Raw genomic sequence first — 56,164 nt, 5'->3', positions numbered from 1 at the left:
CCGGCGCGGACCGTGCTGCTGGTCGCCCACCGCCCGGCGCTGCTGGCGGTGGCGGACGAGCGGGTACGGCTGGCCGGGCCCGCCCCGGTGGCCGCCGCGCCCGCCCGCCCGCCCCGGCTCACGCACGACGGCCGGCCGGTGCCCGCCACCGACCCGGGCGAGGACGACCCCGCCGCCGAGGCCACCACGCCGCGGCTCGCGCTCTCCGTCCTGCTCGGCTCGCTCGCCCTCGGCTGCGCGGTCGCCCTGATGGCCACCTCCGGGTACCTCATCTCCCGCGCCTCCGAGATGCCGCCCGTCCTCTACCTGATGATGGCCGTCACCTCGGTCCGGGCCTTCGGCATCGGGCGGAGCGTCTTCCGCTACGCCGAGCGGCTGGTCTCGCACGACGCCGTCCTGCGGACCCTCGGCACGCTGCGGGCGGCCGTCCACCGGCGGCTCACCGTGCTCGCCCCGGCCGGGCTGCCCGCGTTCCGCCGGGGGGACCTGCTGTCGCGGCTGGTCGCGGACGTCGACGCGGTCCAGGACCACTACCTGCGCTGGCGGCTGCCGGCGGCGGTGGCGGCCGTGGTCTCGCTGGCCTCCGCCGTCGCGCTCGGGCTGTTCCTGCCCGCCGCCGGCGTCGTGCTCGGGCTGGGGCTGCTGCTGGCCGGGGCCGTGGTGCCCGCGCTGGCCGCCCGCTGGTCGGCCGGCACCGAGCGGCGGCAGGCGCCGGCCCGGGGGCGGCTGGCCACCGCCGTGGTGGACACCTTCACCGGCACCGCCGAGCTGACCGTCGCCGGGGCGCTCCCCGGCCGGCTGGCCGCCGTCCGCTCCGCCGACTCCGCGCTGACCGGGCTGGCCGCCCGGTCGGCCGCCACCACGGCGCTCGGCACCGGCCTGATCGCGCTGCTCACCGGGCTGACGGTGGCCGCCGCCGCGGCCGTCGGCGTCCAGGGCGTGCGGGCCGGCGCGCTGGCGCCGGTCTGCCTGGCGGTCGTCGTGCTCACCCCGCTGGCCGCCTTCGAGGCCGTCACCGGCATGCCGCTCGCCGTCCAGGCCCGCCAGCGCAGCCGGGCCGCCTCGGCGCGGCTGCGCGAGGTGCTGGACGCGCCGGCCGTGGTCGCCGAGCCCGCCGCCCCGGCGGCGCTGCCCGGGCAGCCGCTGCCGATCGCCGTCCGCGGGCTGACCGTCCGGCACCCCGGACAGGCCGAATCCGCGCTCACCGGGGTGGACCTCGATCTCGCCGCCGGGCGCCGGATCGCGGTCGTCGGCCCGTCCGGCTCCGGCAAGACCACGCTGGCCCAGGCGCTGCTGCGCTTCCTGGACCAGACGGCGGGCACGGTCACCCTCGCCGCCGGCCGTCCACCGGCCGTGGACAGCCGGGAGCTCGCCGGGGACGACGTCCGGCGGGTCATCGGGCTCTGCGCGCAGGACGCCCACGTCTTCGACAGCTCGCTGCGGGAGAACCTCCGGCTGGCCCGGCCGGCGGCCACCGAGGACGAGCTGCGCGCGGCGCTCGCCGCCGCCCGCCTGCTGGACTGGACCGACACCCTCCCGGCCGGTCTGGACACCATGGTCGGCGAGCACGGCGCCCGCCTCTCCGGCGGCCAGCGGCAGCGGCTCGCGCTCGCCCGCGCGCTGCTCGCCGACTTCCCCGTGCTGGTCCTCGACGAGCCCGCCGAGCACCTGGACCTGCCGACCGCCGACGCCCTCACCGCCGACCTGCTCGCCGCCACCGCGGGCCGCACCACCGTCCTGATCACCCACCGGCTGGCCGGCCTGGACGACACCACGGTCGACGAGGTCCTGGTGCTGGACGCCGGACGGGTCGCCGAACGCGGCACCTGGTCGGCCCTGGTGGCGGACCGGGGCGGCCGGCTGCGGGCGATGTGGGAACGGGAGCAGGAGGCGGACGGGCTGGTGGACGCGCCGGGGAGCGGGCCTGCCGCCCCCGACCGGGCCGGGGCGCCGGTCGGAAACTGATGCCGGGCGGCCGTGCCGTCCTTCGGCAGAAAACCGTACAAACTACGCTCGTCTTCATGGACCCCACGCCAGACCTCTCCGCCGCCGCACCCGGCCCGACGCCGTCCGATCCGGCGCCGCACCGGGTGCCCGAGATCTCCTCGCTCGGGCTGGACACGCTGGTCACCGAGGTGGCGGAGCGCCTGCAGTCGGCGGCGGCCGTCACCGACCGGATGCAGCGGCTGCTGGAGGCGGTGGTCTCGGTCGGGTCCGGGCTGGACCTGCACGCCACCCTGCACCGGATCGCCACCGGCGCGGCGGAACTGGTGGACGCCAGGTACGCGGCGCTCGGGGTGATCGCGCCGGGCGGACACGGACTGGCCGACTTCATCCACGTCGGGGTGGACGACGAGACCGCCACCGAGATCGGCGAACTGCCCGCCGGGCGGGGCATCCTGGGCGCGCTGATCGACCGCCCCGAGCCGCTGCGCCTCACCGACCTCACCACCGACCCGCGCTCGTCCGGCTTCCCGCCGCACCACCCGTCGATGAGGACCTTCCTCGGGGAGCCGATCCGGATCCGGGAGGAGGTCTTCGGCAACCTCTACCTCACCGAGAAGAAGGGCGGCGGCGCCTTCACCCCCGAGGACGAGCAGGTCGTGCACGCGCTCGCCGCCGCGGCCGGCGTGGCGATCGAGAACTCGCGGCTGTACGAGGAGGGCCGGCGGCGGGAGCGCTGGATCGCCGGCGCGGCCGCCGTCACCACGGCGCTGCTCTCCACCGACGAGGCCGAGGTGGCGCTGACCGTCGCGGCCGAGCAGGTACGGGAGTTGGCGGACGCGGCGCTCGGCATGATCCTGCTGCCCACCAGCGGCGGGCCCGCGGACGGCCAGATGCGGGTGGCCCACGCCTCGGGCGAGGCGGCCGAGTTCGTCCGGGGCGAGCTGCTGCCGCAGGACAGCTTCGCCGCGCGGCTGTTGCAGGGCGAGAGCGTCTACCTGGACGACATGTCCAGCGACCCGACCGTGGTGATCCGCCTGGCGCGCAGCTTCGGCCCGTCGATGGCGGTGCCGATGGTCGCGGCCGGCCGGGTACTGGGCGGGCTCTGCGTGTGGCGCTCGCGCGGCGCGCTGCCGTTCACCGACTCGGAGAAGCAGCTCGCCGAGACCTTCGCCTCACAGGCCGCGCTCGCCCTGCGGCTCGCCGAGGGCCAGCGGGACCAGCAGCGCCTGGCCGTCTTCCAGGACCGCGACCGGATCGCCCGGGACCTCCACGACCTGGTGATCCAGCGGCTGTTCGCTACCGGGATGATGCTGGAGAGCGCCGCCCGGCGGGCCCTCGTCCCCGAGGTGAAGGTCGGCATCGGCAAGGCCGTGGACGAGCTGGACGCCACCATCCAGGAGGTCCGCACCACCATCTACGCACTGCAGCACGACAACCACGGCGACGCCCCCGACACCCTGCGGACCAGGGTGCTGCGGGAGGGCAGTCAGGCCGCGGCGGCGCTCGGGTTCAAGCCGTCGGTGACCTTCACCGGGCCGGTGGAGAGCCTGGTCGGCGAGAATACCGGGCGTCAACTCCTGGCGGCGCTAAGGGAAATGCTCTCCAACACGGCCCGGCACGCGCGGGCCTCGCGGGTCGGGGTGGAGATCGACGCGACCGTGCACCTGGACGACGAGGGCCACCCGATGGGCGGCGGCCCGGAGTCGCTGGACCGGGCCGGGCGGCCGGGTGTGCTGCTCACCGTGACGGACGACGGCGTCGGCATTCCGCCCGGTGGGCGCCGCAGCGGCCTGCGCAACCTGACCCGGCGGGCGGAGGTGCTCGGCGGCGACGCGTGGCACGAGCCGGGCCCGTACGGCAAGGGCACGAGGGTGTGCTGGACCGCCCGGCTCTGAACGTTCGACGCTGCGTGTCCGGCCGGTTTCGAACGCCCTGTGCGCGGAAAGGGATGACGGCGTCCAGTTGGTGTACACCCGGTGAAAGTTTAACGAGAGAGAACTTCCCGGCCAACGGAGCAAGTTGTGCATTTCCCTCCCTTCCGGCGCCCTCGTGTGCACACATAGCTTTACTCCCGTCTCGGAGAGGTACCGGACTGGGGGAGCAGTGGACGCGTCAGGTCGCGGTCACACCGCAGCAGGGGCAGGTCGCGGGGGGTTCCGGACCGAACGGGCGCCGGACGGCCGGTACCGCTGGCAGTTGAAGGCGCCCAACGGCCGGGTGGTGGCGATCACCCCGGCCGCGTACGAGACGGCCGGTGAGGCCGAGCGCGGCTTCGACGGCTTACGGGCCGGTGCGGACGGGCTGGTCGCCCGGATCACCCATGTCCGGGACGGCATCGGCTGGATCTGGGTCGTCCCCGGCTCCCGCACCCTCCCCGAGGTGCGTTCCAGCCGTGCGTACGAGCGGTACGCGACCTGCCAGAACGCCTTCCGGCGGTTCGTGGCGCTGCTGGCCAAGCATCCCGGTCACGAACTCACCGACATCAGAGTCCCGTTGAGACCGTCCGATGCGGGCTGAGCGGCGTGGTCCGAGACTGCTGACCGTCCCCGCGGCCGGCCAGTGCGTCGGCTGGGCGCTGCGCGCCGCCAACGGGCGGCAGCTGGGCGTCGGTGTGCGCACCTACCGCAGCGAGGACGAACTCGCCGACGCGGTCAGAGAACTGATCATCGAACGGGCCGCGCTGCGGTGCACCGTCGGACAGTCCGAGGCCCGGCTCTGGGTGTGGACCGCCTACCTGCCGGTGCGCAGCACCCGGCCGGGCGCGGGCGAGGCCGGCCCGATCGCCCGCAGCGCCCGCGGCTATCTGCGGCGCGACCAGTGCCAGGCCGGGGTGGACGGCTTCCTGGCCGGGCTCCACTGGGTCGGCCAGGAACTGCGGCGGGCCGGCCGTGACACCCGCTGGCCCTGGTGACGCTGCGCGCCCCTGCCGGCCGTTCGTTTCTTCCCCCGTCGGCCCGTTCGCGCCCTCCCGCCCGCCCCGGCTCCGGCGTTCCCGCGCTCCCGGCCCGCCCGGCACTCCCCGCACGTCCGCCCGCCGTGGCTACCGCTGCCCCGTGCGCGCCGTTCCGGTGAAGCCCAGGTTTCCGGCAGCCTCCCGAACCGCCACCTGGAGAAGAACGTCACAGGCCTGCGACCTGCGTGTTTCTGCCCCTCCACGCCCGCGCTGACCAGTCGCTAAACCTGTCTGAACCGACGTATCGACAATCTCCGCCCGTCGTCGACCACCCTTCCGGCGGAACCTCCGAGCCGGACAGGATCAGCTCTGCCGGACGGACCGCCGCGGACGCGGTCACCGGCCCCGGGCCCCCAACCAGGGCCCGGGTACAGCGATGTACGTCTCTCCCACCGGAGGAACAGGAACATGCGCAAGACCGCTGCCAAGCTGCTCGCCGTCGCCGCTCTCGCGACCTCGGTCGCCACGATCGCCAGTGGCACCGCCATTGCCGACCCGACGGTCACCCCGGCCGCCACGGACATCGTGAGCGTGGGCTCCGACACGACCCAGGCCGTGTCGAACCAGTTCTCCACCGACTACAACGCCTACCTGGCGAGCATCGGCGACACCACCTCGCCGCGCTACTACAGCTGGGACGCGACCGGCTCCGCCACCATCAACCTGCGGGCCGGCGTCTCCGGCTTCACCCGTCCGAACGGCTCCGGCGCCGGCATCAACGCGCTGAACGCCGTCAGCAGCCCGGTCGACGTGGCCCGCTCCTCGCGTGGCCCGAAGGCGAACCCCGGCGGCGACCCGACCACCGACGTGTTCGTGGCCTTCGCCAAGGACGCGGTCTCCTGGGCCGCCCCGGCCACCGGCTACGCCCCGGCCAACCTCACCACCGCCCAGCTCAAGGGCATCTACGAGTGCACCACGACCGACTGGCACGCGCTGGTCCCGTCGGTGCCGGCCGGCACCACCATCAAGCCGTACCTGCCGCAGGCCAACTCCGGCACCCGCGCGTTCTTCCTGACCGCGATCGGCAACCCGATCCTGGGCGGCTGCGTCACCACCGGCCCGCAGGAGAACGAGGGCACCGACGCCGCGTTCACCGACCCGGCCTCGCTGGTTCCCTACTCGGTCGCGCACTACATCGGCCAGGTCTACGGCGGCCACAGCAGTGGTTCCGACGCGCCCGGCAGCCTGACCATCCGCAACGCCGACGGCAACGTGCCGCTCACCGCCACCAACACCCTCTCGCCCGCCTTCGCCTCCACCGCGTACGGCCGCGTGGTCTACAACGTGGTTCGCCAGGGCGACTGGACGGCGACCGACGCCCACGGCGCCGCGCTCCGCGCCATCTTCGGCCCGGCCAGCGGCAACGGCTGGATCTGCAAGAACGGCACCAACATCATCAAGAACTACGGCTTCCTGCCGCTGCCGGGCACCGCGTGCGGCAGCACCACCCAGAACGCCAGCTGACCATCCGTCACCAACCGGCGGCCGGGGGTGCTGAACCCCCGGCCGCCGGGCCGGATCCGGCGCCGAGTACGGATTCCCAAGGAGCCCTGGCAACAGTGCGTAGAACCTCTGTCAAGCTGCTCGCCGGTCTGGCCCTCGCCATCACGGTGACGGCCACCGGCACCGCCGCTGCCGACCCCGCGGTCACGCCGCCGGCGACCGACATCGTGGGCGTGGGCACCGAGGACACCGAGGGTGTGCTCAACGGGCTCTCCGCCGGGTACAGCTGGGACGCGACCGGGCCCTCGCCGATCGCGCCGAAGGCCGGGGCAGCGCCGATCGGCCGGCCGAGCTCGGTGGACAGCGGCCTCTCGGTCTCCGTCAACGGCTGGATCTGCAAGAACGCCACCAGCACGATCAGGAGTTACGGCTTCCTGCCACTGCCGGCCATCGCGTGCGGTTCCACCATCTAGCGACCGGCCCGCGAGCGGTGACCACGCGAGTGCGGCGCCGGTGACCCCAAGAACTTCGGCTTCCCTCTGATCCCCGGTGCGTGTTCACGGGATCCGGGCAACCGGCGGCCGGCCTTCCGGGCCGGTGTTCCACCCAGCACAACCTTCACTCTCCAAGGAGCTCAGCATGTCCCGTACCCGCGCCCGCCTGGCCGCCACCGGTGCCGTCGTCGTCCTCGCCGTCACCGGTGCCAGCAGTGTGGCTGCCGCCGCCCCGGCGGCCACGGCCCCGACCGGCAGCGTGGTGGTGCACGAGAACACCACCTTCCTGAAGGACTCCGCTCTCAACGGTGTGGTGGTCATCCCGCTTCCCTCGGCGACTCCGTCCTACGACAACACCTCGGGCTTCTCGACGACCTTCCCGGTGACTGGTGGTCAGGTCAACCTGCCCGCCTACTACGGCAACATCCAGCTCGGTGGCGGCCTGCTCTTCATCAACGTCTTCACCGGCAAGAGCGCGGTCTTCAAGCAGCTCGCGTTCAGCGCCGACAACTGGCAGCTCACCGGTGTGCCGGTGGACGGCACCGCCCCGGTGGCGCTGCTGGACCCGGCCGGCGACACCCAGGTCACCAAGGTGGGCGCCACCCAGACCCTGACGGCCGCCGACCTGCAGGTGGACGCGGAGGGCGCGCGGTACGTGGACTCCAAGCTCAACACCACCTTCTTCAAGGGCGGCCAGTCCCTCGGTTCGCTCTCGCTGACCTTCACGGCCGGCAGCTGATCTCTCCCGCACCTCACGGCAGTTCGGCGGGCCCGCGCGACGGTGTGGGCCCGCCCCCCGTTGTGGAGTTCCCAACTCCGCTACAGAGTCACCACGTTGGGCCCTCGTACATCAGGCCGACCGAATCCGGCCATCTATGGCTGGCCGAATGGATGCGTACCGGAATCGCCGGCCGCTCGCAGCCTGATCCATCCTCCGCGCCGCGTAACGGTGGTGCGGGATCGCACGGAGGTGCCCAGCATGAGAATCCGCCTGCCCGACCGGAGACATCCCGGGTGGTGGCGCCGGAGGCTACCGGCGCTCGCGCTCGTCTGGGGAGTGGTGGCGGCGCTCGGGGTGGTGCCGATCGGGATCGGGGCACTGCCGCAGGCGCAGGCCGCGTCCTCCCTGACGGTGAAGGGCCCCAAGGTGTGGCTGCCCGCGACCGAGACGTACGGCCCCGAGGGCAGCGTCACCGTCTCGCAGGCGAGCAACCTCGGCAACCAGGTGCTCCAGGTGTCCTGGAGCGGCTTCACGCCGACGGTCGACATCGTCGGGGGAAGGCCCGTGACGGTGGTGCCCCGGGCGAACAGCTCGATCGCCTACGCGGTGCGCGTCTACCAGTGCCGGGGCAAGGACCCCAAGATCACCGACTGTTACGGTACCGCGGTCTACAACGCGGACCCGGCCAAGGGATTCCTGCAGCCGGCGCCGCCCCCGGGCACCACCACGCCGGACTTCCCCACCAACATGGTCGTCGCCCCGACCGGGCCGGACGGCTCCGGGGCGGCCAGCATCGAGGTCTGGACCGGCCAGCAGAGCCCCTCGCTCGGCTGCGACGCGACCCACCCCTGCTCCCTGGTGGTCGAGCCGAACTACGGTGGGGACCCGCTCGACGGCTGGGCCGCCCGCAACGGACAGGCGGACTGCAACGACCACTCGAGCGACGTCGACTACTACTTCAACACCACGACCGACGGCTTCCTGCAGAACACGTACGGCTGGGACGGCGGCGTCAACGACCATCTCATGATCGGCGAGATGTGCGCGTGGGAGCACCGCGCCGTCGTGCCGCTGTCGTTCGCGCCCACTCCGAGTGACTGCAAGGCCGCGGCGTCGGCGTTCAAGGCGGCGGGCCTGGAGATGGCCAACCGCGCCATGCAGCAGTGGCGTACCGGTCTCTGCCTGGACCAGAACCCGATGTCCATCCAGTACACCCCGGCGGGCGGCGAGCCCCAGGCCCGCGGGGACTTCCTCGGCGGCTCCGGGCCGGACGTCGCGCTGACGGCCAGGCCGGACCGGAGTCCGCCGGCCCGGCCCTACGTCTACGCGCCGCTCGCGACCACCGGAACCTCGGTGGTGTTCGTCGTCGACGACCAGACGACCGGGCGGCAGATCCGGGACCTGCGGCTGAACGCGAGACTGCTGGCCAAGCTGCTCACCCAGTCGTACTCCTCACCGGGCACCAAGGTCGCCTCGGTGTCCGGGAACCCGGCCTGCGTCTTCCAGGATCCGGAGTTCCTGAAGCTCAATCCGGAGACCGCCGAGAACGGGATCCACTGGCCGGCGAGCTGTGGGCGCTTTCTGCCGAGCGTCGTCGGCAGCACCACGGACCTCACCTACCAGCTGACCTCGTGGATCGGCGCGGACCCGGACGCCGCGCGGTTCCTGAACGGTGAAGCCGACCCGTGGGGCATGCACATCAACACCTTCTACCTGCGGCCCAAGTACGCCGGCTACCCGATCGACGCGCTCCAGCGCCAGGACGACTCCGGTGTGGACGACCCGAAGGCGCCCGAGGGCCTGCAGCACTGGAAGCAGTACGAGTGGAACCCGGTCGGTGCCGACGGGCTGCTCGGGGTGGTTCGCAAGATTCTGCAGAACCAGCCGAACTGTGTGAACCCCGATCTCAACGGCACTGGTGGGCACGACGCCTGCCCGGCGATGGAACGCGGTGTCCGTACCCTGTTCGCCATCATGGACGCGGGCCAGGCCAAGGCCTTCTCGCTGCCCGAGGCGGCACTGCTGAACCCGGCCGGAGCCTTCGTGTCGCCGTCCACCTCCAGTTTCCAGGCCGCGGTGGCGGACATGCCCGTCGACGCGGTCACGGGTACCCAGGAGCTGCCGTACGGCCAGGCCGGGACCGAGTTCTTCCGGGACGCACAGGCCTACCCGCTCACCACCGTCCAGTACGCGATGGTGCCCACGGCCGGCGTCGGGCAGGACAAGGCGGCCGCGATCTCGCGGTTCGTCAAGACGGTGAGCGGCGCGGGCCAGGTCTACGGGACCGAGCCCGGCAAGCTCGCACCGGGCTTCCTCGGCCTGACCAACGCCCAGCGGCAGCAGGCGCAGGAAGCCGCCGACCACGTCGAGGCCCAGGACGGCAAGCTGCCCGGCAACCAGGTGGCCCCGCCCGCGCCGCCCAACGGCGGTGACGGCGGTACGACCGGTGGCACCGACGGCGGTGCCACCGGCGGTACCGGTGGCGGAACCACCTCGGCGACCGACACCTCGGGCACCGGCGGTGGCACCGGTGCCGGTACGACCTCCGGCGGAGGCGGCACCGGTGGCAGCGGAACCGCCGGCGGCCTCGGCCCGGACGGCACCACGGGCGCCCCGGCGGCCGGCACCCCGGCGGCCCCCGGCGGCAAGCCCGGCGCCACGCCGAGCCCGTCCGGCGGCCCGCTGGCAGCCGCTCCGGTGGCGGCCGGGACCCCGGCGGCCGACCGGGCCGGTACCGCCCGCCTGCTCCTGCCGATCGCGCTGATCGCGGGCCTGGTGCTGCTGGTCGGCGGCCCGGCGGCGCTCTTCTTCGGTGGCACCCCCGCCGGAGCGAAGGCCGCGGCCGGACTGCGCTCCGGCTGGGCGCGGCTGCGCCGCAGGCCCTGACGCTCCCGCGGCAATCGACTCGGCGGGGCCGCCGTCCTGGCCCCGCCGAGTCCCCTTCCCGGGGGCCTCGCCTCCGGGATCTCCCTGTACCCGAGCACTTCCGTACCGAGCGCGCCGGAGAGCAGACCATGACAGCCGCCGCCGAGCCCGCGGCACCCTACGCCGGGGCTCCACGCCAACCAGACCGACAGCCCGACCCCGATGTACCCCGCACCATCACCGCCCCCGCCACGCCCGGCGACCGGGTGTTCCGCGGCCTGCTGCGCGCGGCCGGCCTCTCGGTCTTCGCCATCATGGGGCTGATCGCGTTCTTCCTGCTGCTGCGCGGTTCGGACGCGCTGACCGAGGTCGGCTGGTCCTTCCTCACCGAGCAGAAGTGGCAGACCCAGGCGCACAACTTCGGCATCGCCGCCGTGCTGCCCAACGGTCTGCTGATCGCCCTGATCGCCCTCGTCATCGCGGTGCCGGTGGCGCTCACGGCGGCGGTCTTCATCTCCGAGTACGCGCCGCAGCGGCTACGGGCCACGCTGGTCTCGCTGGTCGACCTGATGGCGGCGATCCCCAGCATCGTCTACGGCCTCTGGGGGCTTTTCTTCCTCCAGCCCCGGATCATCGGCTTCGTCCGCTGGATGGCCAACCACCTCGGTGACGCCATTCCCTTCCTCAAGGTGCGCACCGGCGACATCGGGACCTCGTACACCTCCTCGACCTTCATCGCGGGCGTGGTCGTCTCCCTGATGATCATCCCGATCGTCACCTCGCTCAGCCGTGAGGTCTTCTCGCAGGCCCCGCAGGGCGAGCGGGAGGGCGCCTACGCGCTGGGCTCCACCCGCTGGGGGATGGTGCGCACGGTGGTGCTGCCGTTCGGCAAGGGCGGTGTGATCGGCGCGGTGATGCTCGGCTTCGGGCGCGCGATGGGCGAGACCATCGCCGTCGCGCTGATCATCTCGCCCAACTTCAAGACGATCACGCACATCCTGGAGAACGGTGCCAACTCGATCTCCGCGCTGATCGCCCTGCGCTTCGGGGAGTCGGACACCCTCTCGCTCTCCGCCCTGATGGCGGCGGGCCTGGTGCTCTTCGCGCTCACCCTGCTGGTCAACCTGGCGGCCGGCTTCGTGATCAACCGGTCCCGCTCCGGCTCGGCCACGGCGGACTGACGATGACTCAACTGTCTGACGCCCGCCTCCCGCTGACGCCCGCCCGCGAAGGGACGACCCGATGACCACGCTCGACCTGCCACCCGTCACGGCGCCCGCGCCGGCCGGTGCTCCCCCGGCGCCCGAGCCGCCCCGCCCGGAGAAGCGGGTGAAGCTCGGCGGGATCACCCGCGAGGACGTGTTCACGCTGGCCGGCTCCCTCGCCGGCTCGCTGGCGCTCGACTGGATGCTGTACGAGCGGATCCTGCCGTTCAGCGGCGCGCTCGGTTTCCTGGTCTGCTGGTATCTGCTCTTTCTGGTCGGCTACTTCGCCCTCGGCCGGTTGCAGTGGGGGCCGCTGATGGTGCGCGAGCGCCTGGTCTCGGTGGTCGCCTGGAGCTCCGGCCTGCTGGTGGTGGCGCTGATCGCCGACCAGATCGGCTACGTGCTGCTGCGCGGCCTGGAGGCGGCGAAGCACCTCAACTTCTTCACCGAGTCGATGGACCACACCGCCGCGCTCTCCCCGATCACCTCGGGCGGCGCGCTCAACGCGGTGGTCGGCTCGCTCGAACAGCTCGGCCTGGCCACACTGTTCGCCGTCCCGCTGGGGATCGCGGCGGCCGTCTTCATGTCCGAGGTCGGCGGCCGGATGGCCCGCCCGGTGCGGACCCTGGTCGAGGCGATGACCGCGCTGCCGTCGATCGTCGCCGGGCTCTTCATCCTCGGCATCGTGATCCTCACCTTCGGCTTCGAGAAGAGCGGGTTCGCCGCGTCGCTCGCGCTCACCGTGATGATGATGCCGATCGTCACCCGCGCCGCCGAGGTGGTCATCCGACTGGTGCCGGGCACGCTGCGCGAGGCGTCCTACGCGCTCGGGGGCAGCCAGTGGCGCACCGTGTGGAACGTGGTGCTGCCCACCGCCCGGCCCGGCCTGGTCACGGCCGTGGTGCTCGGTATGGCGCGCGGCGTCGGTGAGACCTCGCCGGTGCTGCTGACCTCCGGCTTCACCTCGCAGTTCAACGGCAACCCGTTCAGCGAGCACCAGGTGTCGCTGCCGCTCTACATCTGGAACTACGTCAAGCAGCCCTACCCGGAGATGGTCGCCCGGGCGTTCGCCGCCGCGCTGACCCTGATGGCCGTGGTGCTGATCCTCTTCGTCACCGCGCGGGTGCTCGGCGGCCGGCGCCCCGGGCAGTTGACGCGACGTCAGAAGCGCCGGATCGAGCGCGGCGCCCGCCGCGCCGAGACCGCGGCCCGCGCCGTCCCCGCCGTCACCGTCACGACCGCCGCCACCGCCCGTACCGCCACGACCGTACCCGCCGGGGAGCACTGATGTCCCACCCAACCACCCTCCGCACCAGAGGAGTCCCCATGTCGTGGGAGGCCGCAAGCCGACCCGTGGCCCGCACGCTGGCCGTGCTGCTGTCCCTGCTGCTCGCCTCGGCCTCCCTGCTGCTGGGGCAGAGCACCCCGGCGTACGCGGCGGTCGCGCTCAACGCGGACGGCTCCAGCTGGGCCGGCCCGGCCATCGACCAGTGGCGCCAGGACGTCGCGCCGCAGGGCATCCAGATCAACTTCAACCCGATCGGCTCGGCGGCCGGCCGCACCCAGTGGAGCAACGGCCAGGACGACTTCACCGCCTCGGACGTGCCGTTCCGCAGCAAGCGGGACGACGGTCTCGGCGAGGCCGGGCACGCCAGCGGCGCGGGCGGCACCGAGAACCCGCGCTACGGCTACTCCTACGTGCCGGTCACGGCCGGTGGGACGACGTTCATGTACAACCTCGTGGTGGCCGGGAAGCAGGTCCGCGACCTGCGACTCTCCCCGCAGACCATCGTGGACATCTTCACCAACAAGATCACCAACTGGAACGACCCGAAGATCACCGCGGACTACGGCAAGGCCCTGCCCAGCACGCCGATCACCCCCGTGGTCCGCTCCGACGGCTCCGGCGCCACCGCCCAGTTCACCCGCTGGATGAGCCACACGCACCAGGCCCAGTGGGACGAGTACTGCCGCAGCATCAACGGCGTCCCCTGCGGTGACTACACCGAGTTCTTCCCGCCGTCCGGCCGCATGGTCGCCCAGAACGGCTCCGACGTCGTCGCCGGCTACATCAAGGCCCCGTCCGGCCTCGGCACCATCGGCTACGACGAGTACGCCTTCGCCAAGCGCAGCAACTGGCCGGTCGTGAAGGTGCTCAACTCGGCCGGTTACTACTCCCTGCCGACCGCCTCCAACGTCGCCGTCGCGCTCACCGCCGCCAAGATCCGCGGCGTGGACGACAACACCGCGCCGGACGACCCGAACTACCTGCAGCAGAACCTCGACGCCGTCTACACCATGAACGACCCGCGCGCGTACCCGATCTCCAGCTATAGCTATCTGATCGTCCCGCGCGAGAACAGCCTGGAGAAGCTGCCGAAGTTCACCAACGAGAAGGGCAGCGCGCTCAGCCGCTTCCTCTCCTACGTGCTCTGCGAGGGCCAGGGCGAGGCGGACGGCCTCGGCTACTCGCCGATCCCGCGCGGCCTGGTCCGCGGTGGGCTGCTGCAGACCCAGCACATCCCCGGCAACGCCAGCCCGGTCGACCCCAACACCCTCTCCAACTGCGCCAACCCGACCTTCAACTCGGCCGGTGAGCTGACCGTCCTCAAGAACGCCCCGCAGCCCAGCCCGTGCGACAAGGCGGGCGCGCCGCTGAACTGCACCGTGGAGAACGGCAAGCCGGTCGGCAACGGGTCCGGCTCGGGCGGTTCGGCCACGGGCGGCAGCGGTTCCGGTTCGGCCGCGGGCGGTACCGGCGGTACCGGCGGTACCGGTAACGGCAAGACCCCCGGCACCACGGGCGCCGGCTCCGGCGCGGGCGGTACCGGCTCCGGAGCCGGTGGCACCGGTGACGCGGCCGGCCAGCCCGGCGCCGGCGGTGACGCGGCCGCCACCGGGGGCGAGGGCGACCCGACGGCCGAGGACGTCGTCGACCCGCAGACCGGCCAGGTGGTCGCCCGCGGCCGGGGCGGCGTCGCCACCGAGGTCCAGGCGAACGTGGTCGCCGTGGACGGGCGGCCCGAGGACTGGCTGCTGACCACCCTCACCGCGCTCGAACTGCTCGCCGTCGTCGCCGTGCCGCCGCTGCTCGGCCGCCGGCTGCTGCGCCGCCGCAACGCCACCGGCGGCCGGTCATGACGGCCCCGGCACTGGAGAAGCCCGCCGCCCCCGCCCGACCGGCGGCGGCCCCGGCGCCCGCGGCGGCTCCCGCCCCGGCGCCGAAGCCGGACGTGCCGGAGGCCGCCGCCGTGACGCCCGGGCGGCGGCGGTTCCTCCAGGCGGCCTGGGCGGTCAGCCTGCTCGCCGTGCTGGTGACGGGCTTCGTCGGGTACCTCTTCACGCTCTCGCACGTCCAGGAGCGGCACTTCCAGTCCACCGCCTACAAGACCTTCCGGGACCAGCTGGCCCGGGCGGTCGCCCCCACCGGCGCCGCCGCCGACGGGGACCCGGTGGCGCTGCTCGACATCCCGGCGATCGGCCTGCACCAGGCCGTGGTGGTCGAGGGCACCACCGGCCGGGACCTGATGCGCGGTCCCGGCCACCGCCGGGACACCGCGCTGCCCGGGCAGACCGGCGTGGCCGTGGTGTTCGGCCGCGGGGCGAGCTTCGGGGCGCCGTTCGCCGAGCTGTCCAAGCTGCGGGTCGGCGACAAGATCGAGGCGACCACCGGCCAGGGCAGGTTCACCTACACCGTCAACGTGTACGGCGACGGCGACCACCCGATCAGCGACCCGGTCCGCAACCGGCTGGTGCTGGTCACCGGGGACTCCAACTGGATCCCCGGCTCCACGGTGCTGATCGGCGCCCGGCTGGAGGGCGACCCCGAGGTCAACCCCGGCGGCCGGCCCGCCACCGTCCCGTACGACAAGGCGCTGGCCGCGGACAAGGGCGCGCTGGCCACGCTGCAGCTGTGGATGCTCGGCCTGCTCGGCGCGGTGGTGGCCGCCACCGTACTGGCCCGGCGCTGGCACCGCTCGGCCGCCTATCTGAGCCTCGCGCCGGTCGTCGGCGCGCTGCTCTGGGCCGTGTACGAGAACGCCGCCGCCCTGCTGCCCAACCTCTACTGACGCGCGCCCGGAGGACCGTACCGATGACGGACGTACCGATGACGGAAGTACCGATGACCGACGCACCGATGACCGACGCGCCGAACCCGACCGGCGGACCGCACCAGGGCGCCGTGCCCCACCCGGTGGACCGGGCCGGGTACGCCCGGGCCGGCGACGCCGAGACCACCCTCACCCTGCCGCCCGTCCCGGCGGCCGACCTGTCGGCGGGCCCGGGCCAGGAGGGGCTGGCCGGGCTGGAGACCAGGGACGTCTCCGCCTGGTTCGGCTCGCACAAGGTGCTGGAGCGGGTCTCGCTCGCCATGCCGGCCGGGGAGGTCACCGCGCTGATCGGTCCGTCCGGTTGCGGCAAGTCCACCTACCTGCGGATCCTCAACCGGATGCACGAGATGGTGCGCGGCGCCGCGCTCGCCGGCGAGGTGCTGCTGGACGGCGACGACGTGTACCGGCCCGGGCGGCGGCCCGCCGAGGTGCGGCGCCGGATCGGGATGGTGTTCCAGCGGCCGAACCCGTTCCCGGCGATGTCCATCCAGGACAACGTCGCCAGCGGGCTGAAGCTGGCCGGGATCAAGGTCTCCAAGGACGAGCGCGAGCACCTGGTGGAGTCCAGCCTGCGCCGGGCCGGGCTCTGGGACGAGGTCTCCACCCGGCTGCACACCCCCGGCGGCGCGCTCTCCGGCGGTCAGCAGCAACGTCTGTGCATCGCAAGGTCGTTGGCGGTCTCGCCGGACATCCTGCTGATGGACGAGCCGTGTTCGGCGCTCGACCCGACGTCCACCCGGCGGGTCGAGGAGACCATCGCCGAGCTGCGGGGGCGGCTCACCATCGTGATCGTCACCCACAACATGCAGCAGGCGCAGCGGGTTTCGCAGTCCTGCGCGTTCTTCCTGGCCACCCACGACACTCCGGGCCGGATCGTCGAGGCCGGGCCGACCGGGCAGCTGTTCGGCAGCCCGCGCGACCAGCGGACCTCGGACTACGTCAACGGCCGCTTCGGCTAAGGGACTTGATGGCTGGAACGGCTGCTGGGCCCTGGGGCTACGCCTCGGGGCCCAGCAGCCGTTCCAGCACCGCCGCGACGCCGTCCTGCTCGTTGCTCACCGTGTGCAGCGGCACCGCCGCCAGCACCTGCGGGTGCGCGTTGGCGACGGCGTACGCGGTGCCGGCCCAGGCCAGCATCTCCAGGTCGTTCGGCATGTCGCCGAAGGCCACCACCTCGCTCCGGTCGATCCCGCGCCCGGCGCACCAGTGGGCCAGCGTGCTGGCCTTGGTGACGCCGGGCGCGCTGATCTCCAGCAGCGGGATCGGGGCGGAGCGGGTGATCTCCGCCAGGTGCCCGGCCGCCTCCCGGGCCTCGCCGAGCAGCTTGTCCGGGTCGAGGTCCGGGTGCTTGGCGAGCAGCTTGAACAGGCCGCGCACCGGGCCGCCGGTGCCCAGCAGCTCCTCCGCCGGGCCGACCGGATGGTTCTCGTCCTGGCCCCACATCCGCACCTCGTAGCCGGGCTCACGGGCGAACCCGGCCGGGTACTCGAAGGCGAACGCGGTGCCGGGCAGCTTGGCCCGCAGCGCCGCCACGACGGCGAGCGCGTCCTCGGCGGAGAGCGGGAAGGACTCCAGCAGCTCGCCGCGCCGGACGTCCACCACCGCGCCGCCGTTCGAACAGATCGCCACCCCGTGGCCGCCGATGTGCGGGCTGACCTGCTGCATCCAGCGCGGCGGGCGGCCGGTGACGAACACCACCTGGATCCCGGCCGCCTCGGCCGCCGCGAGGGCGGCGGCGGTGCGCTCGGTGACGGTGCCGCCGGAGCACAGCAGGGTGCCGTCCAGGTCGGTGGCGATCAGACGGGTGGCGGCAACGGGGCGGGGCGGCATCGGCTGGCTGGTCACCGCTCCATCTTCGCCTACCGCCGTCGGGAGGTCACCGCCGAGGCGGCGGCCTCCCGACGCCCCGAGGCCTGCCTCAGACGACGACCTTGAGGGTCACCGCCGCGGTGTGCAGGGTGCCACCGGTGCGGAACTGCAGGAACAGCCGCCAGTCGCCGGCCGCGGGCAGTTCGGCGTGGAACGCCAGGGTCGGGCCGCCGGTGCCGCCCGGCTCGGCCCCGGCCTCGGGGTGGAGGTGGGCGAAGGCCTGGTCGCCGGTGTGGAAGGCGGTCAGGTGGGCGAAGGTGTCGAGGTACGGCTGGAGGTCGGTGACCGGCTTGCCGTCCCGGCTGACGGTGACCTTCAGCTCGCCGGCCCGCCCGGCCACGGGGGTGCCCTCGACGGCGACGGTGTAGCCGTCCACGGTCGCGGTGCCGGTGGTGGTGCCGGTGGTGGCGGGCGGCTCGGCGGCCGCCGCCGAGCCGTCGCCGGGGACGGTCACGGGGCGGCTGAGCACCAGACCGGTGCCCTTTCCGGCGCCGCTGTCCGGGATGAACGAGGCGTAGACCCGCCAGTCGCCGGGGGCGAGTGCGGTCAGCGGGGCCGTCCAGGTGCCGTCGGCGGCCATCTCGGGGTGCAGGTGCTGGAAGCCGGTCAGGTCGGAGCGGATCGCGTAGGTGTGCATCCGCATGGTCTGGTCGGTCTGGTAGGCGGTGACGGGGCTGCCGTCCGGGCCGGTGACGGTGAACCGGTACTCGGTGGGTGTGCCGGCGGGGAGTGTCCCGGTGGCGGGGTCGAGGCGGTAGCCGTTCTGCTCGGCGGCGAGACCGGGGGCGTTCGCGGAGCCGGGTGTGGCGGTGGTCCCGGCCGCGGTGGCCGAGTCGGCGCCGGGCGGCTGGTGGCCCTGATGGCCGCCGCTGGGGGAGGCGGCCGGCGTGGCGGTGCTCGCGCCGTGGTCCATCCCGCTCATCCCGTTCGCCCCGCCCGTTCCGGCGGAGCCGCAGGCGGTCAGGGCGGCCGCGAGGACGGCGGCGCCGGCGGTGAGAGCGAGGGTGCGGGTGCGGTGACGGGGGGTGGGAGTCATGTCGGTCGGTGTCTTCCGGTGGGTACGGGCAGGACGCGGCGCGCCCGGCCTCCCCGCGTTCGGCGGTGGAGCCCGGCGCGGGCCCGGTCAGGTCCGTGCGACGCACACCCGGAGGAGCAGCCGCCGCCCGGCGGCGGGTGGTGCCCGTGGGCCGCCGGTCCGCCGCCCGCGCGGGTCGGCGGCGACCCGGACGGCGAGCAGCGGGGCGAACGCCCCGGCGGCGAGCGGCGCGGCGGCGGGCAGCCCGGCGCCGTCCCGGTCCCGGGTGGACACGCAGGAGACGGCCTGCGGATCACTGCCGCGCGCCCGGTGGCCGTCCAGGGCGGGGGCGTCGTGGTGCGGGCCGGCCGCCGCCATCGCGACCGCCGCTGCCCCGGGTTCGTGGCAGCCGCCCGCCGAGGTGGGGGAGCCGTGCATCAGGAACAGCCCGGCCAGGAGCGCGCCGAGCACCAGCAGCCGGGCCATCGCCCCGCCGCTCGGCCGTCCGCTCGGCCGTCCGCTCGGCCGTCCGCTCCCGTGCCCGTCCGCCGTCACGGGCCGGAGAATACCCCCTGCCCGTATCTGTTTCCGGTAAGTGCCGTGCCGTGCGGCGCGTTTCGGCCCCGGATACGACGTTTCCAGCCGATTCGCACCCGATCGGGGTGTCCCGCTTCCCCCGCACGGGCAGAACTGCCATGGCCACCCCGTCGGCAGGAAGAGCCATGCCAACTCGCCAGCTTCGAGACGAGCGCCCACCGACCACCCCGGACGACACCCGCGACGCGCGCGAACCGGTCCTGATCGGCGACGTCATCTTCGCCGCCCTCGCCGACATCGCCCGCCGCACCCCCGAGGCCCCGCCCCGCTTCCCGGCCCAGCGCACCCGCCCGCACCCGTAGCCGGGCTTTCCTGTGCGCCGCGCACCCGCCGGCCCCGGGACCGGTCGGGGCGGCGGTCCGGTCCGCGGTCCGGCAGTTCGGGACCGGAGGCCTCAGTAGGAGACTTCGACGACCGCCCGGTGGGTGCGCCGGTCGCCCACACCGGTGAGCAGGTAGTGGGCGAGGTCGGCGCGGGAGAGCGAGGTGGCGGCGGTCAGATGGGCGTTCTCCGCCGTCCGGTAGCGGCGGGTGAGCGGTCCGTCGGTGAGCATCGGCGGCCGGACGACCGTCCACGCGGTGTCGTCGGTCCTGACCACGGCCTCCATCCGGGCCATGTCGGCGTAGCCGTGGCGGTAGAGCCGCTGGATCACCAGCCTGGTGACCAGCCGCTGGGCGAGCGGGATGCCGGGGTCGGTCTCCAGACCGGCGGAGGACAGACAGAGCAGGCGGCTCACCCCGGCTTCGTGCATGGCGGCGAGGATGTTCAGGGTGCCCTGCGAGTAGACCGTCGTGGGGCGCCGGCGGTCGGTGCTGCCGAGGCAGGACAGGACGGCATCGTGTCCGGCGAGGGCCGAACGCCAGCCCGCCGCGTCGAGGACGTCACCGCGCAGGACGGTCAGTGGCCCGTCGGCCTTCCGGGAGGCGGGGGCGGGGACGCGGCCGGGGTCACGGACGACCGCGGTGACGGCGTGGCCCGCGGCCAGGGCCTGCGCCAGGAGTTGTACGCCGGTGCCTCCGGTGGCACCGAAGACCAGCAGTTTCCTGGCCCGACCGGCGGCCGTGGCCGTGACCTGGTCCGTGGCCTGGTTTGCGGCCTGGTCCGTGGCCTGGTCCGTGGTCGTCTCATCCCTCGCGGTCATGTCGTCCCTCCGTCCGCACACGCTGCCGGGGCAGCAGGAACCCGGCGGCGATCAGCCAGGCCAGGCCGGTGAAGCGGGCAATCGGCAGCAGCACGGCCGCGCCGTCGACCAGCAGGGTGAGGGCGGCCAGTTCGGCGACGGCGGCCACGACCAGACCGGCCAGTGCCAGCCGGCGCGGCAGCAGGCGGGCGAGGAGACCGGGTACGGCGATCCCGGCGACGAGCAGACCGAGCGGCACCACGTGCCCGGGCCCGCCGGTGGCGAAGGCCAGGTACTGCAGCGCCCGGACGAGCGCGGGCTGGTCGAGCACCTCGGGCCGGGAGAGCGCCCAGGTGACCAGTCCGCAGCAGGCCAGGAAGGCCGATGCGAGCACGCCGCCGGTCAGGGCGATGGTCGCGCCCGGGGCGCGGACGCCGAGTCGGTGCAGTCGCGCGGAGACGGTCGCGGCATAGACGGCGAGCGGGATCGCGGCCGCGAACTGCAGGGCGCCGGAGGCCTGGACGGCGCCGTGGTGGTCGCGGAAGTAGGCCACGATCTCGTCGGTGCGGCCGAACGGCGAGGGGAACGGATGACCGTCGGCCAGCAGGGTGCTGATGATCAGGCCGGCCAGGAACAGCGCGGTGAACACCACGGCGAGCACACCCGGTGGGGGCCCGCCCTGGGCCTGTCGTCGTGCTGGAGGAGAGACGGCGGCGATGGTCATGCGATCACCCGCCCGCCGGACAGGTCGAGCGTGGCTCCGGTGACCCAGGACGCGGCGTCGGAGGCGAGGTAGAGCACCGCCTGTGCGACGTCCTCGGGCCGCCCGAGCCGGCCGAGCGGGAACATGCCGGCCAGGCCGGTCAACTGCTCGTCGGACATGGACTGTCGCATCCGTTCGTTGAGTACCGCCGACGGCGCCAGGCAGTTGACCCGTACGCCGTGGCGGCCGACTTCGTTGGCCAGATGCCGGGCGAACATCAGCACGCCGGCCTTCGCGGCGGCGTAGGCGGCGTTCGATCCGCCGGGGTGGCGGCCGGCGGTGGAGGACATCATGACCACCGTGCCCGACCTCCGTTCGATCATGGCCGGCAGGAAGGCGGACACCGTCAGATACACCGATGTCAGGTCGGACGCGATGGCGGCGTTCCACACGTCGGGTGTCAGCCGCGCGGTCGGTACGGGCCGGCCCTGGCCGCCCGCGAAGGGGGCGAGGATGTCGACCGGGCCCAACTCGCGCTCGATGACGGCGCGGAGCCGCCCGGCCGTGTCCGGCTCGGTCACGTCCCCCGGCGCAGGAACGGCGTGCCCGCCGTCCTCGGTGATGGACCGGACGACGGCCTCGATCGCCGTCTCGTCCCGCCCGTTGACCGCGACCTTCACCCCGTTGGCCGCCAGGGCCCGGCACGTCGTCGCGCCGATGCCGCGCGATCCGCCGGTGACGAGAGCGACCTTGCCGTCGAGATCCGGGTGGCGGGGCCAGCTGTCGCCGGTACGTGGTGATTCCATGGGAATATCCGTTCTCTCGACTGAACAGTTCACAGTGGAGAATCATTTAGCTTTCCGTACCATAGCCCCGTGAGCAGTGCGTGGCAACCAGACCAGGACTCCGGCCCGCCGGCCCCGCGCCCCGGGGGCGGAGCGGCGTTCCTCCTCGCCCAGATCGGGGCGCACGCCGCCGCGCGGTTCGCCGAACGGGTCGCCGAACTCGGCCTGACCCCACCGGACATCGGGCTGCTGCGGATGATCGCGGGCAAGCCGGGCCGCAGCCAGCGATCGCTGGCGACCGACCTCGGGGTGGTGCCCAGCCGTGTCGTCGCCCTGATCGACAACCTGGACCGCAAGGGACTGGTGGAACGGCGGCGCAGCACCGAGGACCGCCGCAACCACGAGCTGTACCTGTCCGACGAAGGCCGCCGCGTGCTCGGCGGCGTGGGGAAGGTCGCAGCCGAGCACGAGGACGCCCTCCTCGCCGCCCTCGACGAGGGCGACCGGGCGCGGCTGGCCCGGCTGCTCGACACCATCGCCCGCCAGCAGGGCCTCACCTCCGGCGTCCACCCCGGCTACCGCCACCTGCCCCCGGGCCGTCGCGGCCGAGCCTGACAGGGGGCGTCGCTCCGGCACGGCCGCGCCCGGAACGGTGTCACTCCGTGTGAGCGCACTCTTGGCGGACGTCACCGCGCGGCCGCCCGCGGGCCTGCCTAGCGTGACGTCATGAGCAACGCCGGATCAGGGTCGCCCGGGACGAACTCCGGTCGGGCCGTGCCGCGGTAGCGCTTTCACCGCTCGGTGCTCCTGGTGCGCCGATGCGGCCGGGAGGCACGTGCGGCGGCGTCGGCGGAGTCCGTTCCGTCCGCAGACGTCCCCTACTCGATGTCCAGGAGGCTTCACGTGAGAGTTCGAGTCCGCACCCGCCTGACGACGATGGCCGCGGTGGTGGTCGCCATGGCGGCCGGCACGGCCACGGCCACCCCGGCGGGCGCCCGCGAGCCGTTCGTCGGTCCGCTGAACACCGTGTCGCCCATCGCTTCGACAGTCCCGGTCAACGGCGATCTGAACCCCTACGGCACGGCGGTCGTCCAGCACAGCGCCGGTGACCTGCACCGGGGCAATGTGCTGGTCAGCAACTTCAACAACAGCCTCAACCAGCAGGGCACCGGCACCACGCTGGTCCAGGTGAGCCCCGACGGCACCGCGCGGCAATTCGCCGAGATCGATCCCGCCCACCTGCCCGGCCCCTGCCCGGGTGGTGTCGGGCTCACCACCGCGCTGTCCGTCCTCCCCGGCGGATGGGTGGTGGTCGGCAGCCTGCCCACGGCCGACGGCACCTCGGCCACCGCCCGGGCGGGTTGCCTGCTGGTTCTGGACAGCCACGGCACGGTGCGCGAGACCTTCGCCGGTGAAGGCATCAACGGCCCGTGGGACATGACCTCGGTGAGCCACGGGGACAGGACCGAACTGTTCGTGACCAACGTGCTCAACGGCACGGTGGCCGGCGGCGGCAACGACGTGAATCAGGGCACCGTGCTGCGGATCACCCTGGACACCGGGCGCGCCGGGGAGCCGCCCTGCCGGTTGGCGACCACCAGGATCGGCTCCGGATTCACCGAACGCACCGATCCGGCGGCCCTGGTGATCGGCCCGACCGGCGTCGGACTCGGCCAGGACGGCACCCTCTACGTGGCCGACACCGCCGGCAACCGGATCACCGCGATCCCGGACGCACTGACCCGCGACTCCGACGCGGGTACCGGCCGGGAAGTGACCGCGGGCGGCAGGCTGAACGGCCCGCTCGGCCTGGCGATCGCACCCGGGGGCGACATCCTCACGGTGAACGCCGGCGACGGCAACCTCGTGGAGACCACCCCGCGCGGCGCCCAGGTGGCATTCCGCCAACTCGACGCAAGCGGCAACCCTCCGGGGGCCGGTGCGCTCTTCGGCCTCGCCGTGGACCTGGACAAGGACGCCGTCTACTTCGTCGACGACGCGACCAACCAGCTGGACGTACTGCACTGATCCCACCCTGACCCCCGGCAACGCCGGACGGAGGCGGCGCGTGGCAGTCGTGCGCGAGCGTGGCCCCGGCCCGGCGAGACCGGGCGAGTGCGCACGGCTGCCTCAAGGCGGCTGTCCACACGGCGCCCGTCGGATCCGGCGGGCGACCGCCCCGGCGCCGTGGCCGGAGACGTTGCCCGAGAGCTTCTTCACGCATTGACCTGGGTCGATCCGCTCCCGAGCAGCGCCCGGAGCGGCGTCAGAAGGGGCTCATCTCATCCAGGACCCGCTCCGCAAGCTCGATGATCGCCTTGACTTTCGGGGCGTCGTCAGCCGCATCCTGGGCTTCGATCTCGGGCGAGTCCAGATCCGCGTACTCCGCCTGGTTCCGACGTCGGCGCATACGGTCAAAGGGCCTGAGAGCTGCCCCGAGGGGCGGCCCTGCTGCCATTTCATCCCCTACTTGCCCTGAAAGGCAGTACGCAGGAGTGGCAGCAGCGCTGGCGGAGGAGCTTGCATAGATTGAAGAGCAGCTTGCGACTTATGCAAGTACCTACTCTGAGTATCGCAATTCGCTCCTATGGGTGATCGGGTTGACGCGGCACGCGCCGCGCCCTGGTGAGCTTCCGTTGTCGGCCGCCCGCGGCGAGTTCGCCGAGGCGCTCGCCGACCACGGAAACGCCGGGGCGGGGCTCCTGGGCGTAGTACCAGGGCTTCCGCCGACGCAACAGCTCCTGGCCGTCCTCGCCCCAGGTGAATCCGGGCTTCCGCAGCAGCTTCCGGAACACCGCGTCGACCGTCTCCGGGTGGGCGGCGGCCAGTCGGTGGATCGGCAGGGGCGCGATCGACTCCTCGCGCAGGTAGGTGCGCAGCACGTCCTGGTGCTGCCTACGGCCCGCGAGGGCCGGGTCGGCGAAGAGGTCCCGCAGCATCCCGTAGTCGGCGTAGAAGTTGAGTCCGTCGACCTCGTCGTAGATGACGCCGACCGTGTCCGAGTCCGCGAGGGATTGCGGCAGTTCGAAGGCCGGCAGATCGATTCCTGGCAACCGCCTGCCCCGGGCGCGGTCGGGCCGCTCGGCGACGGCGGCCTCCTGCCGGTGCCGGTAGTAGGCGTTGAGCCGCTCCTCGGCCTCGGCAGGGGGAAGAACCAGTTCGTCGCTGCCGCAGAACTCGATGAACGCCGCCCGGTCCTCCCGCATCGACGCCCATCCCTGCTCGATCTTCTCGGGGTTGCGGAAGACCAGTTCAGGGTGGTTCGTCGCCAGTTGGAGTGCGGCCCGGGCGATCTCGGTGGCGCTGGACTTCGGGTAGGACGACATCGCCCCCGAGATCAGCCACGCGGCGTCGGCCGAGTGGACGGGCACCAGGCAGGCAAGGAGGAACCCTCCTTTGGACACTTCGCGGAAGGCCGCCTGCCCGACGTTCGAGTACGTGCGGTACTCCAGGTCGTCGACCAGGTTCAGCAGGACGACGGCTTCCCCGTCCTTGCGCCGGATCTCGAAGACGCCCTCGACCGGGTCACGCCAGCCGAGCAGCATCTCCCGGTCGGCCTCGCTCAAGTCCCGCCGCCCGGCGACGAATCGGTCCACCACGGTCGAACCGTCCGGCAGGCGGTACCGCAGGATGAAGTGGTCGATGATCCGGATGGCCTCACCCTCGTCCAGCAGCCGCTCAGGGCCCGCGGCCTCCAGCAGAAGGGGAGTCAACCACCGGTCGAAGCGCGCGCTCTGCGCGAAGGCGACCAGCTCCCCCTTCAACTCGGCACTGCGCTCGATGAGATCGGTGAGCGAGCGCTCGCCGTGATCCGCGCCCCGAACGGCAATCGCCATGTCCTGTCTCTCCCCGCGAGCCAGTTCTGAAGTGATGTGTGAGCTGCTCGGCATCAGCCGGCCCAGTGTCGGTAGGCATCGATCCACTCGGCGCCGTCCGGGGCAGGTGTCGGCATCGGCAGCTCCAGGATCCCGATCTTCTGTCGAACGGGGCCGCGAGAGCACAGGGCGACGATCCGGCCGTCCGGCGTGAGGTCGACGCCGCGCACGGTCACGTCGACGCCGAGAACTGTCGCGCTGAACGGCACCGCGAGGTTCTCCTCGATCATGGTGAACAGCCCGGTCAGTTGTTCGTCCTCACCGTAGGCGTCAACGGTGGCTTCATCGATCATGGCCTCAAGCTCGGCTTTGCCCAGTCCCATGGCGCCACGTTAACGGTCGTCCAGGCGTCGTCGCCGCGGGTTGCTCGAAGCCTCACCTGCCGGAGCGAACGCGTAGGGTCGATCGCATGCGCTTGAGCACGGTGATCCTCCCCAACCACCGGTGGAGCGAGGGGCAGAAGATCTGGCGGCGGGCCGAGGAACTCGGGTTCCACGCCGCGTACACCTATGACCGCCTGTCGTGGCGGTCGTTCCGGGACGAGCCCTGGTTCGGGGCGGTGCCGACGCTGACGGCGGCGGCCACGGCGACCGAGCGGCTGCGGCTCGGGACGCTGGTGACCTCGGTCAAGCCTCGTTCACCCATCGCAGCCTGACCTGCGAGAACGCGACGTCGGGGTCGAGGAGAGGTGATGAAGGCGGCAGATCGGCTCGACCTGTCCTGTATCGGCAGCGCGATCAGTGGACGTCGCGGCAGTGTTCGGCGGCCCGGTGGCCGCCCCCGGACACGGGGGCCAGCGGCCTTCGCGGAGAGCAGACGACGGTGTACTGCGGGGGCAGGCTATCGCCATCGCCTCGGACAGTGGCGGCGGATCAGGAGTACTGCGCTCGATCGGGTTGATCGGTGCGGGGGCTGTGCCGCAGCCCCGGGCGAGGACCGGGTTGGCGGACCGCAGCAGGTACTCGCGCAGGTGCGGGAGGAGTGTCTCGCCGGCGGCCCGTGGGGCAGCCGGGTGGGGTACCGGTCGCTGCGCGAGCTTGCCGGCTCCGCTGCCTTACGCAGCGTGATCACTCTCTGACCGTGAGGCGATATATGCATTATGCGCATGATATTCTGCGCGTAATGAAGCCTTCCGCACCCTCTCTGCTCCCCCTGTTCCGGTCTCAGCTGCAGGGGGACCTGTTGGCGCTCACTCTGCTGAGCCCGGAGCGCAGTTGGACGCTCATCGAACTGGCCAAGGCGCTGGACGTCTCACACACGGCGGTGCTCAGAGAGGTGGACAGGCTGATCGGCGCTGAGATCCTCACAGGGAAGCGGCTCGGCCGTACCCGGATCATCAGTGCTCGAACGGACACCCTGCTGTATCGACCGCTGTGCGACCTGCTGCTCGTGACATACGGGCCAGTGCCTCGACTCACGATGATCCTCTCGACTCTCGACAGAGTCGAGGAGGCATACATCTACGGCTCGTGGGCGGCCCGTTACGAGGGGGAGCCCGGTCCGATCCCAGGAGATGTCGATGTCCTGGTCGTCGGGCAGCCCGACCCGGACGAGCTCTTCGACATCGCCGAGCAGGCCTCGCGAGAGCTGCACCGGGAGGTCAACGTCCACCGCGTCTCCCCGCTGGCCTGGGCCTCGGAGAGCGCCGAACCGTTCCTTACCTCGGTCCGCGAGCGACCGTTGGTCCGCCTGACGCTGCACAAGGAGAATGGCGCGTGAACCGCTGGGAACAGGGCCGTGCGACCGTTGACGACCTGATCCAGCGACGTGAGGTCGAGAGGGTGCCGGCGTCTGCGGAGCACGCCCGGGCGGAGTTGGCTCAGTCACGGCAGCACCTGGCCTCTGCGAAGCTGCTCCTCGACGTCGACCCGGTCGGCGCGTACAGCCTCGCGTACGACGCCGCGCGCAAGGCGCTTGCCGCGGTCTTGATGAACCAGGGTCTCCGTGCCACGAGCAGGGGTGGCCATGTCGCCGTGTACGAAACGGTGAAGGCGCAGCTCGACCCGCCGTTGGGCGGAGTCCTGCGACCGTTCAGCCGCATGCGGATCCGCCGCAACGAGAGCGAGTACCGGTCTGCCGAAGCCCCGGCCATCACCCCCGAAGAGGTGAGCGGCGATCTGCCGAAGGCGCAGGCGATCATCGATCTTGCCGAGAAGGCGATGCCCCACATGAGCCGCTACTGACCCCTGGGTGCGGCCTGCCTTGATGACCAGGGCCCACGACGACCGCTCCCGTAGGGTCGACGGCATGCGACTGAGTACCGTGATCCTCCCCATCCACCGGTGGGCCGAAGGACAGAAGACCTGGCGGCGGGCCGAGGAACTCGGGTTCCATGCCGCGTACACCTATGACCACCTGTCGTGGCGGTCGTTCCGGGACGAGCCCTGGTTCGGGGCGGTGCCGACGCTGACGGCGGCGGCCACGGCGACCGAGCGGCTGCGGCTCGGGACGCTGGTGACCTCGCCGAACTTCCGGCATCCGGTGACGCTGGCGAAGGAGGTCGTGTCGTTGGACGATGTGTCGGGCGGACGGCTGACGCTGGGGGTCGGGGCCGGGGGGACGGGGTTCGACGCGACGGCGATGGGGCAGGAGGCGTGGTCGCCGAGGGAGCGGGCGGACCGGTTCGGGGAGTTCCTGCCGTTGCTGGACAAGCTGTTGCGGCAGGATGCGACGACCGAGGCGGGGGCGTACTACTCGGCGGTCGAGGCGCGGAACATCCCCGGGTGCGCGCAGACGCCGCGGGTGCCGTTCTATGTGGCGGCGACCGGGCCGCGCGGGCTGAAGCTGGCGGCGGAGTACGGGCAGGGCTGGGTGACGTACGGGGACCCGAAGGGGCCGGCGGACGTGCCGGTGGAGCAGGCGCCCGCAGTGATCGCCCAGCAGATCGGGAAGCTGACGGTGGCGTGCGAGGCGGCCGGGCGGGACGTGGGCGAGCTGGAGAAGGTGCTGCTCCAGGGCTCGACGGCGGAGAAACCGCTGGAGTCCCTGGGTGCCTTCGTCGACTGGGCGGGCACGTACCAGGAGTTGGGCATCACGGAGTTGGTGATCCACTGGCCGGTGCCGGACTCGATCTTCGCGAGTGACCTGGCCGTCTTCGAGCGGATCGCCACCGAGGGCCTGGCGCAGTTGGGCTGACGGGACGCGGTCGGTGTGTTCGGCGCGCTCGGCAGGGCCGTCGGGCCGGTCGGACGCGGCGGCTCCCGAACCGCGGCCCCGATCCGGTGCGGCGGCCCGTTGCGGTTAGATCACGACGTGTCCGTTTGATTGATCATTGGGCGGGAGTGTGGTGATTCATTTTGTTGGCAGAGGTGTGGACCGGCTCTCATAATTGCAGGTGAGACGCGTGACGGTCGGCCTGGAGAGCCACGGGGGGTGGCTCGCGAGGGGCCCGTGCGCGATATTCCACTTTCCCCGGGGGGAGTTCCTTGTCCGCGCCCGAAAACGTGCCGCCCGCCGCAGATCCGGTGAACGGTGCCGTGCCCGCGCCCGTGCCCGATCTCGCCAAGACCGCTGTCGAGCCCGCCACTGAGCCTGCGGCCGTCGAGCCCGCGCCTGCCGTCGAGCCCGCGCCTGCCGTCGAGCCCGCTACCGCCGAGCCCGTGCCTACCGCCGAGCCCGTGCCTGCCGCCGAACCCGTCGCCGCGCCCGCGCGCAGGCTGCCGCGCGCCGTCGGCGTGGCCCTCGCCACGGCCGGCCTGCTCGCCGTCACGGCGACCAGCGCGGCCGTCACCGTGGCCGTCGGGAAGCCGGAGTCCCGGCCGGCCGTCGTGGCCGGACCGACCGGCACGGCGGCCGCGGGCGTGTCACCGACCGCCTCGCCGAGCCCGAGTGCGTCCGCCACCGCGTCCGCCGTGCCGACCGAGGTACCGGCCGTCCCGCCCGCGCCCAAGCCGACGAGCACCGTCAAGGGCAGCGTCAACGGCGGCAAGCACGAGGGCGATCTGCGCTACTTCCTGCTCCCGATCCCGGACGGTGGTGAGTCGTACGGGCCGGTCGACGGTGCGACCCTGACCGACGACGAGGTCTCGGAGATGTTCGGCAACCAGGACGGCATCATGCGGATCCTGGGCTCGTACGGGTACAAGGACGCCGCCAGCCGGATGTACCGCACGGCCGACGGGAAGGCCGAAGTCACCGTCACCCTGCTGCACTTCGGTTCCACCCGGGAGGCGGGCGACTTCGCCAAGGGCTACACGATGAAGCAGGACTCGATCGACATCGACGGCGATCCCAACGCCCACGGCTATGTGCACAAGCCCAAGCAGCAGGCGTACACCGGCTCGATGACCGGCATCTCCAGCCAGGGCGACGTCCAGTACACGATCGACGTCGAAGTGAAGGGCACTCCGGACAAGGCACTGCTGAGCGAGCTGATGAAGCGCCAGCGCGAGTGGCTGTCCTCCGGCGGCTGAACCCCGCCGCCCGTCGTCGACGTCACCTTTCCTTCCTTTCTGGAGCCACTTCGTGACCACCGAATCCGTGGAGCCGTCGCCCGCCGACGCGCCTCCGGCGGCCGTTCCGCCTGTACCGCCCCCGGCCGCGCCCGGGGTGCCCGCCGTGCCGCCCGCCCCGCCTGTAGTGCCGGCCGTCCCGCCGCTGCCCGAGGTCGTCGCCCCTGAGGCCGTCGCCCCTGACGCGGCCCAGGACGCGGCCCCGGACGCCGCCCTGCCCGCCGACGCGGTCCCGCCGGTGCGCGCCCCGCGCCGTCCCCGGCCGGTGCTGCTGCTGGTGTCCGCCCTGCTGCTCGGCACGGTGGTCGGCGGTGCCGTCGGGTACGCGATCCAGGCGAACCGCCCGCCGACCCCGCTGCCGCCGATCCAGGTCGCGCTGCCCTCCTACCCGGCCGAGGCGGCGGACCCGGCGGCCGTCGCCGCGGAGGCGCCGAAGGCGCTGGCCATCGACGGCGACCTGCGGAAGCTGCTGATGACGGCTCCGGACGGCAGCACGGCCTGGGCCGACTACCCGGACCGGCCCAGCTGGATCACCGTCGGCGAACTGGCCGGCCACAGCGGCAGTTCGGCCTCGCTCTTCAAGGCGCTGAACTCCAAGGACTTCCGGCGGGCCGTCGAGGTCGACTGGAAGAAGGACGACCTGAAGGTCCGGGTCACCCTGATCCAGTACGCGGCGGACCGCGCCGCCGAGGCGAAGTCCCGTGCGGCCGGTTACCACCTCACGCCGTTCGCGGAGGGCGCCAACGGCGGCTACCAGGTCGACACCCAGGCCGAGTACTGGGCCGAGACCACCGAGCAGTTCTACTACGGGTCCGCGCTCGCGCAGCGCGGAACCGTGGTGATGGACGTCGAGGTCTTCGGCACGAAGCCGGTGAACCCCGATGTCGTGAAGGACATCGCCAAGCAGCAGTGGGAGCGGCTGGTATGAGCGACAGCACCGTGACCGGGGCCGCGGCCCCCGTGCCGACCGTCGAGCCGACCGCCGCCGTCGAGCCGGCACCGCCCGTCGTGGACGCGCCCGCCGCCGAGGCCGTCACTCCCGAGGCCGTCACTCCCGAGGCCGCCGCCCCCGAGACGGCCGTCCCCTCCCCGGCCCGCCGACGGCTGCTCCGCGCCACCGGCGCGACGGTGGCGGCCGCCCTGGTCGGTGTGGGCATCGGCATCGGCATCATCAAGACCCAGTACGACGACCCGGCTCCCGTCGTCGTCGCCGGGCCGACCACCGCCCCCGCCCCGACCGCCACGCCCACCCCCTTCGGCGCCAAGTCCAACGGCAACCACTTCGGTTCGCTGCGCGACCTGCTGCTGCCCGTCCCGGCCGGCTACGAACTCGGCCCGGACGAGGGCGGCTACGGCAACGACGTCGAGCTGGGCGCGGACGTGCTCTCCGCCGAGCTGGACGACGACCTCCAGCAGATCCCCAAGGAGAAGCGCGACAAGCTGCGCGCGTACTGGGAGAGCCTGCACGTCAAGGCCACCGGCGTGCGCACCTACAAGAACACGGCGGACGACCTCGTCATCGGGATGAAGCTGCGCCAGTTCAACCAGCAGGAGGTGCAGAAGCTGAACGAGTACACCGCCGTCTTCACGGGCGACACCGGTCTCTTCCGCATCGGCCCGCAGATCCCCGGCCACCCCGAGGCGCACTGCTACCTGATGCCCGCTCCGCCGTCCGCGCCGATCGACAACCTGGAGTGCTCGGCCGCCGAGGGCGACCTCCTGGTGGTCATGAGCGCCGAGGGCGTGGCACCGCTGCCCAAGGACAGGATCGTCGCCCTCTTCGTCCAGCAGCTCGACCGCCTCGCCAGCCCGGGAGCGTCCGCATGACCGACAGCGCCACCCCCCACGACAACGCGGCCACTCCCGCCGACGCGCCCCCGGTCGCGCCGGTCGCACCGCCCGCCCCGGTCGCGCCCCCGGCTGCCGAGGTGAACGTCTGGAGCGCCCCGGAGGCGCCACTCCTGCCGCCTCCGCCGGCGGAGACGCCCGAGGAGCGCGCGGCCCGTCGTACCCGCCGGCGCAAGGCGGCGCTGCGCTGGAGCGCGGCCGTCCTGGTGCTGGCCCTCGCCGGTACCGGCGCCGCGGCGGCCGTCACCGCGCCGGACCGCACCGACCTCCCGGGGCTGGCGACCGAGAGCGACGGCCGGTACACCTTCCCGGCGCTGGCCCTGCCGCCGCTGCCGTCCGGCAAGGCCGCGCCCAGTGCCAAGGAGAGCAAGGGCCGGCACGCCGCCGACCTGCGCCATCTGCTCCTGCCCGTCCCCAAGGAGGCCGGTGGCTCCCTGGCGCCGGTGGTCTTCCCGACTCCGACCGCGAGCGCGACTCCGACCGCGAGCGCGGATGCGACCGCGAGCCCGTCGGCGAGTCCTTCCGGGACGGCGGCCCCGAGCGCGAGCCCGTCGGCCGGGGGCACCGCCACCACGGCGGCACCGTCCGCCGGTCCGGCCGTCGCCGACTGGGTCGCCTGCGACGCCGCCGCCGCGGACCAGCTGGACCCGGCCAGGACGCGGGCCCTGCTGCTGCAGGACGCCTGCCGGGCGGCCACCGTCCGGGAGTGGACCGCCTCCGACGGCACCCGCACCCAGATCCGGCTGCTCCGCTTCGGCTCCTCGCCCGAGGCCTGGGACGTCTTCGCCGACCTGCGTTCCAACGGCGAGTGGAAGGACCTGCCGGGTCTCAAGACCGGCTCCGCCCAGGGCTGGGACGACGTCTCCGGGGTGGACCGCACCATCCGGGAGAGTCCGGTGATCACCACCAAGTCCCGGACCAACGGCTACCTGGCCTACCTGAACGCCGGGGACGTGGTCGGCATCGTCGTGATGACCAACCCCACGGACGGCGTTCCCGAGGCCGCCTTCCGCCAGGTCGTCACCCTCCAGTCCGACCTGCTGGGCTGACGGACCGGCCGCCACCGTGCGACCGGGCCGGTCACTCCACCGTGACCGGCCCGGTCGGCAGCCCGACGGGGGCGGTGCAGCCGAGTGCCCGTTCGGCGGCCCGGCGCGCGAAGTCCACGGCCAGCCCGGCCGTGCGCTGTCGGCCCGGTCCGGCGGCCGTAACGCCGCCGGCCCCGGCCAGCCGTACGGTCGCCAGGTAGTACCAGGTCCGACCGGCGCCCGCGCCGCCCGATCCTGCCACCCCGCCCGACCCCGCCTCGCCGTCCGCGCCGCCCGACCCCGCCGTGCCGTCCGCCGGACCGGTGGCGCAGGTGAAACGGACCACCGCCCCGTCGGCACCCGCCCGGCCGGCGCCGAACGGGCGGAAGTCCGCGCGCGCCGACGCCGCCTCGTCCCTGTCGCGCTCCGCCTCGGTGGCGGCGCCGCGCGCCGTGACGGTGAGCGTCCGCCCGCCCGGGCCGGTCACCACACAGGCCAGTACGGTGGCGGACTTCGCGTCGCCCGGCCGGTACTGGGTCTCGACCCGGACGCGGTGGGTGGCGCCGAGCAGTCCGGTGAAGCCGGGGCCGTCGAGCGCGCCCCGGCACTCGCCGTGCGAGAGGTCGACGGCCGGCGGCCGGTCCTCGACGGCGTCGAGATGGCGGTGCCAGCCGAACAGGCCACCGCCCAGGACCAGCAGCAGCGCGGCCGGGACCGCCAGGACGGAACGACCGGGCCCGTTCATCCGCAGACGTCCTTCCGCTGCTGCGCCAGCGCGTCCCTGGCGACGGACTCGAGCTCGGCCCGACCGACGCGGGCCGCCGCACCGGCGGTGACCTCCAGCCGTACATGGCCGACCGGCTGGTCCTTGCCGGGGCAGTAGTCGGCGACCGCGGCCCCCCGGGCCCAGGAGGCGGAGAGGCTGCCCGCGCCGAAGCCGTGCGCGTCCGGCTGCCCCGCGGCGGTGGGGGAGAGCGCCGCCGAACCCTCGTGCCGGGCCGCTGTGACGGTCAGCGCGGTCCGCCCGTCGACCCGGATCACGCAGGACCTCGGGCCGGGGCCGCCGTAACCGTTCGCCTCCCGCTCCTCCACGTCCTGGGCGCCCGGGGGCAGCAGCCGCCCGAGCGGGGTGCCGTCGCCGGTGGACAGGCCGCAGAGCCGGGCGGCCCGTCCGGGCTCCTCCGCCGGCTGGTGGGCGCGCCAGTCCAGGTAGCCGACCGCCCCGGCGGCCGCGACCGCCAGCCCGAGCGCCACCGGCAGCGCCCGGCCGACCGGCAGCCGCCCGCGCCGCGGCCGCCCACCGGTGCTCACGCGGTCGGGCTCGCCGAACTCCCGTCGCCCGAAGGCGAACTCGTACCACCCGAGGACGAACCCTCGCCGCCCGCAGCCGAGTTCCCGCCGCCCGCCGGAGTGAGCACGGGCTCCCCGGTGGGCCAGTCGACGGGCGCGGTGCAGCCGAGCGGGCCGCGGGCGGCCCGCTGCGCGGTGTCGGCGGCGAGCCGGGCCCAGTGCTCCGGGGTCCACTTGGGGGAGCCGGCCGGATTGGCCTGCCCCGCCGAGGCGTTCGGGCCGACCTGCACGGTGAAGTACAGCCCCTTCTCGCTACCGGAGCGCCGGTAGGTGCCGTCGCAGCGGAAGGTGAGCTCGGCCCGCCAGCGGGTGACCTCGCTGCGGTCGCCGAAGCCCAGGGTGAAGACCGGCTCGCCGGGGAGCGGGGCGTTGGTCCTGGAGCCGCCGCCCGGGGTCTCGCTCCCGGCCAGCCGGACGAGCAGGCCCGGCCCCCGCTTGGCGTCGACCGCGCAGTCCAGCAGCTGGAGCCCGGCCTGGCGCTGCGCGTCGAGCTGCTTGTCCAGCTTGTACGCCGCCGAGGCGCCGTCGCTCAGTACGGCCTCGGCGTAGCTCTCGCGGACGACGCCCTCGCAGGCCGTCTTCGCCCCGGCGCTGCTGCCGCCCTCGCCGCCCTCGCCGGTACCGCCGTCGCTGCCGCACCCGGCCAGGGCCAGGGCCAGGGCGGCGGCCACGACCACCGCGGCGGCGGCCGGTCGGCGCTGTTCGCTCATCATCCGGAGACCTTCCCGTTGGAACTCTGGCTGCCCGAGGAGCCGTCGGTGTAGCCGTCGAGCACCCGGTCTCCGGCACTGTCGGCCAGTCGCCGGATGTCGTCGGCGCTGAGGGCCGTCCCGAACGCGGCGTCGGTGACGGCCTGTTTGGCGCCGAGCGCCGCGCTGCCGCGGCCGTCGGCGACGTAGTCGCGGCCCTGTTGCCGGGCCTCCCCGGTGGTGTCGCGCTCGTTGGCCTTGACCACGCTGTCGGTGATCTCCTCGACCAGGAAGTTCGCCACCTCGCCGGCGACCGGCACCTTCTCGGTGACCGCGCCGATCGTGCTGCTGAAGACCGTCTTGGCGTAGCCGGCGTTCTTCTCCAGCGCCTCGTTGTACTCCTTGTCGGAGGCGGCGTGTTCGCTGTGGACCTCGTTGATCCGGGCCTCGTTGAGGATGCCGCTGACCACGCCGCCGGCCCGCGAGGTGGAGTCGATGTCGGCCTCCAGCCGGGCGAAGTCGGTCTGCCCGCTGTCGATGTGGCCGCGGATGACGGCGGTGGAGTAGGCCTGGTTGGCGTTGACGACGGCGCCGTAGGCGTCCGGGTCGCGGCCGAGCGCGTCCAGCAGGCCGCGGACCGGCGCCTCCCTGAGGTTGGCGGGGGCACCGTTGACCGGCAGGTCGTCCTTGTGCGGGGAGAGCGCGCGCTGGGTGTCGCCGATGTAGTCGGCGGTCATGTGCCCGAGGCTGTCCCGCAGCGGGGCGAACTTGGCGTCCTCGCCCTTGAGATCGTCGAGGACACCGCCGTTGCCGTGGGTGCCGAAGGTCTGCACGACCCGGTTCATCACGTCGGCCTGGTCGGCGGTGTGCTTGGCCGGCGGGCCCGACGGATCGTCGTACGGGCGGCCGGTGGTGGCCGCCTCCAGGGCGTGGCCGAGGGCGTCGGGGCCGCTGTGCATGCCCTGCCGGCGCAGCTCGTTCTTCTGCGAGACGGTGTCCGGCGTGTACTCCTTGTCGTGCGTGAAGTACGTCAGGTAGTCCGCCGGGGTGGTCCTGCCGTTCGGGTTGACGGTGCCGTCGGTGTTGTACGCGGTCGGCCGGTCGTGGAAGAACCTGGTGGCCGCCTCGGGGCTGTGGCCCAGCGCCTCCAGGATCGCTGTGGTCGGCTCGAAGCCCGAACCGCCTTCCGGGCCCAGCAGGTTGTAGCCGCGCCGGTCGCTGCGCGGGCCGAAGACCGGGGCCGGCCAGTACTTCTCGTCGGTGTCCAGCTGGGTGATGTGCTCGGCGATCGGGTTGAGGAAGCGCGGGTCGTAGTCGCCGGTGCGCAGGATGCCGGAGAGCACCTGGTAGCCGTACGGCGCGTAGTCCATGCCGCTTTGGCGGTAGGGCTTGTCCCACATCGTCTCGGAGCCGGCCTTGCGCAGGTCGGCGGCCCACTGGTCGGACAGGTGCGGCTCGTTGGTGGTGCGGGTGGCGGTGGCCAGGTTGAGGCCGAGGTTCTTCTGCAGCTCCTGGTACTGCTTCCACCGGGCGTCGCTCGCGCCGTTGAACTGCTGTTCGTCGCCGACCATGCTGTTCCAGGCCTGTAGCGTCCCCTTGGGGCCGAGGTCCTGGTAGAACCTGGTCGAGAACTTCGGGTCGTTGGCGTTGGCGGCCAACAGGGAGTTGAGCTCGGTGAGTTCGGCATCCGAGATCTTTCCGCCCTTGGCGGCCAGCTGGGCGGCGCGGTCGCCGTCCCCCTCCGGGCCGCCGCCGATGGCCCTGGCGTTGAAGGACTTCACGTTGTCGGTGGCGGTGTCGGAGCCGAGCGCCCAGGCGGCGCGTTCGTCGGCGGCGGTGGCCTCCTGGACGGCCGCGTCGATCGCCTTCCGGGCGGCTTCGGCCTTGCCGCGGTACTCCGCCTGGTAGGCCTGGTTGGCGTCCGGGTCGTGCCGGGTCGCGTGGTCGGCCGGGGGCCAGCTGACGGTGCCGGTGTCGCTGACGGTCAGTCCGGCGGCCCTGGCGTCGGCCACCGCCTTGTCGAGTCTGGACCTGGCGGCCTGGAAGTCCTGGCCGGCGTCCTTGAGGATCGAGGCGATCGCGCCCGCCTCGGTCACGGCGGCGGTCAGCTGTTCGTTGACGCGCTGGAGTTTCGGCCTGGCCTGATCGGCCGAAGGGCCGGTCCAGTTCGCGGAGTCGACCTTGGCGATCACCGCGTTGTCCCAGTCCTGGTCCATCGACCGCAGCTTCTTGACGACGTCCTCCCAGGCGGAGGCGGCGGTGCCGAGGACGTCCAGCTTGGCGGTGCTCAACTCGTGGAAGTCGACCATCTCGTCCGGCCCCCTCAGGCGCTCAGGTCGTGCTTGACGGCCGATTCGTTGCGGCGGTAGTTGCCGGCGGTCTGGTGCAGCGCCTGGGTGAGCTCGCCGATGGTGCCGCCGAGTGCGGCGATCTGCTGGTCCCAGGTGGCGGCGGCGGCCTGGGCGGCCTTGCCGGTACGCCAGTTGGCGAGCGAGGTGGCGACGGTGGCGGTCTCGTCGTCGGCGGACCGGCCGTCGCCGTTCAGCCGCCCGTGGATCTGGTCGGAGGAGCCGGCGGCGGCCTCCAGCGCGTCCGGGTCGACGGTGACGGTGCTCCCGCCGCCGCCCGGGGCGCCGGCCGAGTTGATCCTGGTGTGCGCGGTCTCCTGCCGCTGGGCCTGTACCGTGAGATTGCCGTCGGCGTCGTAGGCCCAGGGGTTCATCATCCGGTCGAACTCGGTCGCACGATCCGACACTGTGCTCACATCTCCCTCTCACGCCGGGAGTTGATCCCGACGGCCCCCTGTTAGGAATCTGACAAGAGTACAAGCCGGGTTGGCCGATTCCGACCCCTAGGGGATCAGCGCGGGAGTGTCATACCGAAGCATCATGCCGGGTTCGTCATTCCAGCTCATGGCGGGCACGGCGTGCGCACACTACGTTGAGCCCTGTGTCCACTGTCATCAAGACGGACGGCCTCACCAAGAGGTTCCCCCGGGTCACCGCCCTCGACCAGCTCACCGTAGAGGTGCAGCCCGGGGTGGTCGGTCTGGTGGGGGCCAATGGTGCGGGCAAGTCCACACTCATCAAGATCCTGCTCGGGCTCGCCCCGGCGACGTCCGGGAGCGGCCAGGTCCTCGGTCTGGACATCGCCACCCAGGGCTCGGAGATCCGCGAGCAGGTCGGCTACATGCCGGAGCACGACTGCCTGCCGCCGGACGTCTCGGCCACGGAGTTCGTGGTCCACATGGCGCGGATGGCCGGGCTGCCGGCCGCCGCCGCGCGCGAGCGGACGGCGGACACGCTGCGGCACGTCGGGCTGTACGAGGAGCGGTACCGCCCGATGGGCGGGTACTCGACCGGCATGAAGCAGCGGGTCAAGCTGGCCCAGGCGCTGGTGCACGACCCGAAGCTGGTGCTGCTGGACGAACCGACCAACGGGCTCGACCCGGTCGGCCGGGACGACATGCTGGCGCTGATCCGCCGGATCCACTCCGACTTCGGCATCTCGGTGCTGGTCACCACCCACCTGCTGGGCGAGCTGGAGCGGACCTGCGACCACCTGGTGGTCATCGACGGCGGCAAGCTGCTGCGCTCCTCCTCCACCGCCTCGTTCACCGAGGCGACGGCGGTCCTCGCGGTCGAGGTGACGGACCATCCGGACGACCTCGCCCTGGACGCGGGCGCGGCCGTGTACGAGCGGCTGGCCGCCGCCGGGCTGTCGGTACAGCCGGACGGCACCCGTGTCCTGCTGGTCCGGCTCGCGGGCGACGACACCTACGACACCATCCGCGACGCCGTCGCGGACCTCGGCCTCGGGCTGGTCCGGCTGGAACAGCGCCGCCACCGGGTCTCCGAGCTCTTCACCGAGCAGGCCGGTACCGGGCAGGCCGGCACCGACGACGCCGGCACCGTGCCGGCCGGCACCGCACCCAGGGGAGGTACCGCAGATGTCGCTGCCTCCTGAGACCAGGCCGGCCGACACCGGCGTCATCCACGACATCGGCTACCGCGGCTACACCGGCCCCCGGCTCGGCCGGGCCTACGCCACCCGCTCGCTGTTCACCCAGAGCCTGCGCGCCGCGTACGGCCTCGGGCGCTCCGGCAAGTCCAAGGTGCTGCCGATGCTGGTGCTCGGCGTGGTCACCACCCCCGCCGTGGTCATGGTCGCGCTCACCCTCGCCATGAGCCGCACCGATCTTCCGGTCGACTACCCGCAGTACCTCGGCTCGTTGGGGCTGGTCGTCTCGATCTTCCTGGCCTCGCAGGCCCCCGTCCTGCTCTCCCGGGACCTCCGCCATCACACCGTCCCGCTGTACTTCTCCCGCCCGATCACCCGCGGCGACTACGTCCGGGCCAAGTTCGCCGCGATGGTCTGCGCCCAGCTGCTGCTGATGACGGCTCCGCTGCTGGTCCTCTACATCGGCGCGCTGCTCGGTGGGCTGGACTTCGGACACCACACCGCGCACTTCCTCTACGGCCTGGTCACGGCCGTGCTCTACGCACTGGTCCCCACCTCGGTCGCGCTGGTGATCGCCGCCACCACCCCGCGCCGGGGCTTCGGGGTGGCCGCCATCATGGGCTACCTGGCGATCAGCACCACCGTGGTGGCCATCATCGTCGGGATCTCCAGCGTCGGCTCCGTCGGGATCCCGGACTCCGCGCAGTGGATCGCGCTGCTCTCGCCGAACGGGCTCGTGGAGAGCCTCACCAACCAGCTGTTCGACATCGGCGGCGACTTCGACCGGATGCACGCGCCCGGTGCGCTCGGTGTGGTCGCCTTCGCCGCCACCGCCGGCGCGATGGTGGCCGGCTCGTACGGGCTGCTGCTGCGCCGCTACCGGGACATCTGAGAGGGCACCATGGCCACCATCACCATCGACAAGGTCTCCCGCTGGTTCGGCAACGTGGTCGCCGTCAACGACATCAGCATGACGATCGGCCCCGGCATCACCGGTCTGCTCGGGCCCAACGGCGCGGGCAAGTCCACCCTCATCCACATGATGAGCGGCTTCCTCGCCCCCTCCACCGGGGCGGTCACCCTGGACGGCGCCCCGATCTGGCGCAACCAGGAGGTCTACCGGCAGATCGGGCTCGTCCCCGAGCGCGAGTCGATGTACGACTACTTGACCGGCTGGGAGTTCGTTCTCGCGAACGCCGAACTCCACGGCCTCGCCGACCCGGCCGCCGCCGCCAAGCGGGCGCTGGGCCTGGTCGAGATGGAGTATGCCCAGGACCGGAAGACCGGGACGTACTCCAAGGGCATGAAGCAGCGCGTCAAGATGGCCTCCGCGCTGGTCCACGACCCGTCCGTGCTGCTGCTCGACGAGCCCTTCAACGGGATGGACCCGCGCCAGCGGCTCCAGCTGATGGAGCTGCTGCGGCGCTTCGGCGCGGACGGCCGGACGGTGCTGTTCTCCTCGCACATCCTGGAGGAGGTCGAGCAGCTGGCCCGGCACATCGAGGTCGTGGTCGCCGGGCGGCATGCCGCCTCCGGGGACTTCCGGAAGATCCGCCGGCTGATGACCGACCGCCCGCACCGCTACCTGGTCCACTCCAGCGACGATCGCCGGCTGGCGGCCGCGCTGATCGCCGACCCGTCCACGGCCGGCATCGAGCTGGACTGGCAGCCGGGGGCGGGCGCGCGGCGCCCCGGTGGAAGGGCGGCGGGCGACGGGAGCGGACTGCGGATCCAGGCGGTCAACTTCCAGGGCTTCACCACCCTGCTGCCGAAGGTCGCGCAGCAGGCGGGCATCCGGCTGTACACCGTCGCACCGGCGGACGAGTCGCTGGAGAGCGTCTTCTCCTACCTCGTCTCCGCCTGACCGCCCGACCGCCCGTACACCTGATCGCCTGATCGCCTGAACCGGACCCAGGAAGGCCGACCAACCATGAACCCGACCGTCGCCAGGCTGACGCTGCGTGGCCTGCTGGGCCGCCGCCGCGGCATCCTGCTGCTGGTGGTCCCCGCCCTGCTGCTGCTCGTCTCGGCGATCGCCAGCGGCTCCAGCGGGGACGAGCACACTCTGACCGTCAGGATCCTCGGCCAGCTGGGCCTCGGCACCCTGGTGCCGATCCTCGGCCTGGTGGTGGGCACCGGCGCCATCGCCACCGAGATCGACGACGGCTCGATCGTCTACCTGCTCGCCAAGCCGCTGCCCCGCTGGAAGATCATCACCACCAAGCTGGTGGTGGCGATCGGCACCACCTGGGTCTTCGCGGGCATCCCCACCCTGCTGGCCGGCCTGCTGATGTACGGCACCAAGGAGAACCTGGCGCTCGGCTACACCGTGGCCACCCTGGTGGCCGGTGCCGTGTACAGCGCGCTCTTCCTGCTGCTCGGCGTGGTCACCCGGCACGCGGTGGTGGCGGGTCTGGCGTACGCGCTGATCTGGGAGTCGCTGATCGGCAACTTCGTGACGGGCGCCCGGACGCTGAGCGTCCAGCAGTGGGGCCTGTCGGTGGCGAAGGCGGTGGCCGCGGACGGCGCGATCACCGCGGACGTCGCGCTCGGCGTGGCCGTCCCGCTGCTGCTGGTGTTCACCGTGGTGGCGACGGCGCTGGCCTCGGTGAAGCTCGCCGGGCTGACCCTGGCCGCCGAGGAGTGACCGGCCAGGGGGCCGCGGCCGGCGGCCTCCCTGGCGGGTGCCCCTGAGTACCTGGGCTGAGTACCTGGGCTGAGTACCTGGGCGCCTCAGAGCGTCCGGTTGCGGCCGGCGCCCCAGCCGGCCACGGCCGCGACGGCGGCCAGCGCCAGCATCAGCGCCAGCGGGGTGTTCCAGTCCCCGGTCAACTGGTGCAGCGCCCCGGCGCCGACCGGGCCGGCCGCCGCCACCAGATAGCCGACCGCCTGCGACATCCCGCCCAGCTGGGCGGCGCCGGCCGCGCTGTCGGTCCGCAGCACGATGAAGGCGAGCCCGAGGCCCAGCGAACCGCCCTGGGCGACGCCCAGGATGGTGGCCGACACCCAGGCGCAGGGCACCGGAGAGATCAGCAGGACGGCGATCCCGAGCCCGTTGAGCGCGGCCATCACCACGGCCAGCGCCCGCTGGCTGGTCATCCGGCCGGCCATCAGCGGCACCAGGAAGGCGCCGGCGACCTGCACCAGGTTGGAGAAGGCGAAGACCAGGCCGGCCTCGCCGCGGTCCATCCCGTGGTCGGCCAGGATGGTCGGCATCCACGCCACCAGGGTGTAGACCAGCAGCGACGAGATGCCCATGAAGAGGCTGATCTGCCAGGCCAGCGGCGAGCGCCAGATCCCCTGGATCGGCCGCCCGGCCGGAGCCCCCACCGCCACCTCCGCCTTCTCCTGCCGCGAGCGCAGCACCTGCGGCAGCCAGGCCACCGCCGCGACCAGCGCGAGCAGCGACCAGGCGCCCAGTGAGGCCTGCCAGCCGCCGCCGAGCGCGTGCTCCAGCGGGACGGACATGCCGGCCGCGAGGGTCGCGCCGACCAGCATGGTGGTCGAGTAGACACCCGTCATGGCCGCGGCCCGGCCCGGGAACTCGCGCTTCACCAGACCCGGCATCGAGACGTTCAGGACGGCGATCGCCACGCCGATCACCACGCAGCCCGCGTACAGCGCGGCCACCGACGGCAGCACCCTCAGCAGCACGCCCGCGCCGAGCACCAGCACCGCGCCCAGAACCACCCGCTCGGTGCCGAACCGCCGGGTCAGCCGGGGGGTGAGCGGCGCGCCGACGCCCTGGAACAGCACCGGGACGGTGGTGATCAGACCGCTCGCGGTGGCGGAGAGGCCGAAGGTGTGCTGGATCTCGCCGACCATCGGCGAGACCGCCGCCAGGCAGGCGCGCATGTTGAGCGCGACCAGGAGGATGCCGGTCAGCAGCAGCGCGGGGTGGGCCAGCCGGGAGCGGACGGGAAGCGGATAGGTGACCACCGGCTGCTGGGCACGGGTGACTGCCATGGGTGCTGCTCTTTCGTGAAACGTGAGATCAGGGGCGCGGATCGGGGAAGGAGGGCTCGCGCCGTCTCACTTCCGGGCCGCGATGGCCGCGAGGAGCTGCTCGACGGCCGCGGTCGGCTCGGCGAGCAGCGCGCGACAGGCCGCCTCGGCGCGGTCCGGGTCGCCGCTCTCGATCGCGTCCACCAGCGCCTCGTGGGTGGCCACGACCACCTCGGGCATCTCGTGGTCGCCGAAGGCCGTCCGCATCGACTCGCGCACCGAGGCGCCGAAGTAGCGGTACACCTCGGTCAGCGCCGGGTTGTGCGCGGCCTCGACGACGGCGGTGTGGAACTCCAGGTCGTGCTCGACGGTCGCCTCGCGACCGGTCCGCTCGGGCTGCGTCGCGATCACCTCGGCCTCGTGGGCCAGCGCGGTCCGCATCCGGACGATGTCCTCGGGGGTGTGCCGCAGCGCCGCCAGCCGGGCGCCCTCGGCCTCCAGCGCCGCGCGGACCTCCAGCACGTCCCGGATGCCGGAGCGCTGCACGCCCCGCAGGACGGAGGCCGGGTCGCTGGTGCTGCGGACGAACGTTCCCTCGCCCTGCCGGGAGACCAGCATGCCGGCGTGCACCAGCACCCGGATCGCCTCCCGCACGGTGTTCCGCCCGACCTGCAGCCGCTCGGCCAGCTCGTGCTCGGTCGGGATCCGTGCCCCTACCGGCCAGACGCCGGCGGCCAGCTGCTCGCGCAGCTGGTCGATGGCGGTGTCCACCAGGGAGCGCCGCCCGGCCGCCTGCAGGCTGTCGTTGCCGCTGGTCACGGGGGCTCCTCTCGGGCGGGGACGGCTGGTCATCGGTCATCCTACAACCGCTTGCCCGGTCATCCTACAACTGGAGATGAACGCCCCCGGAACCCTCCGGGACGGGTCGGCTGGGACGACGGGTCGGTCGGGTCGGCTGGGACGACGGGCCGGTCGGGTCGGCCGGGGCGACGGCGGGGCGGGAGGCGGGAAGGCCCGCCTCCCCGGCGGTCAGCCGTAGGAGACGTTGTCGCAGATGTCGTCGTCGGCGGAGCGGGCGTCGTTGACGACCTCGGTGGGCAGCGGGGCCGGGGTGCCGGGCGTGCCGGCGGCGGTGCCGCCGCTGGCGGCGGCGTAGTCCTTGCCGACGATCAGGCTGATCCCGGTGGCCGAGGTCGGCGTCAGGGTGGCGCCCGGGAACATCGCCTGGATCTTCTCCGCGTTGGCCTTCTGGCCGGAGCCGTACTCGATCGTGGTGGTGGCGCGGTTGGTGTTCTTGGCGTCGGTGACGCCGGTGACGGTGACCTTGGCGGCCTTGAGCGTGTCGGCGGCCTTGCCGGCCAGCCCGGTGGCGGTGGTGCCGTTGTAGACCGCGACCTTGATCGGCGCGCCGTTCGCGGCGACCGGCGGGGGCGCGGCCGGGGTGGTCTCGGGTGCGGCGGCCGGGGTCTCCGGCGCGTCCTCCTGCTTGCCGGTGGCGTCCTGGCCGTCGATGGTCCGGTCGGCCTGGAGGGTCTTCCAGAGGTTGTCGACCGCCGGGTGGACCAGGTCGATCCGTGGACCGTTGTAACGCCAGGGCGTGGTGAGGAACTTGACGTCGTGCAGGTCGATGTCCTTCATCGACAGCGCGAAGTCCATCAGCTTCTTGGCCGAGTCCAGACCGGGGTCGACGGTCATCGACTTGGTCGCCGCGTCGGCCAGCGGCAGCAGGGTGGTCGGGCTCAGCCCCTGACTCTTGACCTTGGCCATCAGCGAGCCGAGGAAGGCCTGTTGACGCTTCATCCGGCCGACGTCGGATTCGTCGCCGACGCCGTGCCGGAGCCGGACGTAGTCCAGCGCCTTCTGACCGGAGACCTTCTGCTTGCCCTTGGGCAGGATGACCTTGCCCTTCCTGCCCAGTTTGGGGTTGATGTGCCCCTCGTAGATGTCGTTGGGCAGGCAGACGTCCACCCCGCCGACGGCCTCGGTCATCGCCGCGAAGCCCTCGAAGTTCACCTCTATGGTGTGGTCGACCCGGATGCCGGTCAGCTTCTCCACGGTGTTCTGGGTGCAGGCCGGGTTGCCGGTCTCCGCGTTGCCCACGGAGAAGGCCGAGTTGAACATCTGCCCGGGCGCTTCCTTGCTCCACTTGCCGTTCGGCAGCTTGCACGAGGGGATGGTGACCAGGGCGTCGCGCGGGATGGAGATGCCCACCGCGTGCTTGTGGTCGGCGTAGACGTGCAGCAGGATCGTGGTGTCCGAGCGGGCGCCGCCCTCGTTGCCGCCGCCGAGGTCGCTGTTCTTGCCGGCCCGCGAGTCCGAGCCGATCAGCAGGATGTTGACCGGCTTGTTGCCGTTGGCGTCGGCCTGGGCCTCCGGCGGGCGGTCGGTCGAGATGGCGTCCGCGTCGAAGGACTTGATGTTGCCGTTCAGCTTGTAGTAGATGGCGCCGCCGGTGCCGGCCAGCACCACCAGGACGCCCGCCACCGACCAGGCGGCGATCTTCTTCACCTTGCGCTTGGGCTTGCGGCTGTTGCGCGCGGCCGCGCGGCCGCCGCCCTCGGCGGCGCCGCCCGCCTTGGTGCCGTCCGTCTTGCCGCGTCCGCCCTTGCCCTGGGCGGCCCGTCGGGCCTCGGCGCGGCCGCCGGGCCTCGGCGCGGGGACACGGCCGGAGCCGTCGGACGCCCGTTCGGTGTGCACGTCGCCGCGTGAGGCGCCGGTGCCCGGGGTGTCTCCACCGCGCGAGCTGCCACCGCCGCGTCGCCGCCCGTCCGCGCCCGACGTGCTCTCGTCCCACTGGCCTGACATGCGCGTACCTCTCAGCGGCGGAAGCAGCAATGCTGTGCGTGTCCGGCGGGCACGGCCCGGGCCGGCCGGGAGCACCGCACAGGGGCACCGCACCGGGAGACGCGGGGCTTCAGCGGAGCATACAAACACTTCCGGACGGGTCGGCAGCCGGGTGGTGGTGCAGGCCTGTGGGACAACCGCCGGACAACCGCCGGACAACCGCCGGACAACCGCCCGATGTCTGTTCGACGTCGGCCCGGTGGGTCGGTCAGGCGAGCGGGTAGAGCCGCTCCAGGACGGCGGCCACGCCGTCCTCGTCGTTGCTGACGGTGACCTCGTCGGCGACCGCGAGCAGTTCCTCGTGCGCGTTGGCCATCGCGACACCGTGCCGGGCCCAGCCGAACATCGGCACGTCATTGGGCATGTCGCCGAAGGCGATGGTGTCGGCGGCCCGGACGCCGAGGCGGCGGGCGGCGACGGCCAGCCCGGTGGCCTTGGAGAGGCCCAGCGGCAGCAGTTCGACGATGCCGGCGCCCGCCATGGTGACGCCGACCAGCCCCCCGGCCGCCTGCCGGGCCGCCTCGGCGAGGTCGTCGTCGGTCAGTCCGCGGTGCTGGATGTACAGCTTGCTCACCGGGGCGGCGAGCAGTTCGTCCCTGTCGACCCGGACCACCGGCAGGTCGGAGCCGATCACCAGCTCGTAGCCGGGACCGGCCAGCACCTCGCCGTCCAGGCCGTCCTGGTTGGCCGCGACGGCCATCGGACCGGTCTCCGCCTCGATCTTGGCGATGGCCAGCGCGGCCAGCCGGCGGTCCAGGGTGAGCGAGGTGAGCAGCTTGTGCGCGCCCGCGTCGTAGACCTGCGCGCCCTGGCCGCAGACGGCTATGCCGGTGTAGCCGATCTCGTCGAAGACCGGGCGGGCCCAGGCGGCCGAGCGGCCGGTGACGATGATGTGCAGCGCCCCGGCGCCGGTGGCGGCGGCCAGCGCCGCGCGGGTGCGCTCGGAGACGCTCTCCCCGCTGGTCAGCAGGGTGCCGTCGAGGTCGGTGGCGACCAGCCGGAAGGGCAGGCCGCCACCGTCGTCGACGGGGGAGACGGGGCTGGGGCTGATGCTGCTCATGGGCCGTGCGTCTCCCGGGAGTTGCTGGTGCTGCGGGTGCTGCGGGGTGCTACTTGACGGGCGGGAGGACGGAACGGCCGCCGAGGTACGGCCGCAGCGCCTCCGGGACCACCACAGAGCCGTCGGCCTGCTGGTGGTTCTCCAGGATCGCCACGATGGTGCGCGGGACGGCGACCAGGGTGCCGTTCAGCGTGGCCAGCGGGCGGACCTTGCCCTCCTCGCGCATGCGGATGGAGAGCCGGCGGGACTGGTACTCGGTGGTGTTGGAGGTCGAGGTGACCTCGCGGTACTTGCCCTGGGTCGGGATCCACGCCTCGATGTCGTACTTGCGCGCGGCCGAGGCGCCGAGGTCGCCGGAGGCGACGTCGATCACCCGGTACGGCAGCTCCAGCGCGTTGAGGAAGTCCTTCTCCCACTGGAGCAGGCGGCGGTGCTCGGCCTCGGCGTCCTCGGGCGTGGTGAAGACGAACATCTCCACCTTCTCGAACTGGTGGACGCGGATGATGCCGCGGGTGTCCTTGCCGTAGGTGCCGGCCTCGCGGCGGAAGCAGGACGAGTAGCCGGCGTACCGCAGCGGCAGCTTCTCGGCGTCGATGATCTCGTCCATGTGGTACGCCGCGAGCGGGACCTCGCTGGTGCCGACGAGGTAGCGCTCCTCCTCTTCGAGGAAGTAGACGTTCTCGGCGGCCTGGCCGAGGAAGCCGGTGCCGTCCATGGCGGCCGGGCGGACCAGGGCCGGGGTGATCATCGGGGTGAAGCCGGCCGCGGTGGCCTGGGCGATCGCCATGTTGATCAGGGCGAGCTCCAGCAGCGCGCCAACACCGGTCAGGTAGTAGGACCGCGCTCCGGCGACCTTGGCACCGCGCTCGGTGTCGATCGCGCCGAGGATCTGGCCCAGCTCGACGTGGTCGCGGGGCTCGAAGCCCTCGGCGGCGAAGTCGCGCGGGGTGCCGATCTCCTCCAGGGTGACGAAGTCCTCCTCGCCGCCGACCGGGGCGGCCGGGTCGATGAGGTTCGCCAGCGAGCGGAGCAGGCGGTCGGCCTCCTCCTTGGCCGCGCCCTGCTCGGCGTCGGCGGCCTTGACCTCCTCGGCGAGCGCCTTGGTGCGCTGCAGCAGGGCGGTCTTCTCCTCGCCCTGGGCCTTGGCGACCTGCTTGCCGAGCGTCTTCTGTTCGTTGCGCAGCTCGTCGAAGCGACTGCCCGAGGACCGGCGCCGTTCGTCGGCGGAGAGGAGGGCGTCGACCAGGTCGACGTCCTCGCCACGGACGCGCTGCGAGGCGCGCACTCGGTCAGGGTCCTCACGAAGCAGGCGAAGGTCAATCACGGGCCCAAGCCTACCGGGCGGGGGCCCTTCCACCGGTACGGGTTTCCGGCTGGGGATAACTCCACGGATCCTGTGGATAACTTCTGTGGAGAGCCGCCTCGGGCAGGGTTATCCACAGGCTTGGGGCCGGGGTTGTGGATTGTTGGGCGGCGGTGAGGGGCGGCGGGCAGAACCGGGGAATTGAGGTTTCAAACCTCGGCCGCCCTTCCCGAGTGAGGGAATTGAAGCACTCGGGCGGGTGATTTGATGGCACACGGGTGACTCTGGTCCGATTAGTCATCTCTGCGCCACTAACCGGTGGTCCGACCGATGTGGGCGATGGCTATACCGGTTTGTCGATTCATCCCCAGGCCTGTGGATAACTTTCGGCTGTGGACAGTCCACAGCCCTGTGGACAGCCGCTTCCGGTGGCGGCGCGCCTGTGGACGACGGGTGCGGTGACCCCGACCGCCGTCCGGACGCTGGGAAAAACGGTCGGAAACAGTCGAATACGGTCGGGAAAACGAAAGCCGTCGATCAGATGTCGCCGCGCCCGTCGAGGCAGCGGGAGAGCCAGTCGGCGGCCTCGGTGAAATCGGTGTCCGAGGTCCCCGGCCGCTGGTGCCTGGAGGTCTGCCGGTCGGCACGCGGATAGGAACCGAGGAAGCGCACCTGCGGGCAGATCCGCTTGAGGCCCATCAGCGCCTCGCTCACCCGGCGGTCGGCGAGGTGCCCCTCGCAGTCGATCAGGAAGCAGTAGTTGCCGAGCCCCTCGCCGGTCGGCCGGGACTCGATCCGCATCAGGTTGACCCCGCGCACCGCGAACTCCTGGAGCAGCTCCAGCAGCGCGCCCGGATGGTCGTCCGGCAGCCAGACCACCATGGAGGTCTTGTCCGCGCCGGTCGGCGAGGAGACCCGCCCCGGCCGGCCGACCAGGATGAAGCGGGTGGTCGCGTTCTGCGCGTCGGCGATCTCCTTGACCAGCGGGTCCAGGCCGTAGATCGGTGCCGCGAACTCGCCCGCGAACGCCCCGTCGAAGCGGCCCTCGGCGACCAGCCGGGCACCGTCGGCGTTGGAGGCGGAGGACTCCCAGCGGGCGTCCGGCAGGTTGGCCGCCAGCCAGCGGCGCACCTGCGGCTGTGCCACCGGGTGGCTGGTCACGGTCGCGATGTCGGCGAGCTCGGTGCCCGGCCGCACCAGCAGCGCGAAGGAGATCGGCAGCAGCACCTCGCGGTAGATCATCAGCGGGGAGCCGGCGGCCAGTTCGTCGTTGGTCGCGGTGACGGCCCCCTCGACCGAGTTCTCGATCGGCACGAACGCGCCGGACGCCTCGCCGCCCCGCACCGCGTCCAGCACCAGCGGTACCGAGGACAGCGGCACCAGCTCCCGGGTCGCCGCCTCGGGCAGGGTCCGCAGGGCCGCCTCGGTGAAGGTGCCCGCCGGGCCGAGATAGGTGTAGCGGGTCGCCGACATACCGCCTCCGTCGAAAGGGGTTACAGAGCAGTCACCTTAACCACTTCGTCCCCGGCCCATGAACGCGTTTCAGCCCCTGGGCAGGGGACGGAGCGGACGGCGGCGGGGGCGGGAGCGGCTACCCCTCCAGCAGCGGCTGGCCCACGTAGCCGCCCTCCCGGGCGCCCGGCGGGACGGCGTACAGGCCGCTGGCCTCGTGCCGCAGGAAGCGGGAGAGGCCGTCGCCCCGGGCGAGCTTGCGCTGCACCGGGGTGAAGCCCTTGCGCGGGTCGGCCTGGAAGGCCAGGAAGAGCAGCCCGGCGTCCGGGGACCCGTCGGCCAGCAGGCCGTCGTGGTACGAGAAGCCGCGCCGGAGCATCGCCGCCCCGCCGTTGGCGGCCGGTGCGGCGACCCGGATGTGCGCGTCGGCGGGGACGGCCAGCGAGCCGTCCGGGCCCTGCGCGGCCAGGTCCACCGGGCTGGACTCGCCGCCCGGGGCGGGCGCGTTCAGCGGGGCGCCGTCCGACTTGCGACGGCCGATCACCCGTTCCTGACGGTCCAGCGGGAGCGCCTCCCAGTTGTCCAGCAGCATCCTGATCCGCCGGAACACCAGGTACGAGCCGCCAGCCAGCCAGTCGGGCCGGTCCGGCCCGGCGGTGCAGAACACCGTGGTGTCGAAGCCGTCCTGGCCCGGCTTGGGGTTGTTGGTGCCGTCGATCTGGCCCATCAGGTTGCGGCCGGTCATCGGCCGGGCGGTGGCGCCGGGCGTCCGGGCGAAGCCGGACATCTGCCAGCGCAGCGCCGCCGTCCCGGCCGCCTGGCGTTGCAGCACCCGCAGCGCGTGGACGGCGACCAGCGCGTCGTCGGCGCCGATCTGCACGAAGAGGTCGCCGTCGCCGCGGGCCGGGTCGAGGGCGTCCGCCGGGAAGGCCGGCAGCGGTTCGAGCGCCGGCGGGCGGTGGTCGGCCAGCCCGGCCTTGTCGAACAGGGTGGCCCCGAAGCCGAAGGTGACGGTGAGCGAGCAGGGCCCGGCGTCCAGCGCGACCTGGTTCTCCTGCTCGTCGGCCGGCTCGCCGACGGCCAGCCGGGCGGCCGTCCGGGACCAGCGCCGCAGCAGTGCGCGCAGCCCGTCCCGGCCGGCGCCGTCGGCCAGGTCGAACGCGGCCAGCTGGACCCGGGCCTGCTGCGGTTCGAGGATGCCGGCCTGGTGCTCGCCGTGGAACGGCACCCGGGCCGCGCCGAGCGCCCCGCCGCCCGCCGCGGGCGCGGCGGGGGAGGTCCGGTCCAGGGCGGTGGCCCCGGCCGCGCCGGCGCCCGCCCCGATCACCAGGCCGGCCCCGGCGGTGCCCAGCAGGGCCCGCCGGGTGAAGCCGGTACCGGTCGGCCTGGCGGCGGAGCTGTCGGCGGAGGCACCGGCGGACGCGGTGTCGGCCGTGGTCTCGGTGTTCATCGCGTTCACCCGATCTTCAGCTGCTTGATCTCGGTGGCCTGGTCGATGTCGGAGGAGCGGACCGCCACCGAGACCACCCAGTTCCCGGCCAGCGGCAGCTGTGCGGTGCCGCTCCAGCGCCCGGTGCCCTCGGGGGTCAGCGCGACCGGCAGCGGGCCGAGGTCGCGGTCCGGCAGGGTGAAGGCGAGCTGCACCTCGGGGACCTCGGCCGGCTGCCCGTCCGTGCCGTCCAGTGCGAGGTGCACCTCGTTGGAGCCGGTCCCGGCCGGGTTGAGGGTGACGGTCGCGGTGCCCTTGGCGTTCGGGGTCCGGCCCTTGGTGTCGTACGGGAGCTTGAGCTCCAGGGTCTTGCCGGGCACGGTCTGCGGGGCCTCCGCCGAGCCGCCGGCCGGGGCGGTGCCGGCGGTCGCCGCCGCCGCGACCTCGCCCGCCACCCGGCCGGGCGGCGAGTTGGTGAGCATCGTGGTGACCACCAGCACGGCCACCGCGACCAGCGCCTCGATCAGCACCGAGCGGCGCAGCCCGGCCCGGGTGGGGGTGAGCCCGCGGTCGCGCCCGGCGTTCTCCCGGGCGGCCTGCTGGCGGGCCAGCTGGGCCTGCCGGACGGGGTCGTCCGAGTGCGCCGTGACGGCGACCGGTTCGCGGGCCTCGACGGGCGCGGCGGTCGGCGCCTCGTCCGGGGCGGTCCGCAGCCGGGCCAGCCAGGAGCGGGTGAACCAGGCGACCACCAGCATGGCGGCCACGCAGCCGGTCTTCACCAGCAGCAGCCGCCCGTACTCGGTGCCGGTCAGCGTGCCCCAGCTGCCGAGGCCGCGCCAGGACTGGTAGACGCCGGTGGCGGTGAGCACCGTGACCGAGCCGATGGCGACCTTGGAGAAGCGGCCGACGGCGTCCGCGCCGAGCCCGTGCCGCAGGCCGACCAGCAGCGCGGCCAGGCCGCCCAGCCAGAACGCCATGGCGATCAGGTGCAGCATGCCGAGCGGCAGCGCCAGCCAGACCTGGATGCCCACCGAGGCGTGGTCGGCGCCGGCCCAGGTCGCCGCGAGGGCGACCGCCAGCACCAGCCCGGCCACGCCGAGGCCGAGCCGGGCGTCCCGCTCCGGGCGTTCGGCGGCGCGCTGTTCCAGCCGCCGCAGCTCGGCCTCCTCCGGGTCCTGCGTCCCGGTGACCGCGGGCACCGCGCGCGGCGGCTGGCCGAGCTGGCCGACCAGCAGCGACAGGAACACCCCGCTCGCCGCGAGCAGCAGCAGCCGGGCGGCCAGCGCGGTGCCGATCCGCTCGTCCAGCGTGGCGCGCACCAGCGACAGGTCGAAGGCCTGTCCGAGGCCCGAGCCCCGCTCGTACGGGCCGCGCAGCATCAGCACCGCGACGGTGGAGAGCAGCAGCGCCACCCAGCCGGTCATCAGCAGACGCTGCACCGAGCGCCGGGCCGCCCCGGCCGGCCAGCAGATCAGGACGAACGCGGCCGCGCCGGCGAGCAGGGCGAACGCCCCGTACGCGACGGTCCGGCCGGTGCCGTAGAGGGCGGCGACCACGTCGTCGGCGTCGGCGCTCTGCAGCGAGCCGGCCGAGACGGAGGTGTCCGAGGGCGCGCCGATGGAGAAGGTGAACGCCCCGCCGATCGGGTGCGAGTCCTCGGAGACGGTGCGCCAGGCGACCGTGTACGTGCCGTTGGCCAGCCCGCTGTTCAGCCCGACCCGGACGGTGTTGCCCTTGCCGTCGGCGTGGGCCGGGTTGCCGCTGTCGACCGCCTTGCCGGCCGGGTCGAGCACGCGCACCGAGTCGGCGGAGAGCGAGACGGTCTCGCTGAAGGTCAGCGTGACGGCCTGCGGCGCGGTGGGGACCACCGAGTTCTGGCCCGGGTCGGCGGACTGGAGGGCGGCGTGGGCGGCGGCCGGCCCGGCACCGCCGAGCAGCAGCGCGAGCAGCGCTCCGAGGACGCCCAGCAGTCCGCCGAGCCGGCGGTGACTGACCTTCAGCATGTCGCGGATCCCCTTTACTGCTGACCGGGGCGGTAGGTGAGTTCCTTGACCGGCACCTTGACCGAGATGGTTCCGGCCTTGGCGAAGGTCAGGTCGAGTTCGAGCTCGTCACCGAGGGCGGGGGCCTTCTGCCATCCCATGATCATGAGATGCGTGCCGCCCCGGGCGAGCTGCAACGCGCCGTGCGCGGGGACGTCCAGTCGGTCGACCTGCTCCATGGTGGAGGCGGTGGAGCGGTGCATGGTGACCGACTCGGCGGCCGGGCTGGAGACCTTGACCAGCTGGTCCCCGCCGGTGCCGTCGTTGCGCACGGTCAGGTAGCCGGCCGCCATCCCGCCCGCCGGGGGCAGCGGTATGTAGGAGTCGGCGACGCTCAGCCTGGCGGCTCCGCCGCCGGAGGCGGTGGCGGTGGTGTCCGTGCCGCCCGCACCGCAGGCGACCAGGATGGCGCCGCCGCCCAGTGCCGTCGCCAGTACCGCCCCGGCGAGTGCCGTCCGCCGGAAGCCGAGTGCCTCGCGCCGGCCGGCGGGGCGCCCGGTGCCGGGGCCGTTCATGCCGCGACCCCCTTGGCGAGCAGCGGCAGGTCGTGCTCGTAGGTCTTCTCCTCGGTGCCGCTGAGGTAGAGGACGTGGGCCTTGTCGTCGGAGGGCAGGAAGGCCAGCACCTGCGCGCCGTGGGTGGAGGTGACGGTGCCGTCCGCGTTGACCACCGGGTCCTCGATCATGATGCCGAGCGACCGGGCCGCGGTCTTCACCTTGGCGAGGTCCCCGGTGAGGCCGATGAAGTCGCTGCCCATCGAGTCGAGCCAGGTGCGCAGCACCTGCGGGGTGTCGCGCTGCGGGTCGGTGGAGACGAAGACGACGTTGATCTTCTGCCGTTCCTCGGCGGAGAGCTTCTTCATCGCGACGCCGATGTCGCCCATGGTGGTCGGGCAGACGTCCGGGCAGCTGGTGTAGCCGAAGAAGAGCAGGGTGGTACGGCCGTTGGTCTGCTGGCGCAGGTCGAACGGCTGGCCCGCGGTGTCGGTCAGCTGGAGGTCGGGCTTCTCGAAGTGCTTGCTGAGCACGGTGCCCTGGTAGGGCGAGTCGGCCTTCTGCTGGGTGACCTTGGCGGGGCTGTTGCCGCCACCGCCGTCGGAGCCGCAGGCGGTCAGGGTGAGGGCGGCGGCGAGCGCGACGGCGGCGGCGCCGGCCAGACGGGTGGTGCGGGGGGTGCGGGGCATGGGAGTTCCGATCGTGCGCGGTGGTTCACCGGCGGGGCCGTACCCGGGTGCGGGTACGGCCCCGCCGGTGCGAGGGTCAGGAGGCGGCGCTGCCGTCCTTGCGGCGCAGGCCGAGGATGCCGAACGCGGCGCCGATCACGCCGACCACGATGCCGACCACGCCGAGCACCCGGGCGGTGGAGTCGCTGCTCTTGGCGGTGGAGCCGGAGGCCTCCGAGGAGGTGCTGCCGCCGTTCATGCCGTGGCTGTCGGCCGCGGCCGGGGCGGCGGTGACGCCGTGGTCGTCACCGCCGGTGGCCTTGGTCAGCTTGAGCACGGGGGCGGGCTTGGCGGGCTCGGGCTGGCCGTCCTTCGCCTCGTCGATCCAGCGGACGATGTCGCCGTTGTCGTAGCTCTGCAGGGCCTTGAAGGTCAGCGTGTCGGTGTCGGTCGGCAGCGGGCCGAGCGAGACGCGGAACTCCTGGAACTGGCCGGGGGCGATCTTGATACCCGCGTCGGCGGTCCAGGTGATCTTGGAGATGGCCTCGTTGACGTCGCTGCCGTGCACCTTGATCGGCTTGTCGAGCTTGGACTTCTCGACGGTGGTGGTCCACCCCGGCAGCGGGAGGGTCCGGACGGAGGCCAGCGGGTGGTCCAGCGGGAGGTTGATCTCCAGCTTCACGGTGCCGGCGGTGTCGCTCTCGTTCGGCACCCGGAAGTCGACGGCCGTGTAACCGCCCTGCTCGGCGCTGCCCGGGTTGACGGTGACGTGGGCGAAGGCGGGGCCGGCCAGCACCACGACGGAGGTCGCGGCGGCGAGGGCGACGGCGGCGATACGGCGGGTGGGAAGGGAACGCATGATGGGGGGCTCCGTTCGGAGGCTCGGCGGGCAGGCCCGCTCCCGGGCACGGACGAACCGTGTCTCGGCGGGGCCGCGCGGCGGGGGGACGTGGGGGGCCGCAGGCCCGGGTGGGGCGGTTACGGCTCGGCTGATGCGTAGCCCGGAGCCCGGTACGGACGGGGGTACCGAGGTCGGGTCAGTACGCGAGCGCGCCGAGCGGAGGGCCGCGCCGCACCACGCTGTGCCGCAGCGCGGCACCGGCCGGCGGCGGGTTCTCCCCGCCCCGTGCGCCGTACCGGCGGGCCGGGCCGCCTGAGGTGCCGATCAGCCCGCGCAGCAGCTCCGCGACCAGCGCGAACGCCGTCCGCAGCGGCGTCGCCCAGTGCTCCCGGGCGGCCTCGGCGGTGATCCGGAGCAGCCGCCAGAGCGCCGCCTCGCCGCGCCGCAGCCACCAGCCCGCCACCAGGGCGGCGGCCAGGTGGGCGGCGAGCATCGACGAGGTCATGCCGAACACGCCGCCCTGCCACCAGGGCACGACGGCGTACGCCTGCGGGTCCAGGCCCGCGCTGGAGACCAGCTGTTCGACGGAGGGGTTGCCGGGCAGGCCGGTCAGTGTGCCGGGGCGGGCCTCGTTGCAGATCAGCCGGCCGGCCACCTGCGGCAGGGTCAGCGGCCCGGAGCCGCCGTGCTGCATCCCCGCCATGGCACCGGCCGCCGTGCCGGCGTGGCCGCCGAAGGCGTGGAAGAGGCCGTGCAGGCCGAGCTGGCCCGCACCGAGCGCACCGGCGATGGCGGTGAGCGAACGCTCCCGCCCGCCGAGGGCCACGGCGAGCACCAGGACCGCCGCGAAGCCCGTCGCGAGCGCGGGCAGGGCGACGTTCCCGCCGCCGGCCAGCGCGTGCCCGCCTGCCGCTATCAAGGTGCAGACCAGCGCGAACGGCACCGCCCGGGCAAGCCGCAGATCCCAGGCGGCGGCCCCCACCGGCGCATCCGGTGCGGGGGCGCCCGGGAGCGGGGCGGCGGCGAGGGCAGTCATGGCCGGGCCATCATCTCATC

The 56,164-nt window shown here is 73.1% G+C and carries 53 protein-coding genes and 1 pseudogene (1 of these 54 only partly in view); 28 read left to right on the top strand and 26 right to left on the bottom strand.

All coding sequences use genetic code 11. The annotated features are described in order from the left end of the window. From cydD to ACIO5D_RS22535, 13 genes are all read left to right on the top strand, one after another. Positions 1-1,965, top strand: the 3' portion of a protein-coding gene (gene cydD, locus ACIO5D_RS22595; RefSeq protein WP_400797274.1) for a thiol reductant ABC exporter subunit CydD. The gene continues 1,581 nt to the left of window position 1, outside the view; only the last 1,965 of its 3,546 coding nucleotides appear in the window; the start codon falls outside the window, past its left edge; the stop codon is at positions 1,963-1,965. A gap of 212 nt (positions 1,966-2,177) precedes the next feature. Next, entirely contained in the window at positions 2,178-3,842 is a 1,665-nt protein-coding gene (locus ACIO5D_RS22590) for a GAF domain-containing protein (protein ID WP_400797328.1), read from the top strand. A 301-nt stretch (positions 3,843-4,143) separates the two neighbouring features. Next, positions 4,144-4,464, top strand: a complete 321-nt coding sequence (locus ACIO5D_RS22585) for a hypothetical protein (protein ID WP_363605216.1) — start codon at positions 4,144-4,146, stop codon at positions 4,462-4,464. Beyond that, positions 4,454-4,858 (top strand): hypothetical protein, encoded by a 405-nt coding sequence (locus ACIO5D_RS22580; protein ID WP_400758019.1) that lies wholly within the window; start codon positions 4,454-4,456, stop codon positions 4,856-4,858. The genes ACIO5D_RS22585 and ACIO5D_RS22580 overlap by 11 nt, the downstream gene beginning before the upstream one ends. Positions 4,859-5,308: 450 nt before the next feature. Further along, entirely contained in the window at positions 5,309-6,364 is a 1,056-nt protein-coding gene (locus ACIO5D_RS22575) for a substrate-binding domain-containing protein (protein ID WP_400654202.1), read from the top strand. A 95-nt stretch (positions 6,365-6,459) separates the two neighbouring features. Beyond that, positions 6,460-6,816: a hypothetical protein gene (locus ACIO5D_RS22570; RefSeq protein ID WP_400797271.1), complete on the top strand. Its 357-nt coding sequence runs from the start codon at positions 6,460-6,462 to the stop codon at positions 6,814-6,816. Positions 6,817-6,982: 166 nt separating this feature from the next. Next, on the top strand, positions 6,983-7,576 hold the full coding sequence (locus tag ACIO5D_RS22565; protein WP_400797268.1) for a hypothetical protein: 594 nt from the start codon (positions 6,983-6,985) through the stop codon (positions 7,574-7,576). Between the two features lie 240 nt (positions 7,577-7,816). Continuing rightward, the gene (locus ACIO5D_RS22560) at positions 7,817-10,444 is read left to right on the top strand and encodes a hypothetical protein (RefSeq protein ID WP_400797265.1); all 2,628 of its coding nucleotides are present in this window, start codon (positions 7,817-7,819) and stop codon (positions 10,442-10,444) included. A gap of 128 nt (positions 10,445-10,572) precedes the next feature. Next, positions 10,573-11,604 (top strand): phosphate ABC transporter permease subunit PstC, encoded by a 1,032-nt coding sequence (gene pstC / locus ACIO5D_RS22555; protein ID WP_400654210.1) that lies wholly within the window; start codon positions 10,573-10,575, stop codon positions 11,602-11,604. A gap of 61 nt (positions 11,605-11,665) precedes the next feature. Next, the gene (pstA, locus tag ACIO5D_RS22550; RefSeq protein WP_400797262.1) at positions 11,666-12,916 is read left to right on the top strand and encodes a phosphate ABC transporter permease PstA; all 1,251 of its coding nucleotides are present in this window, start codon (positions 11,666-11,668) and stop codon (positions 12,914-12,916) included. A 38-nt stretch (positions 12,917-12,954) separates the two neighbouring features. Further along, positions 12,955-14,769, top strand: coding sequence for a phosphate ABC transporter substrate-binding protein PstS (locus ACIO5D_RS22545; RefSeq protein WP_400654214.1), 1,815 nt, complete (start codon positions 12,955-12,957; stop codon positions 14,767-14,769). After that, the gene (locus ACIO5D_RS22540) at positions 14,766-15,698 is read left to right on the top strand and encodes a class E sortase (RefSeq protein WP_363605227.1); all 933 of its coding nucleotides are present in this window, start codon (positions 14,766-14,768) and stop codon (positions 15,696-15,698) included. The genes ACIO5D_RS22545 and ACIO5D_RS22540 overlap by 4 nt, the downstream gene beginning before the upstream one ends. 53 nt (positions 15,699-15,751) lie before the next feature. Next, the gene (locus ACIO5D_RS22535; RefSeq protein ID WP_363605228.1) at positions 15,752-16,699 is read left to right on the top strand and encodes a phosphate ABC transporter ATP-binding protein; all 948 of its coding nucleotides are present in this window, start codon (positions 15,752-15,754) and stop codon (positions 16,697-16,699) included. Positions 16,700-16,736: 37 nt separating this feature from the next. Here ACIO5D_RS22535 and ACIO5D_RS22530 read toward each other — a convergent pair whose 3' ends face one another. The 3 genes from ACIO5D_RS22530 to ACIO5D_RS22520 form a co-directional block, all read right to left on the bottom strand. Beyond that, complete coding sequence (locus ACIO5D_RS22530) at positions 16,737-17,585, bottom strand: HAD family hydrolase (RefSeq protein WP_400654218.1); 849 nt, start codon at positions 17,583-17,585, stop codon at positions 16,737-16,739. Positions 17,586-17,658: 73 nt separating this feature from the next. Further along, on the bottom strand, positions 17,659-18,645 hold the full coding sequence (locus ACIO5D_RS22525; protein WP_400654220.1) for a hypothetical protein: 987 nt from the start codon (positions 18,643-18,645) through the stop codon (positions 17,659-17,661). Positions 18,646-18,732: 87 nt separating this feature from the next. Beyond that, on the bottom strand, positions 18,733-19,179 hold the full coding sequence (locus tag ACIO5D_RS22520; RefSeq protein WP_400797259.1) for a hypothetical protein: 447 nt from the start codon (positions 19,177-19,179) through the stop codon (positions 18,733-18,735). 167 nt (positions 19,180-19,346) lie between these two features. Here ACIO5D_RS22520 and ACIO5D_RS22515 point away from each other — a divergent pair, with 167 nt between their 5' ends. Next, the gene (locus ACIO5D_RS22515; RefSeq protein ID WP_363605231.1) at positions 19,347-19,523 is read left to right on the top strand and encodes a hypothetical protein; all 177 of its coding nucleotides are present in this window, start codon (positions 19,347-19,349) and stop codon (positions 19,521-19,523) included. Between the two features lie 92 nt (positions 19,524-19,615). Here ACIO5D_RS22515 and ACIO5D_RS22510 read toward each other — a convergent pair whose 3' ends face one another. The 3 genes from ACIO5D_RS22510 to ACIO5D_RS22500 are packed head-to-tail and all read right to left on the bottom strand — an operon-like array spanning position 19,616 to position 21,850. Further along, positions 19,616-20,362, bottom strand: coding sequence for an SDR family oxidoreductase (locus ACIO5D_RS22510; protein ID WP_363605232.1), 747 nt, complete (start codon positions 20,360-20,362; stop codon positions 19,616-19,618). Then, the gene (locus ACIO5D_RS22505; protein ID WP_363605233.1) at positions 20,346-21,065 is read right to left on the bottom strand and encodes a hypothetical protein; all 720 of its coding nucleotides are present in this window, start codon (positions 21,063-21,065) and stop codon (positions 20,346-20,348) included. The genes ACIO5D_RS22510 and ACIO5D_RS22505 overlap by 17 nt, the downstream gene beginning before the upstream one ends. Next, complete coding sequence (locus ACIO5D_RS22500; protein WP_363605235.1) at positions 21,062-21,850, bottom strand: SDR family oxidoreductase; 789 nt, start codon at positions 21,848-21,850, stop codon at positions 21,062-21,064. The genes ACIO5D_RS22505 and ACIO5D_RS22500 overlap by 4 nt, the downstream gene beginning before the upstream one ends. A 69-nt stretch (positions 21,851-21,919) precedes the next feature. On the opposite strand from ACIO5D_RS22500, the gene ACIO5D_RS22495 reads away from it, so the two are divergent. Beyond that, a complete protein-coding gene (locus ACIO5D_RS22495; protein WP_400797255.1) occupies positions 21,920-22,444 on the top strand; it encodes a MarR family winged helix-turn-helix transcriptional regulator in 525 nt (174 codons plus the stop codon). Positions 22,445-22,732: 288 nt separating this feature from the next. Next, on the top strand, positions 22,733-23,857 hold the full coding sequence (locus tag ACIO5D_RS22490) for a hypothetical protein (protein WP_400797252.1): 1,125 nt from the start codon (positions 22,733-22,735) through the stop codon (positions 23,855-23,857). Between the two features lie 238 nt (positions 23,858-24,095). Here ACIO5D_RS22490 and ACIO5D_RS22485 read toward each other — a convergent pair whose 3' ends face one another. The 3 genes from ACIO5D_RS22485 to ACIO5D_RS22475 all read right to left on the bottom strand — a co-directional run bounded on the left by ACIO5D_RS22485 (position 24,096) and on the right by ACIO5D_RS22475 (position 26,027). Continuing rightward, entirely contained in the window at positions 24,096-24,287 is a 192-nt protein-coding gene (locus ACIO5D_RS22485) for a hypothetical protein (RefSeq protein ID WP_400757998.1), read from the bottom strand. A gap of 127 nt (positions 24,288-24,414) precedes the next feature. After that, the gene (locus tag ACIO5D_RS22480) at positions 24,415-25,665 is read right to left on the bottom strand and encodes a hypothetical protein (protein WP_400797250.1); all 1,251 of its coding nucleotides are present in this window, start codon (positions 25,663-25,665) and stop codon (positions 24,415-24,417) included. A gap of 53 nt (positions 25,666-25,718) precedes the next feature. Beyond that, on the bottom strand, positions 25,719-26,027 hold the full coding sequence (locus ACIO5D_RS22475; RefSeq protein WP_400757994.1) for a hypothetical protein: 309 nt from the start codon (positions 26,025-26,027) through the stop codon (positions 25,719-25,721). Positions 26,028-26,113: 86 nt separating this feature from the next. On the opposite strand from ACIO5D_RS22475, the pseudogene ACIO5D_RS22470 reads away from it, so the two are divergent. The 8 genes and pseudogenes from ACIO5D_RS22470 to ACIO5D_RS22435 form a co-directional block, all read left to right on the top strand. Then, a pseudogene (locus ACIO5D_RS22470) lies at positions 26,114-26,350 on the top strand (LLM class flavin-dependent oxidoreductase); the annotation flags it as partial. Positions 26,351-26,886: 536 nt separating this feature from the next. Next, positions 26,887-27,423, top strand: coding sequence for an ArsR family transcriptional regulator (locus tag ACIO5D_RS22465; protein WP_400797247.1), 537 nt, complete (start codon positions 26,887-26,889; stop codon positions 27,421-27,423). Then, positions 27,420-27,887, top strand: a complete 468-nt coding sequence (locus ACIO5D_RS22460; protein ID WP_400797244.1) for a hypothetical protein — start codon at positions 27,420-27,422, stop codon at positions 27,885-27,887. The genes ACIO5D_RS22465 and ACIO5D_RS22460 overlap by 4 nt, the downstream gene beginning before the upstream one ends. Before the next feature lie 64 nt (positions 27,888-27,951). Next, positions 27,952-28,839, top strand: a complete 888-nt coding sequence (locus ACIO5D_RS22455; RefSeq protein WP_400797242.1) for an LLM class flavin-dependent oxidoreductase — start codon at positions 27,952-27,954, stop codon at positions 28,837-28,839. Positions 28,840-29,129: 290 nt separating this feature from the next. Next, on the top strand, positions 29,130-30,116 hold the full coding sequence (locus ACIO5D_RS22450; protein ID WP_400797239.1) for a hypothetical protein: 987 nt from the start codon (positions 29,130-29,132) through the stop codon (positions 30,114-30,116). A gap of 52 nt (positions 30,117-30,168) precedes the next feature. Further along, positions 30,169-31,083 (top strand): hypothetical protein, encoded by a 915-nt coding sequence (locus ACIO5D_RS22445; protein WP_400797236.1) that lies wholly within the window; start codon positions 30,169-30,171, stop codon positions 31,081-31,083. Continuing rightward, entirely contained in the window at positions 31,080-31,982 is a 903-nt protein-coding gene (locus ACIO5D_RS22440; RefSeq protein ID WP_400654237.1) for a hypothetical protein, read from the top strand. The genes ACIO5D_RS22445 and ACIO5D_RS22440 overlap by 4 nt, the downstream gene beginning before the upstream one ends. Further along, positions 31,979-33,052, top strand: coding sequence for a hypothetical protein (locus ACIO5D_RS22435; RefSeq protein ID WP_400797233.1), 1,074 nt, complete (start codon positions 31,979-31,981; stop codon positions 33,050-33,052). Before ACIO5D_RS22440 ends, ACIO5D_RS22435 begins: the two co-directional genes overlap by 4 nt. Positions 33,053-33,083: 31 nt before the next feature. On the opposite strand, the gene ACIO5D_RS22430 is transcribed toward ACIO5D_RS22435, so the two are convergent. Genes ACIO5D_RS22430 through ACIO5D_RS22410 form a run of 5 tightly spaced genes read right to left on the bottom strand, consistent with a single transcriptional unit; the run spans position 33,084 to position 37,825 of the window. After that, positions 33,084-33,776 carry a hypothetical protein gene (locus ACIO5D_RS22430; RefSeq protein ID WP_400797231.1) on the bottom strand — a complete coding sequence of 231 codons (693 nt, stop codon included), beginning with the start codon at positions 33,774-33,776 and terminating at the stop codon, positions 33,084-33,086. Then, entirely contained in the window at positions 33,773-34,342 is a 570-nt protein-coding gene (locus ACIO5D_RS22425; RefSeq protein ID WP_400797228.1) for a hypothetical protein, read from the bottom strand. Before ACIO5D_RS22425 ends, ACIO5D_RS22430 begins: the two co-directional genes overlap by 4 nt. Further along, positions 34,339-35,094 carry a hypothetical protein gene (locus ACIO5D_RS22420; protein ID WP_400797225.1) on the bottom strand — a complete coding sequence of 252 codons (756 nt, stop codon included), beginning with the start codon at positions 35,092-35,094 and terminating at the stop codon, positions 34,339-34,341. Before ACIO5D_RS22420 ends, ACIO5D_RS22425 begins: the two co-directional genes overlap by 4 nt. Beyond that, entirely contained in the window at positions 35,091-37,379 is a 2,289-nt protein-coding gene (locus tag ACIO5D_RS22415; RefSeq protein WP_400757979.1) for a hypothetical protein, read from the bottom strand. Before ACIO5D_RS22415 ends, ACIO5D_RS22420 begins: the two co-directional genes overlap by 4 nt. Positions 37,380-37,393: 14 nt before the next feature. Continuing rightward, positions 37,394-37,825 (bottom strand): type VII secretion target, encoded by a 432-nt coding sequence (locus tag ACIO5D_RS22410; RefSeq protein ID WP_363605256.1) that lies wholly within the window; start codon positions 37,823-37,825, stop codon positions 37,394-37,396. A 194-nt stretch (positions 37,826-38,019) separates the two neighbouring features. Between ACIO5D_RS22410 and ACIO5D_RS22405 the strand changes: the two genes are divergently transcribed. The 4 genes from ACIO5D_RS22405 to ACIO5D_RS22390 all read left to right on the top strand — a co-directional run bounded on the left by ACIO5D_RS22405 (position 38,020) and on the right by ACIO5D_RS22390 (position 41,677). Beyond that, positions 38,020-39,036, top strand: a complete 1,017-nt coding sequence (locus ACIO5D_RS22405) for an ABC transporter ATP-binding protein (RefSeq protein ID WP_363605257.1) — start codon at positions 38,020-38,022, stop codon at positions 39,034-39,036. Beyond that, positions 39,020-39,922: an ABC transporter permease gene (locus ACIO5D_RS22400; protein WP_363605259.1), complete on the top strand. Its 903-nt coding sequence runs from the start codon at positions 39,020-39,022 to the stop codon at positions 39,920-39,922. Before ACIO5D_RS22405 ends, ACIO5D_RS22400 begins: the two co-directional genes overlap by 17 nt. Positions 39,923-39,931: 9 nt before the next feature. After that, positions 39,932-40,894, top strand: coding sequence for an ABC transporter ATP-binding protein (locus ACIO5D_RS22395; RefSeq protein WP_363605261.1), 963 nt, complete (start codon positions 39,932-39,934; stop codon positions 40,892-40,894). A gap of 66 nt (positions 40,895-40,960) precedes the next feature. Beyond that, positions 40,961-41,677 (top strand): ABC transporter permease, encoded by a 717-nt coding sequence (locus tag ACIO5D_RS22390; RefSeq protein ID WP_363605262.1) that lies wholly within the window; start codon positions 40,961-40,963, stop codon positions 41,675-41,677. Between the two features lie 86 nt (positions 41,678-41,763). On the opposite strand, the gene ACIO5D_RS22385 is transcribed toward ACIO5D_RS22390, so the two are convergent. From ACIO5D_RS22385 to ACIO5D_RS22330, 12 genes are all read right to left on the bottom strand, one after another. Further along, positions 41,764-42,996: a CynX/NimT family MFS transporter gene (locus ACIO5D_RS22385; RefSeq protein WP_400797223.1), complete on the bottom strand. Its 1,233-nt coding sequence runs from the start codon at positions 42,994-42,996 to the stop codon at positions 41,764-41,766. Between the two features lie 66 nt (positions 42,997-43,062). Next, positions 43,063-43,794 (bottom strand): FadR/GntR family transcriptional regulator, encoded by a 732-nt coding sequence (locus tag ACIO5D_RS22380; RefSeq protein WP_363605266.1) that lies wholly within the window; start codon positions 43,792-43,794, stop codon positions 43,063-43,065. Between the two features lie 210 nt (positions 43,795-44,004). Next, positions 44,005-45,780, bottom strand: a complete 1,776-nt coding sequence (locus tag ACIO5D_RS22375; protein ID WP_363605267.1) for an LCP family protein — start codon at positions 45,778-45,780, stop codon at positions 44,005-44,007. A 247-nt stretch (positions 45,781-46,027) separates the two neighbouring features. Beyond that, the gene (locus tag ACIO5D_RS22370; protein ID WP_363605268.1) at positions 46,028-46,879 is read right to left on the bottom strand and encodes an HAD family hydrolase; all 852 of its coding nucleotides are present in this window, start codon (positions 46,877-46,879) and stop codon (positions 46,028-46,030) included. A 49-nt stretch (positions 46,880-46,928) separates the two neighbouring features. Beyond that, entirely contained in the window at positions 46,929-48,203 is a 1,275-nt protein-coding gene (serS, locus tag ACIO5D_RS22365) for a serine--tRNA ligase (protein ID WP_363605270.1), read from the bottom strand. Positions 48,204-48,719: 516 nt separating this feature from the next. After that, positions 48,720-49,655 carry a prephenate dehydratase gene (gene pheA / locus ACIO5D_RS22360; protein ID WP_363605271.1) on the bottom strand — a complete coding sequence of 312 codons (936 nt, stop codon included), beginning with the start codon at positions 49,653-49,655 and terminating at the stop codon, positions 48,720-48,722. A 118-nt stretch (positions 49,656-49,773) separates the two neighbouring features. Further along, positions 49,774-51,084, bottom strand: coding sequence for an iron uptake transporter deferrochelatase/peroxidase subunit (gene efeB / locus ACIO5D_RS22355; RefSeq protein ID WP_400797220.1), 1,311 nt, complete (start codon positions 51,082-51,084; stop codon positions 49,774-49,776). Positions 51,085-51,089: 5 nt separating this feature from the next. Further along, the gene (locus ACIO5D_RS22350) at positions 51,090-53,066 is read right to left on the bottom strand and encodes a FixH family protein (RefSeq protein ID WP_400654257.1); all 1,977 of its coding nucleotides are present in this window, start codon (positions 53,064-53,066) and stop codon (positions 51,090-51,092) included. A gap of 14 nt (positions 53,067-53,080) precedes the next feature. After that, on the bottom strand, positions 53,081-53,620 hold the full coding sequence (locus ACIO5D_RS22345) for a copper chaperone PCu(A)C (RefSeq protein WP_400797218.1): 540 nt from the start codon (positions 53,618-53,620) through the stop codon (positions 53,081-53,083). Then, positions 53,617-54,288 carry an SCO family protein gene (locus ACIO5D_RS22340; protein WP_400654259.1) on the bottom strand — a complete coding sequence of 224 codons (672 nt, stop codon included), beginning with the start codon at positions 54,286-54,288 and terminating at the stop codon, positions 53,617-53,619. The genes ACIO5D_RS22345 and ACIO5D_RS22340 overlap by 4 nt, the downstream gene beginning before the upstream one ends. A 76-nt stretch (positions 54,289-54,364) precedes the next feature. Further along, positions 54,365-55,126 carry a YcnI family protein gene (locus ACIO5D_RS22335; RefSeq protein WP_400654261.1) on the bottom strand — a complete coding sequence of 254 codons (762 nt, stop codon included), beginning with the start codon at positions 55,124-55,126 and terminating at the stop codon, positions 54,365-54,367. Positions 55,127-55,304: 178 nt separating this feature from the next. After that, entirely contained in the window at positions 55,305-56,144 is an 840-nt protein-coding gene (locus tag ACIO5D_RS22330; protein ID WP_363605279.1) for a hypothetical protein, read from the bottom strand. Positions 56,145-56,164: the final 20 nt, after the last annotated feature.

The organism is Kitasatospora sp. NPDC087315, from assembly GCF_044744345.1.
In the GTDB taxonomy this organism is placed as follows: domain Bacteria; phylum Actinomycetota; class Actinomycetes; order Streptomycetales; family Streptomycetaceae; genus Kitasatospora.
This window is presented reverse-complemented; position numbering and strand designations above follow the sequence as displayed.

Bases quoted from the DNA above. Each gene is read 5' to 3' on its own strand.
- ACIO5D_RS22590 (WP_400797328.1), top strand. From the start codon at position 2,178: ATGCAGCGGCTGCTGGAGGCGGTGGTCTCGGTCGGGTCCGGGCTGGAC.
- ACIO5D_RS22580 (WP_400758019.1), top strand. From the start codon at position 4,454: ATGCGGGCTGAGCGGCGTGGTCCGAGACTGCTGACCGTCCCCGCGGCC.
- ACIO5D_RS22575 (WP_400654202.1), top strand. From the start codon at position 5,309: ATGCGCAAGACCGCTGCCAAGCTGCTCGCCGTCGCCGCTCTCGCGACC.
- ACIO5D_RS22565 (WP_400797268.1), top strand. From the start codon at position 6,983: ATGTCCCGTACCCGCGCCCGCCTGGCCGCCACCGGTGCCGTCGTCGTC.
- ACIO5D_RS22560 (WP_400797265.1), top strand. From the start codon at position 7,817: ATGAGAATCCGCCTGCCCGACCGGAGACATCCCGGGTGGTGGCGCCGG.
- pstC (WP_400654210.1), top strand. From the start codon at position 10,573: ATGACAGCCGCCGCCGAGCCCGCGGCACCCTACGCCGGGGCTCCACGC.
- pstA (WP_400797262.1), top strand. From the start codon at position 11,666: ATGACCACGCTCGACCTGCCACCCGTCACGGCGCCCGCGCCGGCCGGT.
- ACIO5D_RS22545 (WP_400654214.1), top strand. From the start codon at position 12,955: ATGTCGTGGGAGGCCGCAAGCCGACCCGTGGCCCGCACGCTGGCCGTG.
- ACIO5D_RS22540 (WP_363605227.1), top strand. From the start codon at position 14,766: ATGACGGCCCCGGCACTGGAGAAGCCCGCCGCCCCCGCCCGACCGGCG.
- ACIO5D_RS22535 (WP_363605228.1), top strand. From the start codon at position 15,752: ATGACCGACGCACCGATGACCGACGCGCCGAACCCGACCGGCGGACCG.
- ACIO5D_RS22525 (WP_400654220.1), bottom strand. From the start codon at position 18,645: ATGACTCCCACCCCCCGTCACCGCACCCGCACCCTCGCTCTCACCGCC.
- ACIO5D_RS22515 (WP_363605231.1), top strand. From the start codon at position 19,347: ATGCCAACTCGCCAGCTTCGAGACGAGCGCCCACCGACCACCCCGGAC.
- ACIO5D_RS22510 (WP_363605232.1), bottom strand. From the start codon at position 20,362: ATGACCGCGAGGGATGAGACGACCACGGACCAGGCCACGGACCAGGCC.
- ACIO5D_RS22505 (WP_363605233.1), bottom strand. From the start codon at position 21,065: ATGACCATCGCCGCCGTCTCTCCTCCAGCACGACGACAGGCCCAGGGC.
- ACIO5D_RS22500 (WP_363605235.1), bottom strand. From the start codon at position 21,850: ATGGAATCACCACGTACCGGCGACAGCTGGCCCCGCCACCCGGATCTC.
- ACIO5D_RS22485 (WP_400757998.1), bottom strand. From the start codon at position 24,287: ATGGCAGCAGGGCCGCCCCTCGGGGCAGCTCTCAGGCCCTTTGACCGT.
- ACIO5D_RS22480 (WP_400797250.1), bottom strand. From the start codon at position 25,665: ATGGCGATTGCCGTTCGGGGCGCGGATCACGGCGAGCGCTCGCTCACC.
- ACIO5D_RS22475 (WP_400757994.1), bottom strand. From the start codon at position 26,027: ATGGGACTGGGCAAAGCCGAGCTTGAGGCCATGATCGATGAAGCCACC.
- ACIO5D_RS22455 (WP_400797242.1), top strand. From the start codon at position 27,952: ATGCGACTGAGTACCGTGATCCTCCCCATCCACCGGTGGGCCGAAGGA.
- ACIO5D_RS22440 (WP_400654237.1), top strand. From the start codon at position 31,080: ATGAGCGACAGCACCGTGACCGGGGCCGCGGCCCCCGTGCCGACCGTC.
- ACIO5D_RS22435 (WP_400797233.1), top strand. From the start codon at position 31,979: ATGACCGACAGCGCCACCCCCCACGACAACGCGGCCACTCCCGCCGAC.
- ACIO5D_RS22430 (WP_400797231.1), bottom strand. From the start codon at position 33,776: ATGAACGGGCCCGGTCGTTCCGTCCTGGCGGTCCCGGCCGCGCTGCTG.
- ACIO5D_RS22420 (WP_400797225.1), bottom strand. From the start codon at position 35,094: ATGATGAGCGAACAGCGCCGACCGGCCGCCGCCGCGGTGGTCGTGGCC.
- ACIO5D_RS22415 (WP_400757979.1), bottom strand. From the start codon at position 37,379: ATGGTCGACTTCCACGAGTTGAGCACCGCCAAGCTGGACGTCCTCGGC.
- ACIO5D_RS22400 (WP_363605259.1), top strand. From the start codon at position 39,020: ATGTCGCTGCCTCCTGAGACCAGGCCGGCCGACACCGGCGTCATCCAC.
- ACIO5D_RS22395 (WP_363605261.1), top strand. From the start codon at position 39,932: ATGGCCACCATCACCATCGACAAGGTCTCCCGCTGGTTCGGCAACGTG.
- ACIO5D_RS22390 (WP_363605262.1), top strand. From the start codon at position 40,961: ATGAACCCGACCGTCGCCAGGCTGACGCTGCGTGGCCTGCTGGGCCGC.
- ACIO5D_RS22385 (WP_400797223.1), bottom strand. From the start codon at position 42,996: ATGGCAGTCACCCGTGCCCAGCAGCCGGTGGTCACCTATCCGCTTCCC.
- ACIO5D_RS22375 (WP_363605267.1), bottom strand. From the start codon at position 45,780: ATGTCAGGCCAGTGGGACGAGAGCACGTCGGGCGCGGACGGGCGGCGA.
- ACIO5D_RS22370 (WP_363605268.1), bottom strand. From the start codon at position 46,879: ATGAGCAGCATCAGCCCCAGCCCCGTCTCCCCCGTCGACGACGGTGGC.
- pheA (WP_363605271.1), bottom strand. From the start codon at position 49,655: ATGTCGGCGACCCGCTACACCTATCTCGGCCCGGCGGGCACCTTCACC.
- efeB (WP_400797220.1), bottom strand. From the start codon at position 51,084: ATGAACACCGAGACCACGGCCGACACCGCGTCCGCCGGTGCCTCCGCC.
- ACIO5D_RS22350 (WP_400654257.1), bottom strand. From the start codon at position 53,066: ATGCTGAAGGTCAGTCACCGCCGGCTCGGCGGACTGCTGGGCGTCCTC.
- ACIO5D_RS22345 (WP_400797218.1), bottom strand. From the start codon at position 53,620: ATGAACGGCCCCGGCACCGGGCGCCCCGCCGGCCGGCGCGAGGCACTC.
- ACIO5D_RS22340 (WP_400654259.1), bottom strand. From the start codon at position 54,288: ATGCCCCGCACCCCCCGCACCACCCGTCTGGCCGGCGCCGCCGCCGTC.
- ACIO5D_RS22335 (WP_400654261.1), bottom strand. From the start codon at position 55,126: ATGCGTTCCCTTCCCACCCGCCGTATCGCCGCCGTCGCCCTCGCCGCC.
- ACIO5D_RS22330 (WP_363605279.1), bottom strand. From the start codon at position 56,144: ATGACTGCCCTCGCCGCCGCCCCGCTCCCGGGCGCCCCCGCACCGGAT.